The sequence below is a fragment of the Halomonas ventosae genome (assembly GCF_004363555.1).
Lineage (GTDB): Bacteria > Pseudomonadota > Gammaproteobacteria > Pseudomonadales > Halomonadaceae > Halomonas > Halomonas ventosae.
In genome coordinates this window covers 1-53,818 of sequence record NZ_SNZJ01000027.1, presented here as the reverse complement: position 1 = coordinate 53,818, position 53,818 = coordinate 1, and the positions used below count along the sequence as shown (strand labels likewise).

Genomic DNA, 53,818 nt, shown 5'->3' with positions numbered 1-53,818 from the left:
GGAACTCTCTCGGTGCGGTTGGAATAGCGCACGCGAACCGGGTCGCCGTGGCTGTCCAGCTCGATCAGTGGCCCCTCGCTCTCCAGGTGGGTGTCAGCGTCGCGATAGCGGAAGCCGGGGGTGACCCGGGTAAGGCAAGCGTACGCAGCGGGATCTCGCTCGCGCAGCAACCGGGCCGCCATGAAGCCATCGGCCAAGGTGCTGTCACCGCCCTCGGCGGCGTTGGTGAGGCAGTGCAGCCAGATGTAGCCGGGAATGGGGTCGCGGTAGGGGTTGTCCGTGTGCGGCTCCAGGCCCCGCTGGGTCATTGTCAGGTCGTAGGCGTCGGCCACCGACTTTACGTCGGCGATGCCCCCCCAGTTGGTGCGCCGTAGCGGACCGATACGGTCGATCAACGGCTGCATGCCGTCGGTCTCGATGGGAACCCCGGAGACGATCACGAAGCCATCGCGATGCAGCGCCTCGAGCATATCCGACAGCGCCTGGTCGTCCGCCAGGGCAGCGCTGAAGTCGGCCTCGGGGCGTGGTGCGCCGGCTGCATCCCAGAGTTTCCGGGGAGGATCGCTGGCCTGATCGTCGAACAGCGCCGCGAGGTCGAAAGCGGTGCAATGACCGTCGCTGAAGCACAGGCGAAGCCGGCCTTCCGCCACCTCGGCGGACTCGATGCTCAGGTCCAGCGGCAGCTCGGCGGCCTCGATCAGGCGCTGGCCGGTGCGTGGGTCCAGGGTCTCGGCATCCGGGCTACGTTCGCGCAGCCATAGGGCAGCGAATTCACCACGCTGGCCGTGGTGTTCGATGGCCAGGCGTCGGCGATTGGCCAGGGGAGTGACGTGTGTCATGGCGGCGTCTCCACGGACTGTGCTACGGGGTCGCGTTCCACGATAACCGCCGCTGCCGGGTATCACTTGATTAAATTGGCCACAGACTTGATCCTGTTCGCCATGACAGACTTTCCAGAAACGGCGTGGCCCTATCCACGCCCCGATTCCCCGCCGCTGCTGACGCCGGAGCAGGCCGAACATAGCCTCAACGTTTGGCTGGTTCCGCGTTTCTCCATGCTGACCCTGTTCTGCCTGCTTGAGCCGCTGCGTGTGGCCAATCGCTTCGGCCGTGACCTCTTTGCCTGGCGGCTACTCTCGGCGGACGGTGAAGCGGTGGTGGCCAGCAATGGCGTTCGCATCGACGTGGACGGCGCGCTGGAGTCGCTGGAGGACATCACGCGCCTGATGGTCGTTTCCTCCTACGAGGCGGAGGCGACGGTACGCTTCCAGGATCGCGCCGTGTTGCGGCGCATCGCTGCCCATGGCGGCTGGCTGGGTGGGCTGGACACCGCCCCCTTCATTCTGGCGAGGGCGGGAGTGCTGGAGGGGCACCGGGTGGCACTGCACTGGGAGAGCGTGCCCGCCTTTCGTCTCGAGTTCCCCGAGTTGGAGATCAGTCCAGCGCGCTTTGAATTCGATACCACGCGGCTGACGGGCTCGGGTGGGGCAGCGAGCATCGACATGATGCTGGAGTGGATAGAGCGAGCCTACGGGCCGGCCTTGGCCGACGCCGTGGGGCGGCAGCTCGTTCATGAAAGGGCGCGAGGCGATGGTGGAGGTAGTCAGCAACACCGGTATGGGGAGCTACCACGCAGCGTGGTGCGGACGCTGGCCGTGATGGAGGCCAACTTGGCCCAGGCGCTACCGATCCCCGAGGTGTGCCTGCTGGTGGGGCAGTCTCAGCGTCAGTTGACGCGACTGTTTCAGCGCTACTTCGGGGAGACCCCGCAGCAGTGCTATCTGGGGATGCGTCTTGACCGCGCACGCCAATTGTTGGCCGATAGCCGCTGCCTCGTGACCGAGGCAGCCCTGGCCACCGGTTTTACCCAACCGGCGCACTTCACACGTGCCTACCGGAGACGCTTTGATGAAACGCCAAGTGTCACTGCTGAGCGAGGTAGTGGTGCCATGCATCTTCAGGATGAAACCACGATGTATATTTGATCTGATAGCGTGGACGGCGGTCTCCAGTTTCAAGCGAACCGCTATTTGTAGGATCCCATATGTTGATCAGCCGGGACCCTACAGCTATGGAGCTGCCTAATGGAAGGGACGTATGGAATGCCGCCAAGCGAATATTCGGCGGTCTCGACGGTGGGCCTTGCCAATCCAGGTCGGCAAGGCCCTTGAGCGGGTGGGGTTACTCGGCGGGCTTGAGCGTTCCCAGCCCTGTCTCCTTGACGAAGTAGGTACCTTCCAACTCATCCAGCAAGGAGAGAGTGTTGCGAGCCATCATCAGGCCCATTTTCGGGTGTTGGCGAAGGAACACGGTATTGCCGGGCTCGACATTGATATCGATGGAAGCCCAGTTCTCTGCCTTGGAGTAGACGGTGTGCTGACCCGGCTCGACGGGGAAGTAGATATGCTGTTTACCCCGGTTATAACCGACCTCGGAGGTATCTGCCTTGTCATCCAGGAAGACATTGAAGCGAACCAGTGTGCCTACCATCTCAGGGCTTACCACGTAGACCATACCCTCATCGGCCGCGGGCTGCTGCGGGAGGGTGTAGCCCTTCAGATCAGCTTGCATGTTGGCCGAGGAGGACGCCTTGGCCGCACAGCCCGTCACCAATACCAGCATTGCCAGCAGCAGCTTGCCGTAACCAATCATCCGCGCGTTTCCTGCGTTCATGAACAACTCCTTAATGGTTTTTTCGGCTCTCATCATGAAAGCCCTTTGTCAGTCGGCAAGAGGCTGTTTCTTCCATCGCATCACGATGGAAGGTCATACCTATCACTCGATCTGCGGGAAGCTTCTTCGCTAATCAGAGTGTCTGATCGGCAAGCCCGCGCTTTATTTTAGATCTGTCTTATGTTGTGTCAGGTGGCAGCTTTCGGTAACTCGACCCAGTTCGTCGTCCAGCGGGGAGTGCGGTGAGCCCAGCGCAGGTGCCAAGTGGCGTTCTTGCTGGGCGTACCCCAGCTTCACGGTTCCACGCCCCATCTTCTCCTTGAGCTCGTCCAGGGTGGCCATCAGGCGTTCGCTACGTTCGCATTCGGCTTGGCGCTGTGGGGTATCCAGCAGCGAGCGCTGCTGCGGGTTGGCATTGACGAGGTCCAGCAGCATCACTCCGGCTTTCATGAATCGGTACCCGCGCCGGTAGATGGCGGCCAGGCCCTGTTGCGCACATCATTGAGCTCGATGCAGGGCGTGCCTTGGAGCTCGCGCAAAGTTCGCTCGAGGGTAACGGAGTAACGCCGGCGGATAGCCTTGGGGTCGGCCTGGCGGAGATCCCTGGCAGTCTCGATGCTCTGCAGGGTCGGCCGCTCGACCAGACGCCGGCCGACGCCCCATACATCGCCCAAGGCGGTTCGTTCGAGGAGCCCGCGCGTCTCGGTGCCCTTAGGATCTTGGAGCTTCACCCATTGCGTGCCGCTGCTAGGTTCGTGGGCCTGCTGCTTGCAGCGCGATTCGCCGCGAAGCGGCGGCGTGTCGGCGACAGCGTTGCGGGGTGGTACGGCTCCTGGACGATCGCTTGGCTTGCATCCCGCGGCACTCATTCACTGGCTTGCGGCCAAAGATGACTGGTATAACCAGGACGGCGGTTGTCCTTCTCGAGCGGGAAACATCGGCAGAGCATCACCTTCAAGCCCACTGAACCCAAGGATAAGGGGCGGGCATGACGCATGATTTGCGTAACCATTGGACCGAAGCCGCCGGCCACACCTGCTTTGAGTAGCAAGTCGCCCCTCCCTTCCTCGCAGGATGCACGGAGTCATACCTTGGACAGATTGGCGGTCATGAGGGCCTTCTGCCGCATCGTGGAACGTGGCAGCTTCTCCAGGGCGGCGGAGGATCTCGGCGTATCGCCGGGACTGTTGAGTCGCGACACCAAGCGCCTGGAGCAGCACCTGGGTTGCACCTTGCTCACCCGTACCACCCGCCGGATGGCACTGACCGAGCAGGGCCGCCTCTACTACGAGGAAAGTCGCCGTCTGCTCGAGGAGGTCGAGCAGGTCGAGGAAAGGGTTCGCGAGCATACCGACCGCGTGCGGGGGCGGCTGCGTATCAATGCGCCCCAGTCCTTCGGCCTGATGGTGCTCTCGCCGCTTTTGCCCGGTTTCATGGAGCGCTACCCCGAGGTTGAGGTGTCGCTGGCCCTCGAGGACCGTGTGATCGACATGGTCGAGGGGGGCTTCGATCTGTCGATCCGGGTGCGCGCCACCCTGCCGGACTCTAGCCTGATCGCCCGCCGCATCGCGCCGGTGCATCAGCGGCTGTTCGCCAGCCCGGCTTACCTGGCAGCCCACGGCACTCCGCAGATGCCGGAGGAACTCGCCACCCACGAAGCGGTGAGCTACCTGCTGGCCGATGATGTAAGCCACTGGTCGCTGCATGGGCCTGACGGCGCGGTTTCGGTGGCTTGCCCCGCGCGCCTGGAGGTCGGCAGCAGCCTGATGCTGCGGGATATGCTGATCGCCGGTCGGGGCATCGGTGCCCTGCCGGACTTCATCTCCGATCGGGCCGAGGGGGCCGGCCAGCTGGTGCGGGTGCTCCCGGCGTTCGAGCTGCCGACCCGGCAGGTCTATGCCGTCACCGCCTCGCGGCTGGGCACCGATGCCAAGACCCTGGCTTTCCTTGACCATCTCAAGGAACGGCTGGGGAGCTGACCCCCGACACCGAAGCCCGCGTCTCCTGATATTCTTTACCATGAGTAAAGAATGTCTTTTCCCTTTCCCGCTTATTCTCGCATTCATGCTGCTTCATGCTCTGTTTCGTCACCCCACCGAAACAGAGAGGCTCACCATGACCCGCGTTCTCGTTCTCTACTACTCAAGCTATGGCCATATCCGCACCCTTGCCGAGGCAGAAGCCGAGGGCGCGCGCAGCGTCCCTGGCGTAAAAGTCGACATCCGTCGTGTACCCGAGACGGCACCGCTGGCGGTGCGCAAGGCGGCAGGCCATGTCGCCGACGACACCCCGGAGGCCAAGGTCGAGGACCTGCCCGACTACGACGCCATCATCCTTGGCACGCCGACGCGCTTCGGCAACATGGCCGCGCAGATGAAACAGTTCATCGATCAGGCCGGCGGGCTATGGGCACGCAATTCTCTGGTCGGCAAGGTGGGTGCCGTCTTTACCTCCACCGGCTCGCAGCATGGCGGCCATGAGGCGGCGGTGCTCTCCACCCAGGTGCCCCTTCTGCATTTCGGCATGCTGATCGCCGGGCTGCCCTACACCTTCTCGGGCCAGATGCGACACGACGAGGTCGTCGGCGGCTCACCCTATGGCGCCGGCACCGTGGCTGGCGGGGACGGTTCGCGCCAGCCAAGCGATACGGAACTGGCTGGCGCCCGCTTCCAAGGACGCCACGTGGCCGAGATTGCTGCGCGCCTGGCCGCTGGCCGAGACATCTCGTCATTTGCCTCACAGTCTACCGAGGAGGTGAGCGCCTGATGACTCTCTCGCCTCCCTCACTCAACCTCGACTTCTTCCACGATGTCGTTTGCGGCTGGTGCTTCAACCTGTCGCCGCGGCTGCATCGTCTGGCCGAGGAGTTCGAGCTGCACATCCGCCATCGTACCTTCGTCCTGCAGGACAGCCCCGCGCGCATGGTGGAAGTCTTCGGCTCCATGGCACAGGCCAAGGCGACGATCCTCGACCACTGGGCGGCCTGCCAGGAAGCCAGTGAGGCACCCCAGCGTTTCAACATCGAAGGCATGCGCTCGGCTCCCTTCGACTATCCCCATGGCTTGCCCGGGGCACTGGCCTGCCAGGCCGCGCAATCCCTGGCCGGCCAGGCAGGGCACTGGCAGATGTTCGATGCCATCCAGGCCGCGCACCTCAGCGAGGCCCACAACGTCGCGGATCCCAGGGTGCTCAGGGCGATCGCCCAAGAAGCCGGGTTTGGCACCTCTGCCTTCTGGCGGCTGATGGAGGACCCGGCGACCCTCGAGGCCGTCCAGGCCAATCAGCGACTGGCCCGGCGGCTGCGGGTCAGCGTGGTGCCCACGGTGATCGTGCGCGAGACGGGACAACGGCTGGTCAATGGGCCCTTGGACAGCCTGCGCGCGCAGCTACGCGACAACCTGCGGCTCGTCGCCAACGAGCTCACCTCCTGATCTCCTGCGCCGGGCGAGCCCGGTGCCCTTGCCGATGCGAGGCATCGCCATGAACCGCTTGACCAACCTGCTGCTCACTGCCCTGGCGCCCGCCGTCTGGGGCAGCACCTACATTGTCACCAGCGAGCTCTTGCCCGCGGGCTATCCGGTCACCCTGGCCGTGCTCCGTGCCCTGCCTGCCGGCCTGTTGTTGCTGTTGCTGGTCCGCCGGCTGCCGGGGCGCGCCTGGTGGGGCAGGTTGCTGTTGCTCGGCGCCTTCAATTTCGCGATCTTCTGGACGTTGCTGTTCGTGGCGGCTTATCGGCTACCGGGCGGCGTGGCCGCCACCCTTGGCTCGCTGCAGGCGCTGTGGGTGGTGCTGCTGGCTCGCGGCCTGCTGGGCACGCCGATCATGACGCTGTCAGTCATGGCGGCACTGGCCGGTGCCGGCGGGGTCGCCCTGCTGGTGCTCACTCCCGCCGCCGAGCTGGACCCGCTCGGCCTGGCGGCCGGTCTCGGAGGTGCTCTCTCGATGTCGGCCGGTACCGTGCTCAGCCGCAAGTGGCAGCCACCGGTATCGCCGTTGACCTTCACCGCCTGGCAGCTGACTGCCGGTGGCCTGCTGCTGGCGCCGCTGGCCTGGTTCGGCGAACCCGTGCTGCCCGCCCTGACAACGACCAATCTTGTGGGCCTTGGCTACCTCGGGCTGATTGGCGCCGCCCTGACCTATTTTCTGTGGTTTCGTGGCGTCGCCCGCATCGAGCCGGCGGCGGTCTCGATGCTCGGAATGATGAGTCCGCTGACCGCCGTGGCGCTCGGCTGGATGCTGCTGGACCAGAGGCTGAGCCCGCTGCAGGCCGGCGGCGCTATGATCGTACTCGGCTCGGTGTGGCTCGGGCAGTGGGCGGCGCGCCGCGGATCACGGCCTGCTACTGGAGCGCACTCTACGACCTGGCCATTGCCGCGGTGATGAACGTGATTTTCTGGGCGTCGCCGTTTCAGGCGGTATGTTGGGATGAGAGAACTTGCGCAGGCTGTCGGGGACCCGTCGGCATGAACAGGGTGTGGGCCGCACTTTCTGATACGTGCGCACGGCGAGCTCGTGAGCCTACCACCGGACAATGCGAGAGGATGACGATGAACAAGGTGTGCATCGTAGGGGCTTCCGGGAAGCTGGGGCAGTACATGGTGCAGCATGCTCTTGATCGGGGTTACGAGGTGGTTGGCGTGTGCCGCCCGCAGAGCGTTGGCAAGCTCGGGGCCCTCAAGGGTCGCATCACGATCGTTCCCGGCGCGACGAACGACCCGGAAGTGATCAAGCAGGCGGTCGCAGGCTGCGACGGCGTGCTGACGGTGCTGGTCCCTTGGGGCGTTAAGCAGTTCGCGACAGGAACGGCACAGGCCGTGCTCGACCACGCGAAGCCGGGGGCACGCCTCGTGTTTTCCTGTGGCTGGCACATCTCCCGCGATGGCCAGGACGTCTACTCCTGGAAGCTCAAGACCTTCGTGAAGGTCTTCGGATGGCTGGCGCGCCTGACCCGTTTCGCGGACCTAGATGACCAGGTGGAAGCCTGCCGGCGCGTGTTCGAAAGCGATACCCGATGGACCGTAGTCCGAGGAAGCGATCTCGAGGAAGGCGATAGCCAGGGTCTTCCGGTGTGGAGCCGGCATGTCGGTGATCCCATCCTCGCAAGCAACCTCACCCGCAGGGTGGATTTCGCCCGCTTCATGGTGGCGGCCCTTGAAGATGAAGCACTTGTCCAGGAGGCGCCGGCCATCGCGGGTTGCCAGACTGTCTGATGTCTCAAATTCATCGAAATGGACTGATCGCCACACCATCTGCCACAAGACCATTTTGCTTTGTCTTGTTATTTTCACGCAGCAAGTCTTCGCGGATTCCCTGCCCATTCAGAGGGACACCGCTAAGGGTCAACTTGGGTGTCTGCGGGTCTGCCAGTGTCATAGTATGGCGTTGCCCGGCCCGCAGATGCGCCTGTTCGGGGTAGAGCAGGGCAACCGAGTCACAGTCTTAGGCATGAGCATAGGCTGTCATCTGGTAGAGATCCGCTGCGAATAGCGCCGCCAGCGGGTCGGGCCCTTCGATGCGCTTCCTCGTGGTGGTGTTCAGGATGACCACCGTTCGCCGGGTTTCGTCCAGCAGGGTGATATCCGGACGCATCAGCAGACGGCCGCGTCCGCTCGCCTCGTGCCCCAGATAGCGCCGTGGGCCCTGTTCCATCAGCTTGAGCCCGTGGCGGCGTGCCAGGGGGGTGGCGCAGGCGGGTAGCGGTGTAGCGTTCGAAGAGGCGGTTCATGGCGAATCGCAGGCTGAAGGCCTGCTGGCGCTCCCAACGTGCATCCAGACTCGGGTCGTACAGGAAGGGGTGAGCCAGCGTCATCAGTGGGGCGTAGCGGCTCTGCGTCCAGTTGAGCCGGTCGGCCGTGGGTCCCCGCTCGAGGAGTGCCAGCGTGCCGACGTTGCCGAAACGCATGCGTAGGGCGTGGAACTGCTGGGCGAGCAGGGGGAGTGCAGAGCCAGATCACCATCCGCAGGGCGGTGTGCAGCAGGCGGTTGACCAGGATATCGGCGACCAGCTCGCCGTAGCGGCAGGCCAGGCGTTGGGGCCTGAAGAGGTTGCACTGCTGGCTGCTAGGGTCTCGTGGTTGGCTGTTGCCTTGCCTTGGGGCTTAGCCCCCAAGTCAACCAAGGAGGAGGGGAGTACAGTGGAGATGTTTCGGTTTTGTGGGTAGGTGGGGTGAAGTGTTCGCGGGCAGCCGTAGAGCTGGCGACGGGGAGAAGATCGCGAGGGCGAGCGACTGGACGGGTAGGAGAGGGTGCTCAGCGTTGCTGGCTGTTTCCGACGCGTGTCACCTATATGTCACCTAGAGCGGGACGCAACGAAAAACGGCCACCTGCTCTGTGAGCTAAGTGACCGTTTTTACTGATGTTTCTGGTCGGAGCGACAGGATTCGAACCTGCGACCTTTGCAACCCCATTGCAACGCGCTACCAAGCTGCGCCACGCTCCGATACCGTTTTCGGGCTACCTGGCCTGTGGTTCCTGGCCCCCGAGAACGAGGCGTATACTAGCGCGTCGCAGGGCAAATGAAAAGTCCCTTTTGCGCTTCCTTATCAATTGCTTGGCCGGATGTCTCGACGAGGCCCCGGATCCCGCCGCTTCTGTCACACTGTCAGCCACGAGAACAGCTGCAGAGAGGAGGGCGAAGATGCCGTTGATCATGGGAATGAGCATGCTGCTGGCCTGCCAGTTTGCCGGCGAACTGGTGGCGCGGGGGCTCACGCTGCCGATTCCGGGGCCGGTGATCGGCATGGTGATCCTGCTGGTGGCCTTGATGATCCGCGGCAAGGTGCCCTCGAGCCTGCGCCTGACGGGAGAGGGGCTGCTGCGCTACCTGACGCTGCTGTTCGTGCCCGCCGGGGTGGGGTTGATGGTGCACTTCGAGTTGATAGCCGCCGACCTCTGGCCGATCGTGGTGACCCTGGTGGCTTCCACGGCGGTGACCCTGGGCGTGACGGCCTGGGTACTGGAGCGCCTGCAGCATGGTCATGCCCGGCGCAACGGCGGGCCGGGAGGCAAGGCATGAACATCGCCACCTTCGACCAGCTGTGGGTCTACCTCTCGGGGAATCCGCTGCTCTCGCTGCTGGCGACCCTGCTGGTCTTTGCCCTGGCGGTGCGGATCAACCGCGCCGTGGGCGGTACCCCGTTGCTGCACCCGGTCACGCTCTCCATCGTCATGCTGATCGCCCTGCTGCTGCTGGTGGACATGGACTATCGCACCTACTTCGAGGGAGCCCAGTTCATCCATTTCCTGCTGGGGCCGGCCACGGTGGCCCTGGCGATCCCCCTGTATGACCATCGCGAACGGGTCCGGCGCCTGCTGTGGCCGCTGCTGCTGGCCTGTGGGGCGGGAATCTTCACGGCGGTGGCTTCCACCCTGGGCTTGGCCATGCTGCTCGGCGCGCGCACCGAGACGCTGCTGTCCCTGGCGCCGCGCTCCGTCACCTCGCCGATCGCCATGGGCATCGCCGAGCAGATCGGCGGGATTCCGTCGCTCGCCGCCGGCCTGGTACTGTTGACTGGCTCGATCGGCTGCGCCCTGGGGCCCTGGATCTTCCGCCTGCTGCGCATCAAGGACCCGGTGGTGCAGGGCTTCACCCTCGGTCTCGCGGCCCATGGCTTCGGCACTGCCCACGCCTTCGCTCGACTGGGCGTCGTGGCCGGTGCCTTTTCCGGTCTGGCCATGGGACTGACGGGCCTGCTGACCGCCTTCCTGCTGCCGCTGATCACCCGTCTCTTCGGCTTCGGCTGAGCCAGGTTCCCAAGCGCCTTCGAGACAAGGCTTTGCAGGATAACCACGTGCCAAAATCGTCTGACCGGGCGAGGCGTGCCGGTACTACACTTCTCGGTTGCACCACTACGCCCTTCTCGAGGGACATCAAGATGTCAACCGCTAGACACATCGTGGCCGAGCAAGTCGTGCCCGCCTCGGTCGTCTCCGTTCCGGCACCGTCCGTTGGTCACGGTCCGTCGCCGATGTCGACGGTTGAGGCCTCCTTGCCGGTCTGCGACTGGTGGCTTCACCACTGGATGGACGCGACCCATCCGATGATCCGGCTGCAGCAGGCCTGGATGGCCTCGCTGGTCGAGGCTTTCCAGTTGGAGGCCGAATTCCTGTCCGTCTGCACCATGGCCGGCAGCAGGGTGGTGAGCTGCCTCGCCGACCAGCGAGCACTCCAGAACCCTCCCGTTCTGGGCAGTTGCTGCCAGGACGCTGCGAAGGAGGTGGCCGATGCCCATGCTGCACGGGTCGGCAGGGTGGCCCGCTTGCCCAAGGAGTTTCGTCAGCGTCTCTGGGAAGAGATCTGCTGAGCTCACGCCTCGCGGCGATGGCCACTCCATCTTCCCCACCAAGAGTACGGCACGGCAGGGGTGACCCCGCCGTGCCGTTCTCCTCCTTGCGCGACTCTCGGGGCGATGCCCCCGGCGGTCATCGAGGAGGGCTCAGATCTCTTCCCAGATGCGCTTGCGGAAGTCATGGGAGAGCTCTGCAGCCTTCTGCATCCGTTCCATCTGGGCTTCGCTGACCTCCTTGATGAGCTGCTGGTAACGCTCCTGCATCTCGGCCGGGCTCTGCGGGATCTCCCCGTTGAAGGACTGGGCGATCTTCTGGCCGCTTTCGGCGAGAGACTGGAGGAACTCGGCCTCAAACTGCATGGCGTCGGCCATGCTCTGCATCCAGGCCAGTTGCATGCGCGCCATGGGCGTGGCCCCCTGGCTGAACTGTTTCTGCCACCACTCCATCATCGGCTGGGCGGCGGCCAGGGCAGGGTTTGCCGTGGTGTCTTTCTGCTTGGTCATGGTCGGTCTCCTTCAGGCGCCTGGCGGGATCTCGGGTCAAGGGCGGCTCTCATCTTGAGTGTAGAAGATGATTGCGGTTTTGTGCGTTGCAGCGAAGAGGAATTCGTCGGCTGTGACGCCTGGCGTGGAATGTCTCCACGGGTCGCCGCTGTCGGCATGGTCTAGGGTGGTGGGGAGTCCGTCAGCTGTTGATTGAGGAGAAACGGGATGTGGCAAGCGATCAAGTCGGTGCTGGCGGCCTTCCTGGGGGTGCAGAAGGATGCCCGGCGGCGCGAGGATTTCGCGTCCAACCGCCCGGGCACCTTCATCGCGGCGGGGCTGCTCATGGGAGTGGTGTTCGTGGTGCTGGTGGCACTCGTGGCGGTGCTGGCCGCGCGCTGAGCAGCAGCGTTGACGAGCCCGTTTACCTGGCCCTGGATGGCAGCCGTGACGAACCGTCGCACTCTTCTATACTGCTGCAAGCGCTCGCTAATACAACAATGACCCTGAGGAGGCGCCGATGCGCACGTTGCTCGTGTGGATGGCGGGGGGGCTGGCCTCCGCAGCCCTGACCCCGATTGCGCTGGCCAATGGCTGGAACATGCCGGTTGGCGTCACGGCGGTCAGCCGTGACATCTACTCCCTGCACATGATCATCTTCTGGATCTGCGTGGTCATCGGGGTCATCGTCTTCGGTGCGATGTTCTACTCGCTGTTCCGCTACCGCCATTCCCGCGGCGCCAAGGCCGCCACCTTCCACGAGCACACCAGCGTGGAAGTGATCTGGACGGCGATCCCGCTGCTGATCCTGGTGGGCATGGCGGTGCCTGCCACCGCGACCCTCAAGAACATGTATGACACTTCCGAGGCCGATCTCGACATCATGGTCACCGGCCAGCAATGGCGCTGGCGCTACGAGTACCTGGGCGAGGAGGTTGCCTTCACCTCCAACCTTGGGACGCCCCGCGAGCAGATCAGTGGCGCCGACGAGAAGGGCGAACACTACCTTCTCGAGGTGGACGAACCGCTGGTGTTGCCGGTGGGACAGAAGGTGCGACTGCTGCTGACCTCCGATGACGTCATCCACTCCTGGTGGGTGCCCGACCTGGCGGTCAAGCAGGATGCCATTCCCGGCTTCGTCAACGAGAACTGGGTGCGCATCGAGGAGCCCGGGATCTATCGCGGCCAGTGCGCCGAGCTGTGTGGCAAGGACCATGCCTTCATGCCGGTGGTGGTCGAGGCCGTCGAGCAGGAGCGCTTCGACGAGTGGCTGGTCGAGCGCAAGGAGGCCGCCGCCCAGGAGGCCCAGGGCGTCGATCGCGAGTGGGGGATGGACGAGCTGATGGAGCGTGGCGAGCAGGTCTACGGCTCGGTGTGTGCCTCCTGTCACCAGCCGGATGGCACCGGCAACCCGCCGGCCTTCCCGGCGCTGGCGGGCAACCAGGCGCTGTTGGACGAGCCGGAGCGCCATATCAGCACCGTGATCGACGGTGTGTCCGGGTCCGCCATGCCGGCCTTCCGCAACACCCTCAATGCGGTGGAGATCGCTGCCGTGGTTACCTACGAACGCAATGCCTGGGGCAACGAGTCCGGCGACAGCGTGCAACCGTCGGAAATCGCCGAGCTGCTCGAGCAAGACGAGTAGCCGACGGCTTTCCGTTTCTCTACCGCGACGTCACAGGGAGATTTCCGATGGCTTCGACACTGCCCCCCAAGCCGACCCCCGAGCACAGCACGGCCACTGCCGGCGGCATGGCCGAGGCCGGCCATGCCCGGCCCCGCGGGCTGATGCGCTGGCTGCTGACCACCAACCACAAGGAGATCGGTAGCCTCTACCTGATCTTCTCGCTGACCATGTTCTTCATCGGCGGGATCTTCGCCCTGGTGGTGCGAGCCGAGCTGTTCCAGCCCGGCCTGCAGCTGGTACAGCCCGAGTTCTTCAACCAGATGACCACCATGCACGGCCTGATCATGGTGTTCGGCGCGATCATGCCGGCCTTCGTGGGGCTGGCGAACTGGATGGTGCCGCTGCAGATCGGTGCCCCGGACATGGCCCTGCCGCGCCTGAACAACTTCAGCTTCTGGCTGCTGCCGGTGGCCTTCACCCTGCTGCTCAGCACCCTGCTGATGCCTGGGGGCGGGCCCAACTTCGGCTGGACCTTCTACGCGCCGCTCTCCACCACCTACGCGCCACCGTCCACCACCTTCTTCATCCTCTCGCTGCATATCGCCGGGATCAGCTCGATCCTCGGCGCCATCAACATCATCGCCACCATCCTCAACCTGCGTGCGCCGGGGATGCGCATGATGGACATGCCGCTGTTCGTCTGGACCTGGCTGATCACCGCCTTCCTGCTGATCGCGGTGATGCCGGTGCTGGCCGGGGTGATCACCATGATGCTGATGGATATCAACTTCGGCACCAGCTTCTTCAACGCGGCCGGCGGCGGTGACCCGGTGCTGTTCCAGCACCTGTTCTGGTTCTTCGGGCATCCCGAGGTCTACATCATGATCCTGCCGGCCTTCGGCATCGTCTCGGCGATCATTCCGACCTTCTCCCGCAAGCGGCTGTTCGGCTATGCCTCCATGGTCTATGCCACGGCAGCGATCGCCATCCTCTCCTTCCTGGTCTGGGCCCACCACATGTTCGTGGTCGGGCTGCCGCTGGTGGCGGAGCTGTTCTTCATGTACACCACCATGCTGATCGCGGTGCCCACCGGGGTGAAGGTCTTCAACTGGGTGGCGACGATGTTTCGTGGCTCGATCAGCTTCGAGCCGCCGATGCTGTTTGCCCTGGCCTTCGTGGTGCAGTTCACCGTGGGGGGGTTCTCGGGGCTGATGCTGGCCATCTCGCCGGCCGACTTCCAGTATCACGACACCTACTTCGTGGTGGCCCACTTCCACTACGTGCTGGTGCCCGGCGCGCTGTTCGCGATCCTGGCCGGCGCCTACTACTGGCTGCCCAAGTGGACCGGCCACTATCCGCACCTGCGGCTCTCCCAGTGGCACTTCTGGCTGTCGGTGATCGGTGTGAACCTGACCTTCTTCCCGATGCACTTCTCGGGGCTCGCCGGCATGCCGCGGCGCATCCCCGACTATGCGCTGCAGTTCGCCGACTTCAACGTCGCCTCGAGCCTGGGCGCCTTCCTGTTCGGTGCCTCCCAGCTGCTCTTCGTGCTGGTGATCATCAAGTGCGTGCGCGGTGGCGAGAAGGCCCCGGCCAAGGCCTGGGAGGGCGCCGAGGATCTGGAGTGGAGCGTGCCGAGCCCGGCGCCGCTGCATACCTTCGAGACGCCCCCGGACTTCCATCCCCATCGGCAGCACTGAGCAGCGTCGGCAGCGACGCGGGAGGCAGGCATGGCCAGCCATGACGAACAGGCAACAGGGCGTGAAGGGGTGCGCCGGACCGTGACCCGCACCCTGGTGGTGCTGGCCGGCATGTTCGCCTTCGCCTTCGCGCTGGTGCCGCTCTATGACGTCTTCTGCGAGGTCACCGGCCTCAACGGCAAGACCAGCAACAGCGCCCAGATGCTGGTCCATGAGGAGGTCGACACCTCGCGGATGGTGACGGTGCAGTTCATCACCCGGGCGAGCGCCGGGCTGCCCTGGGAGCTCGACGTGCAGACGCGCCAGGTCCGGGTCCACCCGGGACAGAGCAACGAGGTGTCCTTCACCTTCCGCAACCGGGGGGGCGATGCCAGCCGGGCGAGGGCAGTGCCCAGCGTCTCCCCCTCGGAGGCCTCGGTGCACCTGCGCAAGCTCAGCTGCTTCTGCTTCCAGGAGCAGCGCCTGGAGGGCGGCGAGCGGCTTGAAGCGCCGCTGGTCTTCCAGCTGACCCGGGACCTGCCGGCCGACATCAAGACGGTGACCCTGGTCTACACCCTCTATCCCGTGCAGCCGGCACAGGCGGCAGTATCGCCCCATGGGCCGATCAAAGAAGGAGACAGCGCATGAGTGGTGGCAGCTACTACGTTCCCGAGTCCAGCAAGTGGCCCATCCTGGCGTCGCTGGCGCTGGGGGCGATGATGATCGGCACCGGCACGGTGCTGGTGCATGGCACGGCCGGCATGCCGGTCATGGCGCTCGGCCTGGTCGGGGTGCTGGCGGTGATGGCGCTGTGGTTCCGCGATGTCGTCCTCGAGTCCCGGGGCGGTCTCTACGACGACCAGATGGACCGCTCCTTCCGCTGGGGGATGGGCTGGTTCATCTTCTCGGAGGTGATGTTCTTCGCCGCCTTCTTCGGCGCGCTCTTCTACGTGCGCACCTTTGCGCTGCCCTGGCTCGACGGCGAGGGCGCCAAGGGGGTGGCGGCCCTGCTGTGGCCGGACTTCACCGCCAGCTGGCCGCTGCTCAACCCGCCGGATGCCTCCATCGAGGGGCCGCAGGAGACCTTCAGTCCCTGGCACCTGCCGCTGGTCAATACGCTGATCCTGGTCTCCTCCAGCATCACCTTGACCATCGCCCACGAGGGCATCAAGGAAGGGTTCCGCGACAGTGCCCGCTTCTGGCTCTCGGTGACCGTGCTGCTGGGGCTCTGTTTCATCACCATCCAGGGGGTGGAGTACTACGAGGCCTATGCCCACTACGGGATCACCCTGCAGGCGGGCATCTATGGCGCCACCTTCTTCCTGCTCACCGGCTTCCACGGGCTGCACGTGATCATCGGCACCATCATCCTGGCGGTGATGCTGGTACGGGTATTCCGCGGGCACTTCACGGCCGACGACCACTTCGGCTTCGAGGCGGCGGCCTGGTACTGGCACTTCGTCGACGTGGTCTGGATCGGGCTGTTCATCTTCGTCTATGTGTTCTGAGGCTAGAGGCCGAGGTCGCCGAAATAGAAGCCGTAGCCCAGCAGGGCGAGCAGCAGGGTGGCCAGGGCCACCCGGACCTTGAGGGAAATCAGCACCCGCCGTGAGCGGCTGCCGTCCCGGACCAGGAAGCCGGCACCCACGGCCAGGCTGGTCACCATGGCCAGGAAGACAAGGGCAATCGATATCTTGAGTAACATTCACGGCTCCCGTAGAGGATCGACCTCCGGCGCGCATCGCGGCCCCTCAGCGACACGTCGGATGGGCTGGTGGGGGTTCTGGTCCTGCCTGGTGGTGCTGGGCCTCGCCCTGGGACTATGGCAGTGGGAGCGTGCTGCGGACAAGCGCGACTACCTGGCCCGCCTGGCCGCCGCGCCGCGAATCGAGTCGCCGGCGTCGGCTCCGCCCGAAGGTGCGCAGCTGGTCCTGGAGGGCGAATACCTCGCCGAGGAGACGCTGTTCCTCGACAATCGCACCCATGAGGGGCGCCTCGGCGTGGCGCCCCTGACCCCGTTTCGTGACGGCCAGGGCAGGCTGTGGCTGGTCCAGCGCGGCTTCCTGCCGACCGGCCCCAGCCGGGCGGCCCCCTCGGTGGAGACGCCCGAGGGCACGGTGACCCTGGAAGGCCGCTGGCAGACGGCCGGCGAGGCGGCACCGCTGTTCGGCCCCAACCGGGAGGGCACCCGCCTGCAGCGCATCGACCTCTCGGCCTGGAACCTGGAATCGGCATTCGCGCACCCCGGCTGGCTGCACCTCGAGCAGGGGCCGGGCCATCTGGAATCCTGGTGGCAGCCCAGCGTGGTGCCGCCGGAACGCCATCTGGGCTATGCCCTGCAGTGGTGGGGGCTGGCCCTGGCCGCCCTGGTGGTCATGCTGGTGGGCGCCCGCCGCCAGGCTCGCCGCCTCGACCCGACGTCCATTCCGAGCAAGGAGACCCCACGATGACCCACGCCGGACGCCAGCGCCTCAAGCTGTTGGCCTTCTTCGCGATCTTCGCCCTGCCGGTGGCCGTGGCCTGGGGCATGGTGGAGTGGCGCATCGGCATCCCCGAGGGGCGCACGGCCCATGGCGAGCTGCAGCCTTCGTTGCCCCTCCTGTCGCAATGGCCGTTGTCGTCCGTGGAGAAGCAGGGGGAGGGCGACTGGCTGCTGGCCTTCGACTGCCCGGAGGCGTGTGACGACAATGCCGACCGCTGGTGGCGACTGCACCGCGCCCTGGGGCGCGAGGCCGACCGGGTCAGTCGCCTGCGCATCGGCGGTGGCGGCGAGCCGCTTCCCGGCGCAGTCGTGGCACGCTGGACCGGAGAAGCCGGCTGGCGCGCTCCCCATCGCCTCTGGATCCTCGACCCCGAGGGCCGCCCGGTGCTCGGCTATGCCCCGGATGTCGCGACTGCCGATGTGCTCGACGACCTGCGACGCCTGCTGCGCATGAACCCCGAGCCCCCCATGGCACGGTTCGACCAGGCCTCGAGCGTGGTAGGAGGTGGCGCAGATGGCCAGTAGCGCGTTGGCCACCGGCGATGCGACCCGCCGTCGATGGCTGGTGGCATTGAGCCTGGCAGGGGTCGTCTTCACCGCCGTGGTGGTGCTGGTGGGGGCCTGGACGCGGCTGGTGGATGCTGGCCTTGGGTGTCCCGACTGGCCGGGGTGCTACGGGGCTCTGGTGGTGCCGGATGCCGAACGGGCGCTGGCGCACTCCCCCGAGGTGCCCCTGGAGTCTGCCAAGGCCTGGGTGGAGATGGTGCACCGCTACCTGGCCTCGGCCCTCGGGCTCGTGGTCATCGCCCTGGTGGGCCTGGGCGCGCGGTGGCGTCGGGAAGCGGGCTATCCCTGGGCCATCAGCCTGGCCCTGCTGGCGATGATCCTGCTGCAGGGCGCATTCGGTGCCTTCACGGTGACCCTCAAGCTTTGGCCGCAGGTGGTCACCCTGCACCTGCTGGGTGGCCTGACGGTGATAGTGCTGTTCCTGTGGCTGCATCTGCGCCTGCGCCGTTTCTCGTCCGGCGCGGCCGCTTACAGCCCACGCCGGCGTCTGACGCCGCTGTGGGGGCTCGCCATGCTCCTGCTGGTGGCGCAGCTGGCACTGGGTGGCTGGACCTCGAGCAACTATGCCGGGATCGCCTGCCAGGGCTTTCCCACCTGCAACGGCCAGTGGTGGCCGGCGTTGGACTGGAGCGAGGGCTTCCACCTGACCCAGACGGTGGGACCCAACTACCTGCACGGCCAGTTGCATGCCGAGGCGCGCAGTGCCATCCAGGTCGGGCACCGGCTCGGCGCCCTTGCCCTGGGCCTGAGCCTGCTGCTGCTTGCCTGGCGCCATCGGCGAACAGCGGAGATGCGCCCCTGGCTGGCCTTGCTGGGCGGGGCCTATGGTGCCCAGGTGGTGGTGGGCATTGCCAACGTGCTGGCCTGGCTGCCCCTGTGGCTGGCCCTGCTGCATACCGCGGGGGCCGTGCTGCTGGTCATGGCCATGACCCTGGCCCTGTGGCACTGGCGCTGGTCGACGACCCTCGAACCGATGGGTGCCCGGGATACTGCAACGAAGGAGGAGTTGGCGCATGTCTGAAGTCATGATGGAGCGTGGGACGGTCGGCCATCTCGCTGGCTGGGGCTGGCGAGACCTCTACACGCTGTGCAAGCCCCGGGTCGTGGCGGTGATGCTGGTCTGCACCCTGGTCGGCATGCTGCTGGCCGCGCCGCTGCCGGATCCCGGGGCGGTGATCTTCGGCCTGGTCGGCATCGGCCTGGCCGCCGGTGGTGCCGCGGCCTTCAACCACGTGGTCGACCGTCGGCTGGATGCGCTGATGCTGCGCACCGCCCGCCGCCCGCTGGCGACCCAGCGCATGCCCACGCCGCTGGCCCTGGCCTGGGCGACCCTGCTCTCGGCCTGTGGCATCGGGCTGCTGGCCTGGCAGGTGAACCTGCTGACGGCCTGGCTGACCCTGGGCTCGCTGATCGGCTATGCCCTCATCTATACCGCCTTCCTCAAGCATGCCACGCCGCAGAACATCGTCATCGGCGGGGTGGCGGGGGCTGCGCCGCCGCTGCTGGGCTGGACCGCGGTCACCGGGCAGCTGGGCCCCGAGCCGCTGCTGCTGATGCTGATCATCTTCGCCTGGACGCCGCCGCACTTCTGGGCGCTGGCGATCCACAAGCGTGACGAGTATGCCCGTGCCGGAGTGCCGATGCTGCCGGTCACCCATGGCGAGGCCTTCACCCGGTTGCAGGTGTGGCTCTATGGCTGGCTGACCGTGGCGGTGACCCTGCTGCCCTTCACCATCGGCATGAGCGGTGTGCTCTACCTGGTGGGGGTGACGGCGCTCAACCTGCGCTTCATGGTGTGGAACTGGCGGGTCTGGCGTGGCCATGACCGCCAGGCCCCCCTGGCGGCCTTCTGGTTCTCCATCCGCTACATCCTCGGTGTCTTCGGCGTGCTGCTGCTGGACCACTACGGCGCCGCCTGGATGCTGGCCGCCTGAAGCCTTGCCGGGACGGCAGGAGGGCGTTCCTCGAGGCAACGAGCCCGGCCGGATGGCCGGGCTCGTCACGTTCCGGGCACCGAGGTTCGCCTACCAGAGCGTGATGATCAGGAAGTAGGCCATCAGAGTCACCAGCACCGTGCTGATCAGGTTGAGCACGAAGCCCGCGCGGATCATCGACTGGATCTTCATGTGGCCGGTGGCGAAGACGATCGCGTTGGGCGGCGTGGCCACCGGCATCATGAAGGCGCAGCTGGCGGCAATGGCGGCCGGCACCGTGATCAGCAGTGGCGAGATGTCCAGCGACAGGGCGAGGGCGCCGAGCAGCGGCAGGAAGGCGGCGGCGGTGGCGGTATTGGAGGTCACCTCGGTGAGGAAGATGATCACCAGCACCACCACGCCGACCATCGCCAGCAGCGGGAAGGTGCCGAACACCCCGAGCTGCTGGGCGATCCACTCCGCCAGGCCCGAGCGGCTGATGGAGCCGGCCAGGGCCAGGCCACCACCGAACAGCAGCAGGATGCCCCAGGGCAGCTCGCGCGCCGACTCCCAGTCCATCAGGCGCACCCCGGGCGCGCGGCCGGCCGGCACCAGGAACAGCGCAATGCCGGCGATGATGGCGATGCCCGTGTCGGAGAGCCAGTCGAGCCCGGCGTTATTGAGCAGCGGACGCAGCATCCAGGTCACCGCGGCGAGCAGGAAGACGAGGCCCACCCGTCGCTCGGCGGGGCTGGTCCGACCGAGCTTGGCCAGCTCGTCGCGGACCATGCCGGCACTGTCCTCGCCGGCGTCCAGGGCGAAACCGCGGCGGGTCAGCCACCACCAGGCACTGACCATCATGGCGACACTGATGGGGAGGCCGATCATCATCCACTGGGCAAAGCCGATGTCGATGCCGCGGTCCTCGGCCAGGTAGCCGGCCAGCAGGGCATTCGGCGGCGTGCCGATCAGGGTGGCCACGCCGCCGATGCTGGCGGAGTAGGCGATGGCCAGCAGCAGTGCCGTGGCGTAGCGGCGCAGTTCCTCCGGGTCGCTGCTGTCCAGCAGGCTGACCACCGACATGCCGATCGGCAGCATCATGATGGCCGTGGCCGTGTTGGACACCCACATGCTGAGAAAGCCCGTGGCCAGCATGAAACCGCCGATCTGCTGGCGCGGCTTGTGGCCGACCAGGCGCAGCACGTGAAGGGCGATGCGCCTATGCAGGTTCCAGCGCTGCATGGCGATGCCGAGCAGGAAGCCGCCGAGGAACAGGTAGATGATCGGGTTGGCATAGCTGGCGGCCGTCTCGCTCATGCTGCCGATCCCCAGTGCCGGCACCAGGGCCAGCGGCAGCAGCGAGGTGGCGGGGATCGGGATCGCTTCGGTGGACCACCAGGTGGCCATCAGCAGGGCGAGCCCCACGCAGGCCCAGGCCGGTTCGGCCATGCCGGCCGGGGCGGGCAGTACCAGGGTCATCAGCACCCAGAGGGGGCCCAGCCACAGGCCGATGCGCGCGGAGAGGGGAGGCGCCGAAGGGGGCTCGTGAGAGGCGTCGCGGGTGGACATCATCGCTCCTTGCCGGGGTGGGAGGGGAGGGGATAATACGCAGATTGCAGGCGTCGTGCAGGGCCCGGTGTGCAACACGGCGCCTTCTTCCCGGTCTCAGTGGGCACCGCTGTTGATTTAGGGAGGCAACCTGATCGTGTATAATATTTGTACATGCACTGAACCGACTGGGATACGCCCATGACCTCTACCCTGGCACTGACGCTTCTTGGCCTGGCACTGGCCATCATCGCCGGCCTCGGGGCCTACGCCTTCACCCTCTGGAAGGAGGTTCGGCGGCGCAAGGCCTTCCGCGAGGAGGAACTGCAGCGCGCCCATCAGAACTGCCTGGAGAACCTCGGGATGGTCGCCTCGGCGCTGGTCCAGGAGCAGGTCGATATCACCGAGGGTAGCTGGCGCTGCAAGGTGCTGCTGGAGATCCTCGACCAGCGGCTGACCGAGCGCCCCGATTTCCGCGCCTTCGACGAGGTGCATCAGCGCACCCGCCATCTGCATACCCACTCCGCCCGCCAGGCGCTCAGCCCCCGCGACCGCGTCCGCGAGGACCGTGAGCGACTGGCCGTGGAGGAGGAGTTCCGGGAGCCGGTGCTCAAGGCGGCAGCGGCGGTGATGGAGTTCCGTCGGGGCTGGCCGGGCAGCCTGCACTGAGTGCTGCAGGCCAGGTGTCGCGACCGTCACGCGCCGTTCCTTTGTGCGGTGGCGCACCATCCTTCGATTGCATCCTCCCGGTCTCTCCTGCAAGCTTGTCGGGTCACGTAGATGGCTGATATATGGCTGGAGGCCACGGCCATCGAAGGACCGGACTGGCCGAGACGGCACTTACGTGCTTTCTTGGTAAGTGCAGGAAGCGGGTCGGGGACCGCTTCCCCTGGGTCATTCCTCGGAACACCGGGTGATATCGGCATTTGCCTGCCACCCGGGATGACGTCAAGAAGAAGGAGTCTTACATGAAAAAATCCACGACTGGCTTGTTGCTCGGTTCCGCGCTGGTGGTCGGCCTGTCCGGCTGTGCCAGCTCCGCTTCCCAATCCGGTGATGGCGCCTCTGCCTCGTCCGATCGCGCCTGGTACCAGCACCCGACCGTCTGCGGCCTGGCCGGCGGCCTGATCGGCGGCGGCATCGGCTACGGCACCAGTGGCGAGTCCGACGAGGACCAGGGGGCGGCCATCGGAGCCACCGCGGGTGCCACCATCGGTGCCATGCTGTGTGCCGATACCTCGCCGGCACCGGCAGAACCGGCGCCGCGCGATACCGACGGCGACGGCGTCATCGATGCCAATGATGAGTGCCCGGGCACCCCGGCCGGCGTGGCCGTGGATGCCGTGGGGTGTCCGCTGGACTCCGACAACGATGGCGTGCCGGACTACCAGGACCAGTGCCCGGGAACCCCGGCCGGTGCCGAGGTCAATGCCCTGGGCTGCGAAGAGGACCTGGTGCTGCGTGACGTCAACTTCGAGTTCGACTCCGCGACCCTGACCATGGGCGCCGAGCAGATCCTCGCCGACGTCGCCGAGAAGCTGCGCGCCAACGAGAACGTTCGCGTGCGCATCGAGGGTCACACCGACTCCGTGGGCAGTGCTGCCTACAACGAGCAGCTGTCCCAGGAGCGTGCCGACTCCGTGGCCGACTACCTGGCCACCCAGGGCGTCGCGCGTGACCGCATGCAGACCACCGGTTACGGCGAGTCCCAGCCGGTAGCGACCAACGACACCGATGCGGGTCGTGCCGAGAACCGTCGCGTGGAGCTGGGCGAGTGGGAGTGATCCTGCCCTGATCCGGCCCATGGCCCCGGGCGCGTCCCGGGGCCGACGGCAGAACGAGAGAAGGCGCCTGCGGGCGCCTTCTCTCGTGTTGCGCCTCCTGCGCCCCCCATGGCGCCGCAGGGGGCGCTTCTGCTAGGCTAGGTGTCGTTTTTTCCACGACCATTCTGCTGGCGACACGTGATCCCTGGTATGGATCACCACTGCGCACAAGGAACCCTTCATGCCCATCGTGACCCTGCCCGACGGCAGCCAGAGATCCTTCGACGCTCCCCTCACCGTGATGCAGCTGGCCGAGAGCATCGGCCCCGGCCTCGCCAAGGCCTGCGTAGCCGGCAAGATCGACGGTGTCCAGGTGGATGCCGCCGATGTCATCGACCGTGACGCCGAGGTGGCGATCCTCACCGCCCGCGACCCGGAGGGCCTGGAGGTCATCCGCCACTCCTGCGCCCACCTGATCGGCCATGCCGTCAAGCAGCTCTATCCCGAGGCCAGGATGGCCATCGGCCCGGTTATCGAGGACGGCTTCTACTATGACGTCGACTTCGGGCGTTCGGTGACCCCCGATGACCTCGAGGCGATCGAGGCCCGCATGAAGGCGCTGATCGACCACGAGTACGACGTGGTGCGCGAGTACGTCGACCGTGACCAGGCGATGCTGACCTTTCTGCATCGCGAGGAGCCCTACAAGCAGGAGATCGTGCGCGGGATCCCTGAGGGAGAGACCATCCGGCTCTACCACCACGAGGAGTACGTGGACATGTGCCGGGGGCCCCACGTGCCCAATACCCGGCACCTGAAGGCGTTCAAGCTGACCAAGCTGGCCGGTGCCTACTGGCGCGGCAATGCCGAGAACCCGATGCTGACGCGCATCTACGGCACGGCCTGGCCCGACAAGAAGCAGCTCAAGGCCTACCTCAAGCGGCTCGAGGAGGCCGAGAAGCGCGACCATCGCAAGCTGGCCAAGCGGATGGACCTCTTCCACCTCCAGGAGGAGGCGCCGGGCATGGTCTTCTGGCACCCCAATGGCTGGACCATCTACCAGGCTCTGGAGCAGTACATGCGCCGGGTTCAGGTCGAGAACGGCTACCAGGAGATCAAGACGCCGCAGATCGTCGATCTCTCGCTGTGGAAGGCTTCCGGTCACTGGGGGCACTACAGCGACATGATGTTCACCACCGAGTCGGAGAAGCGCGACTACGCGGTCAAGCCGATGAACTGCCCTTGCCACGTCCAGGTGTTCAACCAGGGGCTGAAGAGCTACCGTGATCTGCCACTGCGCCTGGCCGAGTTCGGCAGCTGCCACCGCAACGAGCCCTCCGGTGCGCTGCACGGCCTGATGCGGGTGCGCGGCTTCACCCAGGACGATGCGCATATCTTCTGCACCGAGGGGCAGATCCAGTCCGAGGCCGAAGCCTTCATCGCCCTGACCATGAAGGTCTACCGGGAGCTGGGCTTCGATGACGTGGAGCTCAAGCTCTCCACCCGACCCGACGATGACTTCCTGGGCGAGCCGGCGCTCTGGGACCGTGCCGAAGCCGGTCTCGAGGCCGCGCTTGACGCCACCGGTCTCGACTGGGAGCTGCAGCCGGGCGAGGGCGCCTTCTACGGGCCCAAGATCGAGTTCTCGCTGCGCGACTGCCTCAACCGGGTCTGGCAGTGCGGCACCCTGCAGCTTGACTTCAACCTGCCGGGCCGGCTGGGGGCACAGTTCGTCGACGAGGACGGTGTCCGCAAGACCCCGGTGATGCTGCATCGGGCGATCCTCGGTTCCTTCGAGCGCTTCCTCGGTATCCTCATCGAGCACTATGCCGGGGCCATGCCGCTGTGGCTGGCACCTCAACAGGTGGTGGTCATGACCATCACCGATGCGCAGCGCGACCATGCCATGTCGGTGATGGAGCGATTGCAGAAAGTCGGCCTGCGCGTCAAGTCGGACTTGAGGAACGAGAAGATCGGCTTTAAAATCCGCGAGCATACGTTGCAGAAGGTCCCCTATCTCCTGGTGGTGGGAGATAAGGAAGTCGAGTCCGACTCGGTGGCCGTGCGTACGCGCAGTGGCGAGAACCTTGGTACGATGGGGGTGGATGCCTTCATCGACCGTGTTCGGGCCGAGCGGCAATAGCGACATCTTCCCAAGCTGAAGTGGAGACGGAACCATCAAGCGAAGCAACCCAAGAGGGCGTGTTCAAGACAAGCGCCCCCCCATGAACGAGCGGATTACCGAGGATCAGGTTCGCCTGATCGACAGCGACGGCGAGCAGCTGGGCATCGTGCCCACCGGCGAGGCGCTGGAGCGAGCCGAAGCGGCCGGTATGGACCTCGTGCAGATTTCCAATGCCGACCCCATCGTCTGCAAGATCATGGACTACGGCAAGTTCGTCTTCGAGCAGAAGAAGCAGAAGGCTGCTCAGAAGAAGAAGACGAAGCAGATCCAGGTCAAGGAAGTCAAGTTCCGGCCTGGCACCGACGAGGGGGACTATCAGGTCAAGATGAAGAACCTGATCCGCTTCCTCGAAGGTGGCGACAAGGGCAAGGTCACGCTGCGCTTCCGCGGTCGCGAAATGGCGCACCAGGACATCGGCCGCAAGCTGATGGAGCGGATCGCTGCCGATCTCGAGGAGATCGGGACCGTGGAGTCCTTCCCCAAGATGGAAGGGCGCCAGATGATCATGATCATTGCCCCCAAGAAGAAGCAGTAAGAGAAGAAGTGATCCGACGGCCAGTCCAACGGGCGGAAGGCGAAAGGCCCTTCCGTCGGCCACGGATTTTCTGAAGAAACCTCGAGCGGAGTTAACCTCATGCCGAAGATCAAGAGCAACAGCGGCGCTGCCAAGCGCTTCAAGAAGACGGCCAACGGCTTCAAGCACAAGCAGTCGTTTCGCAGCCACATCCTGACCAAGAAGTCCACCAAGCGGAAGCGTCAGCTGCGTGGGATGAAGCAGATCCACGACGCCGACAAGCAGCTCGTGCAGCGCATGCTGCCGAACCTGTAACCCCTTGGTCGCAACCCTCTACCGTCAGGAGTAAGCCATGACTCGCGTCAAGCGTGGCGTCGTTGCACGTCGCCGTCACAAGAAGATCCTCAAGCAGGCCAAGGGCTACTACGGTGCCCGTTCACGCGTCTTCCGCGTGGCCAAGCAGGCCGTCATCAAGGCTGGCCAGTACGCCTACCGTGACCGCCGCCAGCGCAAGCGCCAGTTCCGCGCCCTGTGGATCCAGCGCATCAACGCCGGTGCCCGTCAGCACGGCCTGTCCTACAGCCGCTTCGTCGGTGGCCTGAAGAAGGCCGGAATCGAGATCGACCGCAAGGTGCTGGCCGATCTGGCCGTCAACGAGAAGGCTGCCTTTGCCGCCATCGTCGAGAAGGCCAAGGCTGCCCAGTAAGGGACGTCGACCCTTGGCCGGCCGCGGCATGTGCCGTGACGCCGGACCATGATCGTCGCAGGGGAAGAGCAGCCGCTCTTCCCCTGTTTTTTTGAAAGACTTCGGAGCTCAACGGATGGACCACCTTCCCACTCTGGTTGCCGAGGCCCGCGACGCCATCCACGCCGCCGACAGCCTGGCCGCGCTGGACGAACTGCGCGTCCGCTATCTCGGCAAGAAGGGCGAGATCACCGCGCTGCTCAAGGGGCTGGGCAAGCTGCCTGCCGAGGAGCGCCCGGCCGCGGGCGAGCGCATCAACCAGGCCAAGCAGGCCCTGGGCAAGGAACTGGACGAGCGCCGTCAGGCCCTGGAGAAGGCGGCCCTCGAGGCGCGCCTGGCGGCCGAGCGCCTCGACGTGACCTTGCCGGGGCGCGGCCAGCCCAGCGGGGGCCTGCACCCGGTGACCCTGACCCTGGAGCGCATCGAGGGGCTCTTCACCCGCATCGGCTATGACGTGGCGGTCGGTCCCGAGATCGAGGACGACTACCACAACTTCGAGGCCCTCAATATCCCCGCGCATCACCCGGCGCGGGGCATGGCCGATACCTTCTACTTCGATGCCACCCGGCTGCTGAGAACCCATACCTCGCCGGTCCAGGTGCGGACCATGAAGGAGGCCGAACCACCGATCCGCATCGTCTGCCCCGGGCGCGTCTACCGCAGCGATTCCGACCTGACCCACACCCCCATGTTCCACCAGGTCGAGGGGTTGCTGGTCGACGAGGACGTCAGCTTCGCCGACCTCAAGGGCACCATCCAGGACTTCCTGCACGCCTTCTTCGAGCGTGATGACCTCTCGGTGCGCTTCCGGCCCTCCTACTTCCCCTTCACCGAGCCCTCGGCGGAGGTCGACATCCAGTGCGTGATGTGTGGTGGCGAGGGCTGCCGGGTCTGCTCCCACAGTGGCTGGCTGGAGGTGATGGGCTGCGGGATGGTGCATCCCGAGGTGTTCCGTCACTCCGGCATCGACGCCGAGCGCTACACCGGCTTCGCCTTCGGCATGGGCGCCGAGCGGCTGGCCATGCTGCGCTACGGCGTCAATGACCTGCGGCTGTTCTTCGACAACGACCTGCGCTTCCTGCGCCAGTTCGCCTGATCGACCCCCGGACAAGCAGAACACAGCGATAGGATCTGACATGAAATTTTCCGAACAGTGGCTGCGTGACTGGGTCTCACCGGCGCTCTCCACCCAGGCGCTGGCCGACCAGATCACCATGGCCGGCCTGGAGGTTGATGCCGTGGAGCCGGTGGCCGCCGCCTTCAGCGAGGTCGTGGTGGCGGAGGTGGTCGGCAAGGAGCCGCATCCCGATGCCGACAAGCTCAACGTCTGCCGGGTCGATGACGGCAGCGGCGAGCCCGTCCAGGTGGTCTGCGGGGCACCCAATGTGGCCGTGGGGCAGAAGGTCCCCTTCGCCCGGGTCGGGGCGGTGCTGCCCGGAGACTTCACGATCAAGCAGGCCAAGCTGCGCGGCGTCGAGTCCCGCGGCATGATCTGCTCGGCCTCCGAGCTGGGCCTCGAGGAGGAAGCCTCCGCGGGCATCCTCGTGCTGCCGGCCAGCGCGCCGGTAGGCGAGGGGTTCCGTGACTTCATGGGCCTCGACGACCACACCATCGAGGTGGATCTCACGCCGAACCGCGGGGACTGCCTGAGTCTCAAGGGGCTGGCCCGCGAGGTCGGAGTGCTCAACCGGCTGGCCGTGTCGGGCCCCGAGCTCGCCCCCGTGGCGCCCACCCTCGATGAGACCTTCCCGATACGCGTCGAGGATGCCGAGCGCTGCCCGCGCTACATCGGTCGCCTCATCAAGGGCGTCGACGTCACCGCCGAGACCCCGCTGTGGATGGTCGAGCGGCTGCGCCGCAGCGGTATCCGCGCCATCGACCCGGTGGTGGATGTCACCAACTACGTGATGCTCGAGCTCGGCCAGCCCCTGCATGCCTTCGACCGCGCCAACCTGCACGGCAGCGTGGTCGTGCGGCTGGCCCGGGAAGGCGAGCAGTTGGTGCTGCTCGACGGCCAGGCGATCACCCTGGAGGGCTCCACGCTGGTCATCGCCGACGAGCGTGGCCCGCTGGCGATCGCCGGCGTGATGGGCGGCGAACACTCCGGCGTGAGCCCCGAGACCCGCGACATCTTCCTCGAGGCCGCCTTCTTCTCGCCGCTGGCGGTTGCCGGCCAGGCGCGCTCCTATGGCCTGCACACCGACGCCTCGCACCGCTTCGAGCGCGGTGTCGACCCGAGCCTGCCCCGTGAGGCCGCCGAGCGGGCCACCGCCCTGTTGCTGGCGATCACCGGCGGCGAGCCGGGGCCCCTGGTGGAGGTGGCAAGCGAGGCACACCTGCCGGACGGTCGCCAGGCGACCCTGCGTGCCGCACGACTGGAGCAGGCGCTGGGCAAGTCGCTGCCCCGTGACGAGGTGACCGAGATCCTCGAGCGCCTCGGCCTGGGGGTGACGGTCAGCGAGCAGGACTGGACCGTGCAGGTCCCGAGCTGGCGCTTCGACATCGCCATCGAGGAGGACCTGATCGAGGAGGTGGCGCGCATCCACGGCTACAATCGCCTGCCGGTGCGCCGTCCCCAGGTCCGCCTGGCCCTGCGCGCGGCCCACGAGGCACACACGCCGCTGGCAAGGCTGCGCCGCCAGATGGTCGCGCGCGGCTACCAGGAGGCGGTGACCTACAGCTTCGTCGCCCCCGAGCTGCAGCAGGCGCTGCATCCCGAGGCGGTCTCGCCGGCGCTGGCCAACCCCATCTCCAGCGACCTCTCGGTGATGCGCGCGAGCCTCTTTCCCGGGCTGGTGCGGGCCCTTCAGCACAACCTCAATCGCCAGCAGGACCGGGTGCGGCTGTTCGAGACCGGCCTCGTCTTCCGCGGCGAGCTCGACCACCTGCACCAGACCCCGATGCTCGGGGCGCTGGTCTGCGGGCCTCGCGAACCTGAGGGCTGGACCGGCGGCAGGGCGCCGGTCGACTTCTTCGACCTCAAGGGGGACCTGGAGAGCCTGCTGGCCCTCGGCGAGCCCCAGGCCTGGCGCTTCGAGCCCGGCGAGCACCCGGCCCTGCACCCCGGCCAGTGCGCCCGCGTCCTGCATCGTGGCGAGGAGGCCGGCTGGATCGGCACCCTGCATCCGGCGGTGCGCGCGAGGCTCGGCCTCAAGGTCGATGCGTTGCTCTTCGAGGTGCGCCTCGATGCGCTGACCCAGGGGCGGGTGCCGGCCTTCACGCCGCTCTCGCGGCATCCCGAGGTGCGCCGCGACCTGGCCTTCCTGGTCGAGGAGGGGCTGCCGGTGCAGACGCTGCTCGACACCATCCGGGCCGAGGCCGGCGAGTGGCTGGTGGAGTCGCACCTGTTCGATGTCTACCTGGGCAAGGGGGTGCCGGAAGGCCTCAAGAGCGTGGCCCTGGGCTTGACCTGGCAGCATCCATCGCGCACGCTTAATGACGAGGAAATCAATCAGTTGGTTGATGCCATCGTCGCGGAGTCCCGTCAGCATCTGGGGGCCGAGTTGCGCGCCTGAGGCCCGGCGTGTCGTCGATCGGCAGGACCAGCGCCACGAGGACGACAACATGGGTGTGACAAGATGGGTGCGTTGACCAAGGCGGAACTGGCCGAACATCTGCACGCCGAGCTTGGCCTCTCCAAGCGCGAGGCCAAGTCCATGGTGGAGGCGTTCTTCGAGGAGATACGCGGCTGCCTGCGCGAGAACGAGCAGGTCAAGCTCTCGGGGTTCGGCAACTTCGACCTGCGCGACAAGCGTGAACGACCTGGTCGCAACCCCAAGACCGGCGAGGAGATTCCGATCTCGGCGCGGCGGGTGGTCACCTTCCGGCCCGGACAGAAGCTCAAGAGCCAGGTCGAGGGGTACCGCGGCGAGGCTCACTGATCTCCTTGCTGATCATCAAGAACGCCACTCCGAGGAGTGGCGTTTTTCGTGGGCGGTTGCTCGGCATGTCGTCACACGCCGTTGCCGCTCTCCAGCATCCAGGTGATGACCACCTTCAGGACATAGCCCAGCATCCCGGCCCCCAGCACCACGAAGAGCATGATGGTGCCGAAGCGGCCGGCCTGGGACTTCTTCGCCAGGTCCCAGATGATGAAGCACATGAAGAGGATCAACCCGCCGATCATGATCGGGGTGATCCAGGTCTCGAAGGTCTGCTGCATGATGCCTCCGTGCACGCCTCAGGGGAAAGTCCGACCATTGTACTCGGGCTCTGGCGACACTGCAGGCGCCAGGGCGTGGCCCCATGCCGCACCCCCATGTTAAAATCCGACAGAAATTCTCAGGTAAATCCATGACATGCCCATGCTCAAGATCTTCGTAGGCACCATGTACGGCGGGGCCCTGGACGTCGCCGAGCAGGTCAAGCCGCTGTTCGAGGAGGCCGGCTACGAGGTGGCCATCTTCGACCAGCCGACCCTCGACGACCTCATCGGCTCGCCCACCGACCTGGCGCTGTTCTGCGTCTCCACCACCGGCAGCGGCGACCTGCCCGGCAACATCGTGCCCTTCGCCCGTGACCTCGAGGAGCAGAGTCCCGGCCTTGGTGGTCTGCGCTACGGCCTCATCGCCCTGGGCGACAGCTCCTATGGCGACACCTTCTGCGGTGCCGGACGCCATCTCGATGCGCTGCTCGAGGGGCAGGGCGCCCAGCGCCTCGGCGAGCGCCTCGAGGTGGATGCCATGGAGACCTTCATGGCGGACGACGAGGCCCTGCCCTGGGTCGAGGAGTGGATCGACGCCCAGCAGCTGAAGGTGGCCTGAGGTGGGTGCGACGCCCACAGCGGAGCGCCTCAGCCTGCTAGTGGGGCTCGGGGTGCTGATGCTGGCAACCCTGCCTCGCTACCAGGTGGGGGGGCACGAGACGCAGCTGTCGCTGATGCTGATGGCGCTGGCCGTGGTGGCCGTAGTGGCCCTGCTGCAGTGGCGGTTGCTCCCGGGCGAGGCGCGCTCGCGCCTTCCCGCCCTGCTGCGTCGCCTGGGCCTCTGCCTGGGTGCGGGCCTGGTCGTGATGACGGCCTGGCACGCCCTGACCAGCGACTTCTTCGGCTGGGAGCTGCTGGTCTCCCACGGCGCGACCCTTGGGCTGCTGCTGCATGCCCTGTGGTTGTGGGTCAGGGTGCCTCGCTAGAATAGCCTCAAGCCACAAGGAGCAAGCTACAAGGATAAACCCCCTTGGCTTGCTCCTGCTGTTTCCGCGTCATGCTGACTTGCCCCTTGCCCCTTGCCCCTTGCCCCTTGCCCCTATCCCAGCGTATAGCAGGGCACATAGTCGCCGGCGAGCTTCATGCGGCCCTGGTCGACGAAGGAGGCCAGCAGCTCGTCGAGGCGCGCCATCAGCGCCGGTTCGGCATGCAGCCGGAAGGGGCCATGGGCCTCGATGGCGCGGATGCCCCGCTCCTTGACGTTGCCGGCGACGATGCCCGAGAAGGCGCGGCGCAGGTTGGCGGCCAGCTCGTGGACCGGCTGGTCGCGGTGGAGCGCCAGTCCGGCCATGGCCTCGTGGGTGGGCTCGAAGGGCTCCTGGAAGTCCCGGGCCACGGTCAGGCGCCAGTTGTAGTAGAAGGCGTCCTGGCGACTGCGGCGATACTCGGTCACCGCGTCGATGTTCTTGCGCATGGTGCGGGCGACCTCGACGGCGTCGTCGACGACGATGCGATAGAGGCGGCGTACCTCCTCGCCCAGGGTGTAGACCAGGAACTCGTCGATGCGCTTGAAGTAGTCGGCAGAATCGGCGGGCCCGGTGAGGATCACCGGCAGCTCCATGTCGGCATTGTCCGGGTGCAGCAGGATCCCCAGCAGGTAGAGGATCTCCTCGGCGGTGCCCACGCCCCCCGGGAAGACGATGATGCCGTGTCCCAGCCGCACGAACGCCTCGAGGCGCTTCTCGATGTCGGGCATCACCACCAGCTCGTTGACGATGGGGTTGGGTGCCTCGGCGGCGATGATGCCGGGCTCCGAGACCCCCAGGTAGCGTCCCTGGGTGCGACGCTGCTTGGCATGGGCCACGTTGGCGCCCTTCATGGGCCCCTTCATGGCACCGGGCCCGCAGCCGGTGCAGATGTCCAGCTCGCGAAGCCCCAGGTGGTAGCCGACCGACTTGGTATAGTCGTACTCCTCGCGGGAGATCGAGTGGCCGCCCCAGCAGACGACCAGGCTGGGGTCGCGTCCCGGCTTGAGGGTCCCGGCCTTGCGCAGGATATGGAAGACCGCGTTGGTGGTGCCCTCGGCGGTCCGCAGGTCGAAGCGATGGCGGGTCTGGATCTCGTTGTAGACGTAGACGATGTCGCGCAGCACCGCGGAGAGGTGCTCGCGGATGCCGCGGATCATCTTGCCGTCGACGAAGGCCTCGGCCGGGGCATTGGTGATCTTGAGGCGTACCCCGCGGTCCTGCTGCAGCACCTCAATGTCGAAGTCCCGATAGGTCTCCAGCAGGGCCAGGCCATCATCGGTCAGGTTGCCGCAGTTGAGTACCGCCAGCGAGCAGTTGCGCAGCAGCTCATGCAGGCCGCTCCGGGAGGTGTCGTGGAGGCGCTCGACCTCCTGCTGGGAGAGGATCTCGAGGCTGCCTTCCGGCGAGATGGTGGTGGAAATGGTGTCGGGCATGCTTGGCGTTCCCTGTCGTCATGGCGGCATTGCTCGTCCTGCGATGCTACCACGCCGCGCCACGGGCGGGCAGCGCTGCGGGCCTGGTGGCAAGCTGGTAGAATCCGGGCTGCCAGGCCACTGCCCGTGACGTGACGCCCCATGTTCAACGCCCGCTATTTCCGCACCTTCATCACCCTGGTCGAGACCGGCAGCTTCACGCGCACTGCCCGCCGCCTGGAGATGACCCAGCCCGGGGTCAGCCAGCACGTGCGCAAGCTCGAGGAATACCTCGGCAAGCCGCTGCTGGATCGCCAGGGGCGGCGCTTCGTGCTCACGGAGAGCGGGCGGCGTGCCTACGACTACGCGCTCAAGCTGTTCGCCGAGCACGAGCAGTTCCGCCACTCCCTGGACAACGACAGCCTGGACAGCGGCGAATGTCGCCTCGCCTCGCCGGGCAGTGTCGGCCTGATGCTCTATCCCTTCATCCTCGGCCAGCAGCAGATGCAGCCGGGTCTCACGGTGAGCTACAGCTTTGCCTTCAATGGCGAGATCGTCGCCGACGTGCTGGGTGGCCGTCATGACCTGGGGATCATCACCGAGGCCGTGCGCCATCCTGACCTCGACTGCGAGCCATGGCACCAGGAGCCGCTCTGTCTGGTGGTGCCGGCGGACTTCGCCGGGAACGGCCTGGCCGACCTGATGGGGATCGGCTTCATCAACTACTCGGGCGGGGAGGACCACGCCGGGGCCCTGCTGCGGGCCAACTTTCCCGACTTCCGCTCCATGAGCCACTTCCCGCGCCAGGGCTTCACCAACGAGGTGAGCATGGTGCTGGATGCCGTGGCGCGCGGGCTGGGGTTCACGGTGGTCTCGCGCGTGGTGCTGGAGACCTCGCCCTGGCAGCGCCAGGTCAAGGAGCTCTCCCTGCCCCAGCCGGTCCACGAGACCCTGCACCTGGTCATGCGCGCCGGCGAGCAGATGCCGCGGCGCTACGTGCGGCTGCTCGAGGGCTATCGCGAGCAGCGGCGTCACGAACGCTTCGGTTTCGGCGAGGGGCCGGAGCGCCACGAGGCCTGACGGCAGCAGGCCCCGCCATGGCGGGGCCTGCTGTCTTGCCGCGGGGTCGCGCGGGCGATTGGCGTCGTCAGTCGCGTCTGTCAGTCACGATACTCGTCGATGCTCGGGCAGGAGCAGATCAGCTGCCGGTCACCGAAGACGTTGTCGACGCGGTTGACCGCCGGCCAGTACTTGGCCGCCTTGACCGCCTCCGAGGGGAAGGCGCCGTGCTCGCGGGAGTAGGGGCGTTCCCAGGCGGCGTCCATCAGGTCGGCCATGGTGTGCGGGGCATTGACCAGGGGGTTGTCGTCCGCCGGCCAGTCACCGCGCTGCACGGCGGCGATCTCCTCGCGGATACTGATCATGGCGTCGCAGAAGCGGTCGATCTCGTAGCGCGACTCCGACTCGGTGGGCTCGATCATCAGCGTGCCGGGCACCGGGAAGGACATGGTCGGGGCGTGGAAGCCGTAGTCCATCAGGCGCTTGGCGATGTCCTCCTCGCTGATGCCCGACTCGGCCTTGAGCGGGCGGATGTCGATGATGCACTCGTGGGCCACGGTGCCGTTGCGGCCCTTGTAGAGCACCGGGTAGTGGCTCTCGAGGCGCGACGCGACGTAGTTGGCGTTGAGGATCGCGAGCTCAGTGGCCTCGCGCAGGCCGCGGGCGCCCATCATCTTGATGTAGGCCCAGGAGATCGGCAGGATCGAGGCGCTGCCGAAGGGCGCCGCCGAGACCGCGCCGCAGCTCGCCTCGACCCCTTCCAGCGGCGTCACCACATGGTTGGAGACGAAGGGGGCCAGGTGGGCCTTGACGCCGATCGGCCCCATGCCCGGGCCGCCGCCGCCGTGGGGGATGCAGAAGGTCTTGTGCAGGTTGAGGTGGCTGACGTCGCCGCCGAAGTCGCCGGGGCGGGTCAGGCCCACCTGAGCGTTCATGTTGGCGCCGTCGATGTACACCTGGCCGCCGTGCCCATGCACGATCTCGCACACCTCGCGCACGCTCTCCTCGAACACCCCGTGGGTGGAGGGGTAGGTGATCATGATCGCCGAGAGGGCGTCACGGTGCTGCTCGGCCTTGGCGCGCAGGTCGTCGATGTCGATATTGCCGTCGCCGTCGCACTCCACCACCACCACCTTCATCCGCGCCATGGCGGCGGAGGCGGGGTTGGTGCCGTGGGCCGAGCTCGGGATCAGGCAGACGTCGCGGTGCCCCTCGCCCTCGGCGGCCTGGTAGCGGCGGATCGCCACCAGGCCGGCGTACTCGCCCTGGGCCCCGGAGTTGGGCTGCATGGAGATGTGGTCGTAGCCGGTGACTTCCACCAGGAAGGCGGCCAACTCGTCGATCATCTGCCGGTAGCCGGCCACCTGGTCGCGGGGCGCGAAGGGGTGGATGCGCGCGAACTCCGGCCAGGTGATGGGGATCATCTCGCTGGTGGCGTTGAGCTTCATGGTGCAGGAGCCCAGCGGGATCATCGCATGGGCCAGCGACAGGTCCTTGTTCTCCAGGCGCTTGAGGTAGCGCAGCATCTCCGTCTCGCTGTGGTAGCGGCGGAAGGTCGGGTGGGTCAGGAAGTCCGACTCGCGGCGGCAGGCGGCGGGGATGCCGCTCGCCCCCTCGGCCACCACGCGGTCGTCGAGCTCGCGCACCGAGAGGCCGTGCTCCTCGCCGAGCAGCACGTCGAACAGCACGTCCACATCGTGGGCGGTGGTGGTCTCGTCGAGGCTCAGCCCCACGTCGCCGCCCGCGAAGTAGCGCAGGTTGAGGTCGTGGGTCATGGCCCGGCCATGCAGCTTGCCGGCATCCACGCCGGTCAGGCGCAGGGTGTCGAACCAGCTGTCGTGGGCCAGGGTGACGCCCTTGGCCTTTAGCCCCTCGGCGAGGATCGTGGTCAGGCGGTGGATGCGCGAGGCGATGGTCCGCAGCCCCTCGGCACCGTGGTAGACGGCGTAGAAGCCGGCGATGTTGGCCAGCAGCGCCTGGGCGGTGCAGATGTTGGAAGTGGCCTTCTCGCGGCGGATGTGCTGCTCGCGGGTCTGCATGGCCATGCGCAGCGCCGTCGCGCCGCGGCTGTCCTTCGAGACGCCGATGATGCGGCCGGGGATCGAGCGCTTGAGCTTGTCGGTGGTGGCGAAGAAGGCGGCATGCGGGCCGCCATAGCCCATCGGCACGCCGAAGCGCTGCGAGGAGCCCACCACCATGTCGGCGCCGAGCGCCCCCGGCTCCTTGAGCAGTACCAGGCCCATGATATCGGCGACCACGCAGGTCATCACGCCGCGCTCGCGGGCGGTCTCGATCAGCGGCGCCAGGTCGCGGACCTCGCCGCTGTCGCCCGGGTACTGCAGCAGGGCGCCGAAGACGTTGTGCTCGGCGAGCTCCTCGGCCGGGGCCACCACCAGCTCGAAGCCGAACCAGGCGGCGCGGGTGCGCACCACGTCCAGGGTCTGGGGGAAGACGTCCTCGGCGACGAAGAAGGTGTCGCTCTTCGCCTTCTTGTTGGCGCGCTTGCACAGCGCCATGGCCTCGGCGGCGGCCGTCGCCTCGTCGAGCAGCGAGGCGTTGGCCAGCTCCATGCCGGTGAGGTCCATGACCATCTGCTGGAAGTTGAGCAGGCCCTCCAGGCGGCCCTGGGAGATCTCCGGCTGGTAGGGCGTGTAGGCGGTGTACCAGCCGGGGTTCTCCAGCACGTTGCGCTGGATCACCGTCGGCAGGTGGGTGTCGTAGTAGCCCTGGCCGATGTAGCTCTTGACGACCCGGTTCTGGCGGGCCAGGCGCTGCAGGTAGTCCAGGGCCTCGGCCTCGCTCTTGGGCGGGTCCAGGTCCAGCTCGCGTCCCAGCCGGATGTCGGCGGGGACGGTGGCCTCGATCAGCGAGGGCAGGCTCTCCATGCCGAGGGAGGTGAGCATGCCGTCCACGTCGGCGCCGGCCGGTCCGTTGTGGCGCTGGAGGAAGGCATCGTGAGCGGCCAGATCGGCCAGACGGCGGTTGTCGAAAGCCATGGAACACCCTGTGTGCGTGACGGGGCCTCGCCCCGGGAATCATCGAAACGGGCCGGCCCCGTCAGGGACGAGGCCGGACAGGGCGCCCGTCGTCGGCGGCCGGCGCGACTGGCCGGTGCCGAGGGGGCGCCGGGGTGAGGATCACTCCTCGTCGGCGGCGACGGCCTGGTAGGCGTCGGCATCGAGCAGGTCGTCGAGGACGCTGGCGTCCTCGAGGCGTACCTTCATGATCCAGCCATCCTCGTAGGGCGACTCGTTGACGGTCTCTGGGGCATCCTCGAGGGCCTCGTTGACCGCGAGGATCTCGCCGGCCACCGGGGCGTAGAGGTCGGAGGCGGCCTTGACCGACTCGATGACGCCGAACTCGTCGCCCACGGCCAGTGTACGGCCCACCTCGGGCAGCTCGACGAAGACCACGTCGCCCAGCGCCTCCTGGGCATGGTCGGTGATGCCGATGGTCACGGTGCCGTCGCCATTGTCGAGGACCCATTCATGGCTTTCGGCATAGCGCAGGTTGGCGGGGATAGAGCTCATCGTGATTTCCTATACGAAAAAGGTTTTCGGATCCGCGAATGCTAACGCCATTGTCGGCATTTGGCGAGTCCTCCCGGTGGGTCGGTTCGTTGCCTGGTGCGGCGCGACCCGTTCACAGGGTGGTCCGCCGGGGCCGGTTCGTCCAGTGCCGGGCCCGACGGGAGGGCGGTGTGTCCTGGGGTGCGCCGGGCCGCACGGCCTACGGCGAGCGAGATCCGGGGCGCGCCCCGGCGGCCGGTGGCGACAGACCCCATCTCCTTGCTCCCCGGCGCCGCCGACAGTAGGCTTGCCGCGTTTCCGATCGGAAACAGCTGGCGTCATGGTAAGCGGTGCTGCCGAGGTCCCTCCCCAGGTTCATCGGGCTGGTGCATCAGTGGCAGGATCCGCTATCGTGAAGGCGTTCGTCCTGTCGATCTTTCGTCGAAGCCTGGCCCGTCCATGCCATTTCGTCTTTCCCGAGGTCAGGCGACCCGGGGTGCATGGCGGGTCACAACAACAAGCGTGAATAAGGGAGACTCTCGTGGAAACCTTGAACAGTATCTTCGGTGCCATCAATGGCGTGGTATGGGGGCCATTGATGCTCATCCTGCTGCTGGGGGTGGGCCTCTACCTGCAGCTCGGCCTGAAGCTGATGCCGATCCGCAAGCTCGGTACCGGCTTCAAGCTGATGTGGCAGGGGCGTGACAAGAAACCCGAGCCGGGCAAGAAGCCCGAGAAGCATGACGACGGCGAGATCTCGCCCTTCAATGCCCTGATGACGGCGCTCTCCGCCACCATCGGCACCGGCAACATCGCCGGCGTGGCCACGGCCATCGCCCTGGGTGGCCCGGGGGCGGTGTTCTGGATGTGGATCACGGCCCTGGTGGGCATGGCCACGAAGTTCGCCGAGGCGGTGCTGGCGGTGCGCTACCGCGAGACCGACAGCACCGGCTACCACGTCGGCGGGCCGATGTTCTACATCAAGAACGGCCTGGGCAAGAAGTGGCTGTGGCTGGGCGGCGCCTTCGCCTTCTTCGGTGCCGTGGCGGCCTTCGGCATCGGCAACACCGTGCAGTCCAACTCCGTGGCGGACGCCCTGGATGCCACCTTCGGCCTGCCGCACTGGATCACCGGGGTGGTGATCATGGTGCTGGCCGGTGCGGTGATCCTCGGTGGCATCAAGCGTATCGCCAAGGTCGCGGGCAAGCTGGTGCCGGTCATGGGCATCCTCTACGTGCTGGCCGGCCTGATCGTGCTGGCGATCAACGCTGGCCAGATCGGCGATGCCTTCGGCATGATCTTCTACTACGCCTTCAACCCGCATGCGGCCATGGGCGGCTTCGCCGGCGCGGCGGTGATGGCGGCGATCCGCTTCGGTGTGGCACGCGGCATCTTCTCCAACGAGGCGGGCCTGGGCAGCGCGCCCATCGCCCACGCCGCGGCGCAGACCAAGAACCCGGTCCGCCAGGGCCTGATCGCCATGCTGGGCACCTTCATTGATACCATCATCGTCTGCTCCATCACCGCTCTGGTCATCCTGACGGCGGGGGTCTGGGAGACCGGCGAGGCCGGCGCGTCGCTGACCGCGCTCTCCTTCGACGAGGCCCTGCCGGGCATGGGCAACCAGATCGTGTCGCTGGCGCTGGCGGTGTTCGCCTTCACCACCATCCTGGGCTGGTCCTTCTACGGCGAGAAGTGCTTCCAGTTCCTGTTCGGTACCCGCTCGATCATGCTCTACCGGGTGCTGTTCGTGCTGGCGATCCCGCTGGGTGCCATGGCCCAGCTGGGCTTCATCTGGCTGATGGCCGACACCTTTAACGCCATGATGGCCATCCCCAACCTGATCGCCCTGGCGCTGCTGTCGCCGGTGGTCTTCAAGCTGGCCCGTGACTACTTCGACGGCAAGGAGATCCTGCCGGGCGAGGAGCTGGACCACGACAAATCCTGAGGGTGCGTCCAGCAAGAGAGGTGCCCCGAGTGGCACCTCTCTTGCGTTGGCCCCCAAGCCATGAGTGATGACGACATGAGTGAACTCAAGCATACCCCCCTGCACGCCCTGCACCTGGAACTGGGGGGCAAGATGGTGCCCTTCGCCGGCTACGACATGCCGGTGCAGTATCCGCTGGGGGTCAAGCGCGAGCACGAGCATACCCGCCGTGCCTGCGGGCTCTTCGATGTCTCCCACATGGGGCAGATCCTGCTGCGCGGCCCGAATCCGGCCGAGGCGCTGGAGACCCTGGTGCCGGCCGACATCGTCGGGCTGGCCGAGGGCATGCAGCGCTATGCGCTGTTCACCGCCGAGGAGGGCGGCATCCTGGACGACCTGATGGTGGTCAATGCCGGCGACCACCTCTACCTGGTGGTCAACGCCGCCTGTCGGGAACAGGATATCGCCCACCTGCGTCGCGGCCTGCCCGACCACGAGGTGGAGGTGGTCGACCGGGGCTTGCTGGCACTGCAGGGGCCGGCGGCGGCCGAGGTGATGCAACGTCTGTGTCCCGAGGCCTGCGAGCTGGTCTTCATGCAGCATGGTCACTTCACCATCGGCGGCATCGAGGTGTGGGCCAGCCGCAGCGGCTACACCGGCGAGGACGGCTTCGAGATCTCGGTGGCCGGCGAGGAGACCGCGGCCCTGGCGCGCCTGCTGCTGGCCGAAGAGGAGGTCGAGGCGATCGGCCTGGGGGCCCGTGACTCGCTGCGTCTCGAGGCGGGCCTGTGCCTCTATGGCCACGATATCGATACCGGGACGACGCCGGTGGAGGCGGGGCTGATCTGGGCCATCGGCAAGCCGCGTCGTCGCGGCGGCGAGCGTGCCGGCGGCTTCCCCGGCGCCGACCTGATCCTGCACCAGGTGGCGGAGAAGGACCATCGCCGCAAGCGGGTGGGCCTGCTCGGCGAGGGCCGCGCCCCGGTACGCGAGGGGGCCGAACTCTACGATGCCGAGGACAACCGGCTGGGCCAGGTGACCTCCGGCGGCTTCGGTCCCAGCGTCGGCCAGCCGGTGGCGATGGGCTACGTGGCCATCGAGGCCAGCGAGGTCGGCACCACGGTGTATGCCGAGGTGCGCGGCAAGCGCCTGCCGATGACGGTGAGCAAGATGCCCTTCGTCACGCCCGGCTACCACCGGGGCTGAAGCCTGCCTTTTTATACCGTTATCTATCCGAGCCATCATCAGCGGCCATCCCGATCGGGGTGGCCGTTCTGTCATCGGAGACAGGTATCGGGGATGCAGGGTGTCAAGCAGGCGACGTCGTCGGGTTCACCAGGCGGAAGGTCAGGCTGATGCGCAGCCCGGGGAGCCGACGTGGCAACAGGGCATGCTGCAGCTTCTCCTGCACGCCGGCCCCCATCACCAGCAGGCTGTCATGGGGCAGCCAGGCATTGAAGGCCTCACGGGAGCGGTCCTTCCAGCGGAAGCGCAGCGGCCGTGCGCTCCCCAGGCTCACCGCGGCGATCAGCGGCGCCGGGCCTAGCTCGGGTTCGTCGTCACTGTGCCAGCCCATGCGCTCCTCGCCGCCGGCATAGCGGTTGAGCAGCACGCTGTTGAAACGGGCCCGAGTGCCGGCCTCCGCCAGGGCGTTGACCACCCGGTCGCGCAGTGCCGCTACCGCGGGATGCCAGGGCTCGGGCAGGAAGTCCCGGCCCGAGTAGCGGTAACGGGCGTCGGGATCCCCCATCCAGAGCTGGCGGCGCGGGATCGGGTGCTCGCGTCCGTAGAGGCGCAGGGTAGGGCGCTGCCAGGCGAGCTCGCGGTCGAGCCGTGCCAGCGTCTGGGTGGCCGCGGGTTCACCGAGCAGACCGGGCAGGAGGGTCAGGGCCGGCGAGTCGAGCAGGAACTCGCCCGGCAGGAGGGGGGGTGACGTCATGACGCCAGGATGCCATCCCGCCCCCCTGGCGGCCAGCGTCAGCCGGCCAGGTGCAGGCTGACCAGGGCAAAGCCCATCCCCAGCAGGGCGCCGGCCAGCACATCGCTGATGTAGTGCAGACCCAGGCCTACCCGCGAGACGGCAATCAGCAGTGCCACGGGCACCAGCCAGGGCAGCAGCCAGGGGGCATGGGCAGCGGTCATCACGCAGAACAGCACGGCATGCATGGTATGGCCGCTGGGAAAGCTGTAGCGGTCCCGGGCGGGCTCGCTGCAGCGGATGATACCGCGGAAGGTGATGAAGGGGCGTTCGCGACAGAGCCGGGTCTTCAGCACCCGGTAGAGGCCGATGGCCACCAGGGCCGTGGCGGTATACTGGGCCATCCGCTGGCCGCTACCGGCGGGGTGGAGCAGCGGCTGGGCGAGGATCAGTGCAACCCACAGCGGCCAGTCCCCCAGCTTGCTGGAAAGGCGCAGCAGGGCCAGCCAGGACGGGTGGACGTTGAAGCCGGCCAGGCGCCGGCAGAGCTGCCACTCGATGAGGTCGAGGCGTTCAAACACGGCAGGGGGATGCGGCTTCATCGTGGGTCTCCCGGGGCTGGGTCAGGGTGGCGAGGAAGGTATCGGCAATCGCCGACCAGCGGTACGTCAGGGCGCGCTCCCTGGCGGTGCGACCCAGACGGGCATAGCGGGCAGGCTGTTGGCAGAGGGTCGCGGCAGCCTCCCGGAAGCCGGCCTCGTCACCCACCGCCAGGCTGACACCGTTGAGATCGTCGTCGATCAGCTCGGCGCCGGCGGCATGGCGGAAGGCCACCACGGCCAGGCCGCTGGCCATGGCCTCGAGGACCACGTTGCCCCAGGTCTCGGAGATCGAGGGAAAGACGAAGAGGTCGGCACTGGCGTAGTGGCGCACCAGGCTTTCCCTGTCGACGAAACCGGCGAAGTGGGCGTCGGGCAGGGCGCGCTCCAGTGCGGCTCGCCCCGGGCCGTCACCGACCACCACCAGGGTGATATCCGGGCGGGCGGCGAGCATCGCCGTGAAGGTGTCGCGCAGCAGGTCGAGGTTCTTCTCGGCGGCGAGGCGTCCGACATGGAGTGCCACCGGACGATGGGCATCGCTGCCCCAGGCGGCGCGCAGGGCCGGGTCGCGATGGGCCGGCGAGAAGCGTTCGCCGTCGATGCCGCGCGCCATGACCCGCAGGTTGGCGAAGCCGCGGCCGGCAAGCGCCTCGGCCTGGGCACGGGTCGGCACCAGGGTGGCGGCCGTGCGGTTGTGGAAGTGGCGCAGGCGGCGCAGCACCAGCGGCGCCAGCCAGGGCAGGCCATAGTCGCGGCAGTAGTGGTCGAAGTTGGTGTGCCAGCCGCTGACCACCGGGATGCCCAGCCGCTCGGCGGCGCGCAGGGCCGACCAGCCCAGTGGCCCCTGGGTGGCCAGGTAGACGGCCGTCGGGCGCTGCTGGCGCCACAGGCGCTGGATGGTCGCCGTGGCCGGCAGGCCGATGCGCACCTGGCGGTAGCCGGGCAGGCCCAGCCCGCGGACCCGGAGTTCGGCCTCCATCCCCTCGGCGCGTGGCACGGCCCCGTCTGCCGGCCGGGGACGGATCAGCTGCAGGGCCACGCCGCGCCGGCGCAGTTCCGTGCCGATCCGGCCGAGGGTATGGGCGACGCCGTTGATGTCGGGGGACCAGGTTTCACTGACCAGGCAGATGCGCATGGGGCTCCTCGTGCGGTGGCAGGCCCGGAGGGGGCTGACACCGTCGAGGATGGTGGCTGGCCATGACAGGCGCGGGTCACGGCGATGAAGAGGACATGACGGCAGGCCGGCCGTCGCGGCCGGGCTGCGTCGCCTCCGTCAGCGCAGTACCCGGGCCGGGTCGATGGGCTTGCCCCCGTGGCGCATGTCGAACAGCAGCTGCGGGCTGCCATCCTGCTGCCCGACCTCGCACACCGGGGTCCCGCGCTTGACCGCGTCGCCACTGGCCACCAGTGGCCTGGCGCAGAGGGCATAGACGCTCTGCAGGTTGTCGGCATGGTGGACGATCACCACCTGGCCGAGCTGTCGCATGCTGTCGGCGAAACGGACCTCGCCGTCGGCCACGACGCGGGCCCGGCTGCCCCGCCCGGTGGCCAGCAGCATGGGCTGCAGGGTGCCGCGACCGTCGGCACCGAAGGCGCGTTCGACCCGGTAGTCGTCCAGCGGCCAGGGCCAGCCCCGGGCGGAGGCGGGCAGGCCGCCAGGGTCCGGCAGGCGCTTGCTCGCCGGTCGAGAGGCCTGGCGCTTGCCGGACGCCTTGCTGCCGGTGCGGCCCGGGGAGGCGGCCTGCCGGCCGCCCAGCGGGACCTGGATCAGCTGGCCGACCCTGAGGCTGGTGGGCGCGATGCCGGGGTTCGCCGCCTGGATCCGGTCGGCGCGGCCGCCGAAGCGCCGGGCGATGGCACTGTAGGTGTCCCCCGGGCGTACCCGGTAGCGATAGGGGCCCCCGGAGGGGGCCCGCTCGTCGCGTCCGGGGACAAGGAGTCGCTGGCCCACGGCCAGGCGCCGGGCATCGACCCCGGGGTTGAATCGCTCGAGGCGCACCAGGGGCACCTCGGCGCGACGGGCGATTTCGCCCAGGGTGTCGCCGCGCTGGATGGTGATCCATTCGCCGGCGATCGCTTCACCCGCTAGGCCCTCGCCCCCGCGCCCGGCGCAGCCGGCCAGCAGCAGCGCCAGGCCCAGCAGCAGGGTCAGCGCGATGAGTCGAGACGGCGATCCTTGTCCTGCCACAGGGCGTTGAGCCATGACTGGAAGCGTTCCTTGTAGTCCGTGTCGTCGTGATAGTCGCCCTCGAGCATCCAGGGCGGGACCGCCAGGCGCCGGGCCTCCAGCCGCACCCGCCCCTCGCGGCCGCAGAGGAAGCCCCAGAAGCTGGGGTCGGGGTTCTCGTAGTGCAGGGTGACATCCAGGATGCCGCCAAGGCGGTCGCCGAGCAGGCTCACCACCTGGGCGATGCCGCCGGCGCGGGGCCTGAGAAGGTGGCGATAGGGGGCGTCCTGGGCGGCCTGCTTGGCGGGGGTGAAGCGGGTTCCCTCCACGAAGTTGTAGATGGCGATGGGGCGCTCCCGGGCGTGGCGGCACATGCGCTCGGTCGCCTCGCGGTCGCGGCGCGCCAGCTGGGGGTTGCGCTCGCGCTGCTCGCGCGTCAGGCGTCGCAGCATGGGAAACTCCATGGCCCAGAAGGCCAGGCCGACGATAGGGATCCAGATCAGCTGGCGCTTGACGAAGAAGTGGGGCATGGGAATGCGCCGGTGCAGGGCGAAGAACAGCAGGAAGATGTCGGTCCAGCTGCGATGGTTCGAGAGCACCAGCCACCACTGGTCGCGGGAGAGCCCCTCGGGCAGGGCCATCTCCAGGCGTGGCCTCAGCCAGCGACGCATCCACCAGAGGTTGCTGCCCACCCAGTTGAGCGCGACCTGGTTGAGGGCCGTCAGCACACGGCGGCGCAGCCGCCGCCCCGGGGTCACCAGCTTGACCAGGGTGAGCAGGATCAGCGGGACCCCCCAGGCGAGGGTGGTGAGTGTCAGCAGCAGGATGCTGACGAGCCCCCTGAGGGTCGACATGCCTGTCTCCTCGGCCGAATTCACGAGCCGCCCATGCTAATGGATCGGCCGCGGGCTGCCCAGCGGTCGGGGTCAACGGCCCGCGGCGAGGCCGGGGGTGCGGATGGTCTCGGCGAGCACCTCCTTGAGCGCCAGGGCGGCCACCGACAGCTCGTGGGTATTCCAGGTCAGCACGCCGACGTCGCGTTCGATCACCGGGTCATCGAGGGGCACGCAGACGGCGCCGAGCTCCTGCATCTGATCGATGCACAGCGAGGGGACCGCACTGACGCCCAGGCCGCTGGCCACCATGCGTCCCACGGTGGCCAGCTGGTGGCACTCGAAGGCGGCGGGCAGGGTCAGGCCGCGACTCTCCAGCGCCTGTTCGAGCAGCCGGCGCACCATGGAGGGGCGTTGCAGGGCGATGAAGTCGCGGGTCATCAGCGTCGGCCAGCCGAGCCGCGAGCGCCCGGCGAGGCGCGAGTCGGCCGGCACCACGGCAACGAAGCGGTCGCGAAACAGGGGGGTGAAGGAGAGGCTGCCGGTGGCTTCCGGTTCGAACACCAGCCCCAGCTCCACCTGACGGGCGCGCACCATCTCGATCACCTGCTCGTTGATCACGTCATGGACCGTGACGTTGACCCGCGGATGGCGCTGGCGGAAGACGCGCAGGGCAGGGGGCAACAGGTTGCTGGCAAAGGAGGGCATGGTGGCCACCGCCAGGCGGCCCAGCTGCAGGGTGAAGCGCTGGCGCAGCAGCTCCTCGGTGTTGTCCCACTCGGCGATCAGGCGCTTGGCCAGCGGCACCAGCGACTCCCCCTCCGGGGTAAGCCGCACGCTGCGGGTGCTGCGGATCAGCAGGCGACCGCCCAGGCTCTCCTCGAGTCCCTTGATCGCCAGGCTCAGGGCCGGCTGAGAGAGGTGAAGGTGCTCGCAGGCCTGGGTAAAGCTCAGGGTCCGGGCCACGGCGAGGAAGGCACGCAGTTGCTTGACGGTCATGGCATGCTACCAAGGTCCAATTTATCAGCAAAACGGATCAATCAATAAATAAAACAAACTTAACAAATATATTGGCAGCGGCAACACTGGCCTGACATTCTGTCCACTCACTCCACAACGCACTCCACAACGCACTCCACAGTTCACTCCACAGTTCACTCCACAACAACGCGAGGCGCCACTATGGCCGGATTCGACAAGCGTGTGTATTCTTACGAAGAGGCAATGGACGGCATCGAGAGCGGCATGACCGTGATCGCCGGCGGCTTCGGCCTCTGCGGCATCCCCGAGAACCTGATCGCCGAGATCAAGCGCCGCGGCGTCAAGGACCTGACGGTATGGTCCAACAACTGCGGTGTCGACGGCTTCGGCCTGGGCCTGCTGCTGGAAGACAAGCAGATCAGCCGTATCCATGCCTCCTACGTCGGCGAGAACGCGCTCTTCGAGCAGCAGATGCTCAATGACGAGATCGAGGTGGTCCTGACGCCCCAGGGTACCCTGGCGGAGAAGATGCGTGCCGGCGGCGCCGGTATCCCCGCCTTCTATACCGCCACCGGCTACGGCACGCCGATCGGCGAGGGCAAGGAGGTACGCGAGTTCAACGGCCGCCACTATATCCTCGAGGAGTCGGTGGTGGGCGATTTCGCCATCGTCAAGGGCTGGAAGGCAGACCGCTACGGCAACGTCGTCTATCGCGACACCGCCCAGAACTTCAACCCCCTGGCCGCCACCGCGGGCAAGATCACCGTGGTCGAGGTCGAGGAGATCGTCGAGCCCGGCGAGCTCAAGCCTGACCAGATCCACACCCCGGGGATCTACGTCGACCGCATTATCCAGGGCACCTTCGAGAAGCGCATCGAGAAGCGCACCGTGCGCGAGGGCTGAGCTGAGCCCCGACGCTTCACCACGACCGCTTCTCCACCGACCACAAGAGGCAACAAGATGGCACTGACTCGCGAACAGATGGCAATGCGCGTGGCGCGCGAACTCGAGGACGGCTTCTACGTCAACCTGGGCATCGGCATCCCGACGCTGGTGGCCAACTACATCCCCGACGGCATCGACGTGATGCTGCAGTCCGAGAACGGCCTGCTGGGCATGGGGCGCTTCCCCACCGAGGAGGAGGTCGACCCGGACATGATCAATGCCGGCAAGCAGACCGTCACGGCGCGTCCAGGCGCGGCGATCTTCTCGTCGGCCGAATCCTTCGCCATGATCCGCGGTGGCCACGTGGACCTGACCGTGCTGGGGGCCTTCGAGGTGGACCAGAACGGCAACATCGCCTCCTGGATGATCCCCGGCAAGCTGATCAAGGGCATGGGCGGCGCCATGGACCTGGTGGCCGGCGCCGAGAACATCATCTGCACCATGACCCACGCCTCCAAGCATGGCGAGTCCAAGCTGCTCGAGTCCTGCAACCTGCCGCTGACCGGCGCGGGCTGCATCAACCGGGTGCTGACCGACCTCGCCTACCTGGAGATCAAGGATGGCGCCTTCCACCTCAAGGAGCGCGCCCCGGGCGTCTCCGTGGAGGAGATCAAGGAGTTGACCGCCGGCAAGCTGGTGGTGCCCGACCATGTCCCGGAGATGACCTTCGAGGAGTGATCTCCCCGTTGACGGCAAGGCCTGCGGCCCGGACTCCTGTCCGGGCCGCTCTCGTTGGGGAGTGCGAAGGACGAGTGTCGAAAAACTGACCATATCGCGCCGGGCCCCCTGGCCTCCCGCCCGGGACGCCCTTCCAGGGGGATAATGCACAGCGTTATCCACAGAATCTGTGGATGACCGGAGTCAGGAGAGCTCGCAGCGGGTGTGGTGAGGGAGCAGCAGCTCGGCGGCGCGTTCCTGGTTGGCGCTGACCTGCTTCTGGACGAGGGCGAGCCCGCCGAGGCCGACGCGATGCTCGTCACCCTCGGCGAAGGCCAGGCGCCGGGAGCTGGTGGCGTAGAAGCGGTAGTCGAGCAGCGGCGAGACGGGAAAGAGGCCGTGGTGGCGGCCGCTACTGCCGGCGAGGCCGGCCTGGCGCAGCTGGCCGTCGAGGGTGACGATGTCGTGCCCCAGGCGCTGGCAGTCGAAGCCGGCGTGATGCATCCGCGGCCCCATCACCGATAGCCAGCCGGCCAGCGGGTGGGCCTGGTGCAGGGCCAGATAGGTGTCCCAGTCGGGCATCGGCCAGGGGCGACCGTGGCAGAGCAGCGCCTGGCTGCGGGCCTCGCGGGGGTCGGCGTTGCCGACCAGCCGCTGGAGACGCTCGCGGGGCTGGCGCGAGAGGGTGCCGAGCTGGAGCTCGGCGAGCAGCACCCAGGCGCCGTCGTCCGGGGCGGTGAACAGGGTGGCAAGCAGGCCGCGATCGGCCATGGCGTAGCGCTGGTGCGGCCGATAGCCGTAGCGCACCAGGGTCGGCAGCAGGGCCTCCATGGCCCAGGGGCCATGGTTCAGGGTCAGGATTGCCAGGTACTCCGCCGGCGCCTCCACGGGCCAGAGCCGCAGTCCGCCCACGTCCGGATGCTGGTGGATATAGTCCAGCCACAGCTGCTGGACGAACTCTTCCCGTTGCATCGTGCCTTGTCCCTCTGTCGTGATGCCCTGTGCGCCTGCACGCCGCCAGTATAGGCAGCGGACCTGTTGCGGCATTCAACGCGGGGAAGACGTTCGTCGTGGCGGGATCATCCCGGCCCGAGGCAGGCGAGGGTACCGCGGGCCATCTCGCCCTCCTCGTCGGTGGGGATCACGGCCACGGCCGGGCCTCGCCCGGCGTCGATGCGCAGGGCATGGCGGTCATTGGCGGGTGGGTCGAGGCGGATGCCGAGCCATTCCATGGCATGGAGGGTACGGGCACGGATCTCGGCGGCGTGCTCGCCGATGCCGCCGGTGAAGACCAGCGCATCGAGCCCACCGAGCAGTGCCACCAGGGCGCCGATCTCTCCCAGCAGCCGGTCGATGAACAGCGCCACCGCCTCCTCGGCACGGGGCGAGGGGCTCTCCAGCAGGTCACGCATGTCGGCGGAGACCCCCGAGACACCGAGCAGGCCGCTGTCGTGGTAGAGCATCCGCTCCACCTCGGCGACGCTCATGCCTCGCTGCTGCTGCAGGTAGAGCACCACGCCGGGATCGAGGCGGCCGCAGCGGCTGCCCATCATCATGCCGTCGAGCGCCGTGAAGCCCATCGAGGTCGCCACGCTCCGGCCGTTCTCCAGTGCGCAGAGGCTGCACCCCTGGCCCAGGTGGGCCACCACCACCCTGCCGCGTGCGGCTGCCTCACCGACCACCACCGGCAGCTGCCGGGCCACGTGGGCATAGGAGAGACCGTGGAAGCCATAGCGCAGCACCCCCTCGTCCGCGAGATGCCGGGGCAGGGCGAAGAGCTGCCGGATCCGCGGCTGGCTGCGGTGGAAGGCGGTGTCGAAACAGGCGACCTGGGGCAGCCTCGGGTGGCGTGACAGCAGGTCGCGAATGATCGCCAGTGACTGGGGCTGGTGCAGGGGGGCCAGGGGCTCCAGGCGTTCCAGGTAGGCCAGCCGGTCGGCATCCAGGCGGACCGGTTCGGCCAGCCGGATGCCGCCGTGGACCACCCGGTGGCCGACACCCACGAGCCCCCCGAGGTCGAGATGGGTGCCCAGCCAGTCGAGCAGCGCCTCGGCCACGGCGGCGTGGCCGCTCTCCGCCGGGAGGAAGCCGGCGGTATCGAGATCCCCGCTGACCAGCCGCAGCGCCGGGGCCTCGCCGATGCGCTCCACTACCCCGCGCAGCTCGCACGCCGCCTCCTCGTAGAGGCCGAACTTGAGGGTCGCCGAGCCGGCATTGAGAACCAGGACCCGGCTCATGGCGCGGTCGCCTCGCCCTGACGGCGCACCAGCAGCTGGGCCAGGGCGGCGGAGGCCAGCCGCGTCTCCACGTCGTCGGCGCGGCTGGTGAGCATGATCGGCACCCGGGCGCCGGCCACCAGCCCCGCGGCCTGGGCGCCAGCCAGATGGATCAGCAGCTTGGCGACCATGTTGGCGGCCTCGAGGTCCGGGGCGATCAGGATGTCGGCCTGGCCGGCCACCGCTGAGTCGAGTCCCTTCTGGCGGGCGGCGCTCAGGGAGACGGCGTTGTCGATGGCCAGCGGGCCGTCGAGCACGCCGCCCTCGATCTGGCCGCGCTCGGCCATCTTGCAAAGCGCCGCGGCCTCGATGGTGGAGGGCAGGGTGGCGCGCACCGTCTCCACCGCCGAGAGCACGGCCACCCGCGGTCGGTCGATGCCGATGGCACGGGCCAGGTCGATGGCGTTCTGGATGATGTCGGCCTTGGTGGCCAGGTCCGGCGCGATGTGCAGGGCGGCATCGGAGATCAGCAGCGGGCGGGGGTAGCTGGGGACGTCCAGGGCATAGACATGGCTCATCTGGCGTTCGGTACGCAGTCCTGCCTGCCGGGCGACCGCCGCGCTCATCAATTCATCGGTATGCAGGGCGCCCTTCATCAGCGCCTCCGCCTCCCCGTCGGCGGCGAGGCGCACGGCGCTCTCCGCCGAGGCATGGCTGTGGGGCGTGTCGATCAGCTGCAAGGCGTCGAGGCTCTCGCCCAGTGCCTCGGCGGCGGCCTCGATGCGGGCCCGGGGGCCGACCAGCAGCGGCTCGATCAGCCCCTCGCGCCAGGCGGCCAGGGCTCCTGCCAGCGACGGCGCGTCGCAGGGGTGGACCACCGCGGTGCGCAGCGGCGACAGGTCGCGGGTGGCCTCGATGAGCCGGCGATGCTGGGCACCGGTCTGGTGCCAGTGGCGGTCGGGGTCTGGCGCGGTGAGGGGACGGTCCATGGGCGGCTCCAGGCAGGGGGCTGCTCCAAGGGTAGCACCGCCGGGGACGACGACGCCGCCTCCCGGGCGGGATGGCGGCGTCAGGGGGCGACGTGGGCCTGGCGGCTCAGCCCGAGACGGTCAGCAGGGCCTGGTCACGCACGTAGCGGTCGAACTCGGTGAAGCCGCCGACATGGGTCTGGTCGACGAAGATCTGCGGCACGGTATGCACCGGCTTGCCGATGGTCTTCTCCATGTCGGCCTTGGTGATGCCTTCGGCATGGATATCGACATAGCGGTGACCCTCGATGGCCCCGGCACTCTCCAGCCGGGCGGCAAGGGCCTTGGCTCGGTCGCAGAAGGGGCAGGCGGGGCGACCGAAGATGACGACGAACATGCAGCGACTCCTTGCACGTCAGGGTGCGTAAAGAGGGATCCGGGAAAAAGACCTAACAGTGTGACGGAATTGGCGGCGATCCGCCAATAGTCGCCGCCTTGTGCGGTGATCGTGCCGCCCTATGGCGTGCGCCATTCAGGGCTCGAGCTCCCCGGCATCGGCCCGGCGCAGCAGGGCGCCCAGTGCGTCATGGATGCCGGGGCTGGTGACCAGCAGGTTCTCGCCGTAGAGGTCCTCGGGAATCCCCGCCGGCCCGGGATAGAGGTGGCCGGTGCGGGCGCCCGCCTCCCGGGCGATCAGCCAGCCGGCGGCGCAATCCCAGGGAGAGACGCTCTCGTAGTAGGCATCGAGTCGGCCGCAGGCCACGTCGCACAGGTCCAGGGCCGCCGAGCCGTTGCGACGCACGTCCTGGCAGTGGGCCAGCACGGCGGTGAGGCGACGCAGCAGCGGCGGGCGGCTGTCGCGGCGGTAGGGGAAGCCGGTCCCCACCAGGGCATGGGCCATGTCGCTGGTGCGGCTGGCATGGATCGCCTCGCCGTTGCGCCAGGCCCCCTGGCCGTCGAGCGCGGTGAAGGTCTCGCCCAGGAAAGGGGCATGTACCACGCCCAGGCGGGTGCGGCCCTGGCTGGCCCAGCCGATGGATACCGCCACATGGCGCAGGCCATGGGCGAAGTTGACCGTGCCGTCGATGGGATCCACCACCCACAGCGCCCGGGGGCTGGCCAGCACCTCGCGATCCGGAGCCAGTTCCTCGCTGAGGCGCGCCTCCCCGGCGAAGTGCTGCTCGAGACGCTCGCCGATGCGCGTGTCCACCTCGACGTCGGTATCGGTGACCAGCTCGTGGCCATGCTTGTAGCGATGGCCGAAGACCTGGCGCTCACGGGCCTCGACGATCATCCGGCCGGCCTCGTGGGCGATGTCGACGGCGATCTCCAGTCGCTGGGCGGGGGTCATGGCAGCTCCTCGGCAGGGGGAATCGGCCCTTCATGCTAGCAGCTCGTCCTGCCCCTGCCGAATGCCTGACGCGGCGGCTATACTGGCGCCCCCGTCGCCCTGGAGGACACCATGCAGGCCCTGACCGCCGACCAGTATGCCCGGCTGCGCCAGCTGGCCGAGGCCTGGCGCCACCGCCACCTCATGGCCGCCAAGCGCGAGCCCCGCTTCAATCCGCGACTGGGCGTGGATGCCCTCTGCTTCCAGCCCCATTCGCTCGAGGACGGCCGCCGCGGGCTGCTCGGGGCCCTGGTCACGCCCGTCTCGCTCTCGCTGGCCCTGGCCCTCGACGAACCGGCCGTGCCGCGGCCCACCGCGGCGCAGCTGACGCTGGCACTGCCCTCGGGACGCTATCCCTTCGTGCTCGAATCCCTGGGCGAGATGGACTGGTGGTGGCGCTGCGAGCTGCTCGACGACCTCTCCGACGTCGGCTCCCTGCAGGAGGGCAGCCGTCTCGCCCAGCAGCTGATGGAGCGGGTCATGACGCCGGAACCACCGAGCCCCTGAGCGGATGACGCGCTGCGTCATCCGCCTTATGCTGGTGGCGGAGATCGACCATGCCACCCCGGGCCCATGAGCGGCCTGCCCGGTGCCGCCCCGGCCCGGTTCACAGGACAGAGGAGTCACGCATGACCGCCAACGCTTCCACCCCCCGCGTCGCCCTGGTCACCGGCACCAGCAGCGGCATCGGCGAGGCCGTGGTTCGCCATTTCTGCGAGCAGGGCCACCAGGTGCTGGCCGTGGACTTCAACCCGGCAGGTAAGGAGGTCGCCGAGCAGGCGGGTGCCGCCTTCTTCCAGGCCGACCTCACCGACGGCGAGGCCTGCAAGGCGGCGGTGGCCGAGGCGGTCAAGCGCTTCGGGCGTGTCGACATCCTGGTCAACAACGCCGGCATCCAGCATGTCTCGCCCATCGAGGAGTTCCCTGAGGAGAAGTGGCGCCAGATCATCGACCTGATGCTCACGGCACCCTTCCTGCTCACCCAGGCCGCCTGGCCCTCCATGCGCGAGAACGGCTGGGGGCGCATCGTCAACATCGCCTCGGTCCATGCCCAGGTGGCCTCGCCGGGCAAGTCGGCCTACATCAGCGCCAAGCACGGCATGATCGGCCTGACCAAGACCGCGGCGCTGGAGGGCGGCAGCCAGGGCATCACCGCCAATGCCATCTGTCCCGCCTATGTCAAGACCCCGCTGGTCGACAACCAGATCGCCGACCAGGCGAGGATGCACGGCATGGAGGAGCAGGAGGTGATCGAGAAGATCATGCTCAAGAACGCGGCCGTGAAGCGCCTCATCGAGCCCGCCGAGGTGGCCGAGCTGGTCGGCTACCTGGCCTCCGATCTCGCCGGGGCCGTCACCGGCGCGAGCTGGAACATCGACCTGGGCTGGACGGCGCAATAGCCCGGCTTCGCCGGGAGCGCCGAGCGACAAGCGCCGAGCTACAAGCAACCCCGAAGGTGGGAGCCTTCGGGGTTGCTTTTGCTGTGGTGGGCTTATCCTGCCAGCCGCTTGGCCGCTTGGCCGCTTGGCCGCTTGGCCGCTTGGCCGCTTGGCCGCTTGGCCGCTTGGCCGCTTGGCCGCTTGGCCGCTTGGCCGCTT

Annotated in this window: 58 protein-coding genes, 1 tRNA gene and 1 pseudogene (1 of these 60 cut by a window edge); 36 read left to right on the top strand and 24 right to left on the bottom strand. The window is 67.5% G+C overall.

Annotation, left to right across the window (positions count from 1 at the left end; genetic code table 11):
* On the bottom strand, positions 1–839 hold the 5' portion of the coding sequence (gene tmpA / locus DFP85_RS17970; RefSeq protein WP_133637787.1) for a 2-trimethylaminoethylphosphonate dioxygenase. The gene continues 280 nt to the left of window position 1, outside the view; the window shows 839 of its 1,119 coding nt (coding positions 1–839); it begins with the start codon at positions 837–839; its stop codon lies off the left edge, out of view.
* A 102-nt stretch (positions 840–941) separates the two neighbouring features.
* Between tmpA and DFP85_RS17965 the strand changes: the two genes are divergently transcribed.
* Positions 942–1,985 carry a GlxA family transcriptional regulator gene (locus DFP85_RS17965; protein WP_133637799.1) on the top strand — a complete coding sequence of 348 codons (1,044 nt, stop codon included), beginning with the start codon at positions 942–944 and terminating at the stop codon, positions 1,983–1,985.
* Positions 1,986–2,181: 196 nt separating this feature from the next.
* Here DFP85_RS17965 and DFP85_RS17960 read toward each other — a convergent pair whose 3' ends face one another.
* Positions 2,182–2,673, bottom strand: coding sequence for a hypothetical protein (locus tag DFP85_RS17960; RefSeq protein ID WP_208108546.1), 492 nt, complete (start codon positions 2,671–2,673; stop codon positions 2,182–2,184).
* A 162-nt stretch (positions 2,674–2,835) separates the two neighbouring features.
* Entirely contained in the window at positions 2,836–3,108 is a 273-nt protein-coding gene (locus DFP85_RS19310) for a DUF4113 domain-containing protein (RefSeq protein WP_424955101.1), read from the bottom strand.
* A 674-nt stretch (positions 3,109–3,782) separates the two neighbouring features.
* Between DFP85_RS19310 and DFP85_RS17950 the strand changes: the two genes are divergently transcribed.
* The 5 genes from DFP85_RS17950 to DFP85_RS17930 all read left to right on the top strand — a co-directional run bounded on the left by DFP85_RS17950 (position 3,783) and on the right by DFP85_RS17930 (position 7,883).
* Positions 3,783–4,652, top strand: coding sequence for a LysR family transcriptional regulator (locus DFP85_RS17950; protein WP_133637786.1), 870 nt, complete (start codon positions 3,783–3,785; stop codon positions 4,650–4,652).
* A 136-nt stretch (positions 4,653–4,788) separates the two neighbouring features.
* Positions 4,789–5,439, top strand: coding sequence for an NAD(P)H:quinone oxidoreductase (gene wrbA, locus DFP85_RS17945; protein ID WP_133637785.1), 651 nt, complete (start codon positions 4,789–4,791; stop codon positions 5,437–5,439).
* A complete protein-coding gene (locus DFP85_RS17940; protein WP_133637784.1) occupies positions 5,439–6,104 on the top strand; it encodes a DsbA family oxidoreductase in 666 nt (221 codons plus the stop codon). The genes wrbA and DFP85_RS17940 overlap by 1 nt, the downstream gene beginning before the upstream one ends.
* Before the next feature lie 49 nt (positions 6,105–6,153).
* On the top strand, positions 6,154–7,053 hold the full coding sequence (locus tag DFP85_RS17935; RefSeq protein WP_133637783.1) for an EamA family transporter: 900 nt from the start codon (positions 6,154–6,156) through the stop codon (positions 7,051–7,053).
* A gap of 161 nt (positions 7,054–7,214) precedes the next feature.
* Positions 7,215–7,883, top strand: coding sequence for an NAD(P)-dependent oxidoreductase (locus DFP85_RS17930; protein ID WP_208108545.1), 669 nt, complete (start codon positions 7,215–7,217; stop codon positions 7,881–7,883).
* 229 nt (positions 7,884–8,112) lie between these two features.
* On the opposite strand, the gene DFP85_RS17925 is transcribed toward DFP85_RS17930, so the two are convergent.
* The 3 genes and pseudogenes from DFP85_RS17925 to DFP85_RS17920 all read right to left on the bottom strand — a co-directional run bounded on the left by DFP85_RS17925 (position 8,113) and on the right by DFP85_RS17920 (position 9,112).
* Positions 8,113–8,322 (bottom strand): hypothetical protein, encoded by a 210-nt coding sequence (locus tag DFP85_RS17925; protein WP_133637782.1) that lies wholly within the window; start codon positions 8,320–8,322, stop codon positions 8,113–8,115.
* A 64-nt stretch (positions 8,323–8,386) separates the two neighbouring features.
* Positions 8,387–8,482 (bottom strand): annotated as a pseudogene (locus DFP85_RS19305) (hypothetical protein); the annotation flags it as partial.
* A 553-nt stretch (positions 8,483–9,035) separates the two neighbouring features.
* Positions 9,036–9,112, bottom strand: a tRNA-Pro gene (locus tag DFP85_RS17920).
* Between the two features lie 198 nt (positions 9,113–9,310).
* Here DFP85_RS17920 and DFP85_RS17915 point away from each other — a divergent pair.
* The 3 genes from DFP85_RS17915 to DFP85_RS17905 all read left to right on the top strand — a co-directional run bounded on the left by DFP85_RS17915 (position 9,311) and on the right by DFP85_RS17905 (position 10,976).
* Positions 9,311–9,688: a CidA/LrgA family protein gene (locus tag DFP85_RS17915; RefSeq protein WP_133637781.1), complete on the top strand. Its 378-nt coding sequence runs from the start codon at positions 9,311–9,313 to the stop codon at positions 9,686–9,688.
* Positions 9,685–10,416, top strand: a complete 732-nt coding sequence (locus DFP85_RS17910) for an LrgB family protein (protein WP_133637780.1) — start codon at positions 9,685–9,687, stop codon at positions 10,414–10,416. Before DFP85_RS17915 ends, DFP85_RS17910 begins: the two co-directional genes overlap by 4 nt.
* A 131-nt stretch (positions 10,417–10,547) precedes the next feature.
* Positions 10,548–10,976 (top strand): hypothetical protein, encoded by a 429-nt coding sequence (locus DFP85_RS17905; protein ID WP_133637779.1) that lies wholly within the window; start codon positions 10,548–10,550, stop codon positions 10,974–10,976.
* A 132-nt stretch (positions 10,977–11,108) separates the two neighbouring features.
* Here the strand turns inward: DFP85_RS17905 and DFP85_RS17900 are convergent, their stop codons facing one another.
* On the bottom strand, positions 11,109–11,465 hold the full coding sequence (locus DFP85_RS17900; protein ID WP_133637778.1) for a hypothetical protein: 357 nt from the start codon (positions 11,463–11,465) through the stop codon (positions 11,109–11,111).
* Between the two features lie 207 nt (positions 11,466–11,672).
* Here DFP85_RS17900 and DFP85_RS17895 point away from each other — a divergent pair, with 207 nt between their 5' ends.
* The 5 genes from DFP85_RS17895 (at position 11,673) to DFP85_RS17875 (ending at position 16,258) form a co-directional block, all read left to right on the top strand.
* Complete coding sequence (locus tag DFP85_RS17895) at positions 11,673–11,846, top strand: DUF2970 domain-containing protein (RefSeq protein ID WP_106230980.1); 174 nt, start codon at positions 11,673–11,675, stop codon at positions 11,844–11,846.
* A 118-nt stretch (positions 11,847–11,964) separates the two neighbouring features.
* The gene (gene coxB / locus DFP85_RS17890; RefSeq protein WP_133637777.1) at positions 11,965–13,089 is read left to right on the top strand and encodes a cytochrome c oxidase subunit II; all 1,125 of its coding nucleotides are present in this window, start codon (positions 11,965–11,967) and stop codon (positions 13,087–13,089) included.
* A gap of 47 nt (positions 13,090–13,136) precedes the next feature.
* Positions 13,137–14,771 carry a cytochrome c oxidase subunit I gene (gene ctaD, locus DFP85_RS17885; protein WP_133637776.1) on the top strand — a complete coding sequence of 545 codons (1,635 nt, stop codon included), beginning with the start codon at positions 13,137–13,139 and terminating at the stop codon, positions 14,769–14,771.
* Between the two features lie 30 nt (positions 14,772–14,801).
* Positions 14,802–15,398: a cytochrome c oxidase assembly protein gene (locus DFP85_RS17880; protein ID WP_133637775.1), complete on the top strand. Its 597-nt coding sequence runs from the start codon at positions 14,802–14,804 to the stop codon at positions 15,396–15,398.
* Positions 15,395–16,258: a cytochrome c oxidase subunit 3 gene (locus DFP85_RS17875; protein ID WP_133637774.1), complete on the top strand. Its 864-nt coding sequence runs from the start codon at positions 15,395–15,397 to the stop codon at positions 16,256–16,258. Before DFP85_RS17880 ends, DFP85_RS17875 begins: the two co-directional genes overlap by 4 nt.
* A 2-nt stretch (positions 16,259–16,260) precedes the next feature.
* Here the strand turns inward: DFP85_RS17875 and DFP85_RS17870 are convergent, their stop codons facing one another.
* The gene (locus DFP85_RS17870) at positions 16,261–16,455 is read right to left on the bottom strand and encodes a DUF2909 family protein (protein ID WP_106230975.1); all 195 of its coding nucleotides are present in this window, start codon (positions 16,453–16,455) and stop codon (positions 16,261–16,263) included.
* Positions 16,456–16,516: 61 nt separating this feature from the next.
* Between DFP85_RS17870 and DFP85_RS17865 the strand changes: the two genes are divergently transcribed.
* The 4 genes from DFP85_RS17865 to cyoE are packed head-to-tail and all read left to right on the top strand — an operon-like array spanning position 16,517 to position 19,733.
* On the top strand, positions 16,517–17,200 hold the full coding sequence (locus DFP85_RS17865; protein ID WP_133637773.1) for an SURF1 family protein: 684 nt from the start codon (positions 16,517–16,519) through the stop codon (positions 17,198–17,200).
* On the top strand, positions 17,197–17,757 hold the full coding sequence (locus DFP85_RS17860) for a hypothetical protein (protein ID WP_133637772.1): 561 nt from the start codon (positions 17,197–17,199) through the stop codon (positions 17,755–17,757). The genes DFP85_RS17865 and DFP85_RS17860 overlap by 4 nt, the downstream gene beginning before the upstream one ends.
* A complete protein-coding gene (locus DFP85_RS17855; protein ID WP_133637771.1) occupies positions 17,747–18,820 on the top strand; it encodes a COX15/CtaA family protein in 1,074 nt (357 codons plus the stop codon). The genes DFP85_RS17860 and DFP85_RS17855 overlap by 11 nt, the downstream gene beginning before the upstream one ends.
* Positions 18,813–19,733, top strand: coding sequence for a heme o synthase (gene cyoE / locus DFP85_RS17850; protein ID WP_133637770.1), 921 nt, complete (start codon positions 18,813–18,815; stop codon positions 19,731–19,733). The genes DFP85_RS17855 and cyoE overlap by 8 nt, the downstream gene beginning before the upstream one ends.
* A 90-nt stretch (positions 19,734–19,823) precedes the next feature.
* On the opposite strand, the gene DFP85_RS17845 is transcribed toward cyoE, so the two are convergent.
* A complete protein-coding gene (locus DFP85_RS17845) occupies positions 19,824–21,281 on the bottom strand; it encodes an SLC13 family permease (RefSeq protein WP_133637769.1) in 1,458 nt (485 codons plus the stop codon).
* 180 nt (positions 21,282–21,461) lie between these two features.
* On the opposite strand from DFP85_RS17845, the gene DFP85_RS17840 reads away from it, so the two are divergent.
* From DFP85_RS17840 to ihfA, 9 genes are all read left to right on the top strand, one after another.
* Positions 21,462–21,929, top strand: coding sequence for a DUF2489 domain-containing protein (locus DFP85_RS17840; protein WP_133637768.1), 468 nt, complete (start codon positions 21,462–21,464; stop codon positions 21,927–21,929).
* 299 nt (positions 21,930–22,228) lie between these two features.
* Positions 22,229–23,044, top strand: coding sequence for an OmpA family protein (locus tag DFP85_RS17835; RefSeq protein WP_133637767.1), 816 nt, complete (start codon positions 22,229–22,231; stop codon positions 23,042–23,044).
* A gap of 220 nt (positions 23,045–23,264) precedes the next feature.
* Entirely contained in the window at positions 23,265–25,166 is a 1,902-nt protein-coding gene (thrS, locus tag DFP85_RS17830) for a threonine--tRNA ligase (protein WP_133637766.1), read from the top strand.
* A gap of 34 nt (positions 25,167–25,200) precedes the next feature.
* Positions 25,201–25,743, top strand: coding sequence for a translation initiation factor IF-3 (infC, locus tag DFP85_RS17825; RefSeq protein WP_279512953.1), 543 nt, complete (start codon positions 25,201–25,203; stop codon positions 25,741–25,743).
* Between the two features lie 99 nt (positions 25,744–25,842).
* Positions 25,843–26,037, top strand: coding sequence for a 50S ribosomal protein L35 (gene rpmI, locus DFP85_RS17820; protein WP_016854829.1), 195 nt, complete (start codon positions 25,843–25,845; stop codon positions 26,035–26,037).
* A 37-nt stretch (positions 26,038–26,074) separates the two neighbouring features.
* Positions 26,075–26,428: a 50S ribosomal protein L20 gene (rplT, locus tag DFP85_RS17815; protein ID WP_013332273.1), complete on the top strand. Its 354-nt coding sequence runs from the start codon at positions 26,075–26,077 to the stop codon at positions 26,426–26,428.
* A 115-nt stretch (positions 26,429–26,543) separates the two neighbouring features.
* Entirely contained in the window at positions 26,544–27,563 is a 1,020-nt protein-coding gene (pheS, locus tag DFP85_RS17810) for a phenylalanine--tRNA ligase subunit alpha (RefSeq protein WP_106230965.1), read from the top strand.
* 40 nt (positions 27,564–27,603) lie between these two features.
* The gene (gene pheT, locus DFP85_RS17805) at positions 27,604–29,982 is read left to right on the top strand and encodes a phenylalanine--tRNA ligase subunit beta (RefSeq protein ID WP_133637764.1); all 2,379 of its coding nucleotides are present in this window, start codon (positions 27,604–27,606) and stop codon (positions 29,980–29,982) included.
* Positions 29,983–30,045: 63 nt separating this feature from the next.
* Positions 30,046–30,348 (top strand): integration host factor subunit alpha, encoded by a 303-nt coding sequence (gene ihfA / locus DFP85_RS17800; RefSeq protein ID WP_106230963.1) that lies wholly within the window; start codon positions 30,046–30,048, stop codon positions 30,346–30,348.
* Positions 30,349–30,419: 71 nt separating this feature from the next.
* Here ihfA and DFP85_RS17795 read toward each other — a convergent pair whose 3' ends face one another.
* The gene (locus DFP85_RS17795) at positions 30,420–30,629 is read right to left on the bottom strand and encodes a DUF2788 domain-containing protein (RefSeq protein ID WP_106230962.1); all 210 of its coding nucleotides are present in this window, start codon (positions 30,627–30,629) and stop codon (positions 30,420–30,422) included.
* A gap of 136 nt (positions 30,630–30,765) precedes the next feature.
* Between DFP85_RS17795 and DFP85_RS17790 the strand changes: the two genes are divergently transcribed.
* Both DFP85_RS17790 and DFP85_RS17785 read left to right on the top strand, forming a co-directional pair.
* On the top strand, positions 30,766–31,230 hold the full coding sequence (locus DFP85_RS17790) for a flavodoxin (RefSeq protein ID WP_133637763.1): 465 nt from the start codon (positions 30,766–30,768) through the stop codon (positions 31,228–31,230).
* A 1-nt stretch (position 31,231) separates the two neighbouring features.
* Positions 31,232–31,597 (top strand): hypothetical protein, encoded by a 366-nt coding sequence (locus tag DFP85_RS17785; protein ID WP_133637762.1) that lies wholly within the window; start codon positions 31,232–31,234, stop codon positions 31,595–31,597.
* A gap of 113 nt (positions 31,598–31,710) precedes the next feature.
* Here the strand turns inward: DFP85_RS17785 and ppnN are convergent, their stop codons facing one another.
* Positions 31,711–33,072: a nucleotide 5'-monophosphate nucleosidase PpnN gene (ppnN, locus tag DFP85_RS17780; protein ID WP_133637761.1), complete on the bottom strand. Its 1,362-nt coding sequence runs from the start codon at positions 33,070–33,072 to the stop codon at positions 31,711–31,713.
* 141 nt (positions 33,073–33,213) lie between these two features.
* Between ppnN and DFP85_RS17775 the strand changes: the two genes are divergently transcribed.
* Positions 33,214–34,131, top strand: a complete 918-nt coding sequence (locus tag DFP85_RS17775) for a LysR family transcriptional regulator (protein ID WP_133637760.1) — start codon at positions 33,214–33,216, stop codon at positions 34,129–34,131.
* An 80-nt stretch (positions 34,132–34,211) separates the two neighbouring features.
* On the opposite strand, the gene gcvP is transcribed toward DFP85_RS17775, so the two are convergent.
* Together gcvP and gcvH are read right to left on the bottom strand one after the other, a co-directional pair.
* Positions 34,212–37,106, bottom strand: a complete 2,895-nt coding sequence (gene gcvP / locus DFP85_RS17770; RefSeq protein ID WP_133637759.1) for an aminomethyl-transferring glycine dehydrogenase — start codon at positions 37,104–37,106, stop codon at positions 34,212–34,214.
* 141 nt (positions 37,107–37,247) lie between these two features.
* The gene (gene gcvH, locus DFP85_RS17765) at positions 37,248–37,640 is read right to left on the bottom strand and encodes a glycine cleavage system protein GcvH (protein ID WP_133637758.1); all 393 of its coding nucleotides are present in this window, start codon (positions 37,638–37,640) and stop codon (positions 37,248–37,250) included.
* Between the two features lie 520 nt (positions 37,641–38,160).
* On the opposite strand from gcvH, the gene DFP85_RS17760 reads away from it, so the two are divergent.
* On the top strand, positions 38,161–39,567 hold the full coding sequence (locus tag DFP85_RS17760; RefSeq protein ID WP_133637757.1) for an alanine/glycine:cation symporter family protein: 1,407 nt from the start codon (positions 38,161–38,163) through the stop codon (positions 39,565–39,567).
* A gap of 75 nt (positions 39,568–39,642) precedes the next feature.
* Complete coding sequence (gcvT, locus tag DFP85_RS17755; protein ID WP_133637756.1) at positions 39,643–40,752, top strand: glycine cleavage system aminomethyltransferase GcvT; 1,110 nt, start codon at positions 39,643–39,645, stop codon at positions 40,750–40,752.
* A 103-nt stretch (positions 40,753–40,855) separates the two neighbouring features.
* Here gcvT and DFP85_RS17750 read toward each other — a convergent pair whose 3' ends face one another.
* The 6 genes from DFP85_RS17750 to DFP85_RS17725 all read right to left on the bottom strand — a co-directional run bounded on the left by DFP85_RS17750 (position 40,856) and on the right by DFP85_RS17725 (position 46,062).
* A complete protein-coding gene (locus DFP85_RS17750; protein ID WP_133637755.1) occupies positions 40,856–41,485 on the bottom strand; it encodes an alpha-ketoglutarate-dependent dioxygenase AlkB family protein in 630 nt (209 codons plus the stop codon).
* A gap of 38 nt (positions 41,486–41,523) precedes the next feature.
* On the bottom strand, positions 41,524–42,066 hold the full coding sequence (locus DFP85_RS17745) for a phosphatase PAP2 family protein (RefSeq protein WP_133637754.1): 543 nt from the start codon (positions 42,064–42,066) through the stop codon (positions 41,524–41,526).
* Positions 42,038–43,198, bottom strand: a complete 1,161-nt coding sequence (locus DFP85_RS17740) for a glycosyltransferase family 4 protein (protein WP_133637753.1) — start codon at positions 43,196–43,198, stop codon at positions 42,038–42,040. Before DFP85_RS17740 ends, DFP85_RS17745 begins: the two co-directional genes overlap by 29 nt.
* Before the next feature lie 138 nt (positions 43,199–43,336).
* A complete protein-coding gene (locus DFP85_RS17735; protein WP_133637752.1) occupies positions 43,337–44,266 on the bottom strand; it encodes a M23 family metallopeptidase in 930 nt (309 codons plus the stop codon).
* Positions 44,212–45,084, bottom strand: coding sequence for an acyltransferase (locus DFP85_RS17730; protein ID WP_133637751.1), 873 nt, complete (start codon positions 45,082–45,084; stop codon positions 44,212–44,214). Before DFP85_RS17730 ends, DFP85_RS17735 begins: the two co-directional genes overlap by 55 nt.
* Before the next feature lie 72 nt (positions 45,085–45,156).
* On the bottom strand, positions 45,157–46,062 hold the full coding sequence (locus tag DFP85_RS17725; RefSeq protein ID WP_133637750.1) for a LysR family transcriptional regulator: 906 nt from the start codon (positions 46,060–46,062) through the stop codon (positions 45,157–45,159).
* Positions 46,063–46,245: 183 nt separating this feature from the next.
* On the opposite strand from DFP85_RS17725, the gene DFP85_RS17720 reads away from it, so the two are divergent.
* Together DFP85_RS17720 and DFP85_RS17715 are read left to right on the top strand one after the other, a co-directional pair.
* Complete coding sequence (locus DFP85_RS17720; protein ID WP_106230947.1) at positions 46,246–46,947, top strand: CoA transferase subunit A; 702 nt, start codon at positions 46,246–46,248, stop codon at positions 46,945–46,947.
* A 57-nt stretch (positions 46,948–47,004) separates the two neighbouring features.
* The gene (locus tag DFP85_RS17715) at positions 47,005–47,667 is read left to right on the top strand and encodes a CoA transferase subunit B (RefSeq protein ID WP_133637749.1); all 663 of its coding nucleotides are present in this window, start codon (positions 47,005–47,007) and stop codon (positions 47,665–47,667) included.
* Between the two features lie 183 nt (positions 47,668–47,850).
* Here DFP85_RS17715 and DFP85_RS17710 read toward each other — a convergent pair whose 3' ends face one another.
* The 5 genes from DFP85_RS17710 to DFP85_RS17690 form a co-directional block, all read right to left on the bottom strand.
* Complete coding sequence (locus DFP85_RS17710) at positions 47,851–48,618, bottom strand: VOC family protein (RefSeq protein WP_133637748.1); 768 nt, start codon at positions 48,616–48,618, stop codon at positions 47,851–47,853.
* A gap of 107 nt (positions 48,619–48,725) precedes the next feature.
* Positions 48,726–49,883: an acetate/propionate family kinase gene (locus DFP85_RS17705; RefSeq protein ID WP_133637747.1), complete on the bottom strand. Its 1,158-nt coding sequence runs from the start codon at positions 49,881–49,883 to the stop codon at positions 48,726–48,728.
* Positions 49,880–50,851 (bottom strand): bifunctional enoyl-CoA hydratase/phosphate acetyltransferase, encoded by a 972-nt coding sequence (locus tag DFP85_RS17700; RefSeq protein ID WP_133637746.1) that lies wholly within the window; start codon positions 50,849–50,851, stop codon positions 49,880–49,882. Before DFP85_RS17700 ends, DFP85_RS17705 begins: the two co-directional genes overlap by 4 nt.
* A gap of 106 nt (positions 50,852–50,957) precedes the next feature.
* Positions 50,958–51,227: a GrxA family glutaredoxin gene (locus DFP85_RS17695; RefSeq protein WP_106230942.1), complete on the bottom strand. Its 270-nt coding sequence runs from the start codon at positions 51,225–51,227 to the stop codon at positions 50,958–50,960.
* 135 nt (positions 51,228–51,362) lie between these two features.
* Positions 51,363–52,181 carry an inositol monophosphatase family protein gene (locus DFP85_RS17690; protein ID WP_133637745.1) on the bottom strand — a complete coding sequence of 273 codons (819 nt, stop codon included), beginning with the start codon at positions 52,179–52,181 and terminating at the stop codon, positions 51,363–51,365.
* Positions 52,182–52,292: 111 nt separating this feature from the next.
* Between DFP85_RS17690 and hybE the strand changes: the two genes are divergently transcribed.
* Both hybE and DFP85_RS17680 read left to right on the top strand, forming a co-directional pair.
* Positions 52,293–52,727 (top strand): [NiFe]-hydrogenase assembly chaperone HybE, encoded by a 435-nt coding sequence (hybE, locus tag DFP85_RS17685; RefSeq protein ID WP_133637744.1) that lies wholly within the window; start codon positions 52,293–52,295, stop codon positions 52,725–52,727.
* Between the two features lie 122 nt (positions 52,728–52,849).
* Positions 52,850–53,620 carry a 3-hydroxybutyrate dehydrogenase gene (locus DFP85_RS17680; protein ID WP_133637743.1) on the top strand — a complete coding sequence of 257 codons (771 nt, stop codon included), beginning with the start codon at positions 52,850–52,852 and terminating at the stop codon, positions 53,618–53,620.
* Positions 53,621–53,818: the final 198 nt, after the last annotated feature.

Coding starts and splice junctions, on each gene's coding strand:
- gcvH (WP_133637758.1), bottom strand. CDS start 37,640: ATGAGCTCTATCCCCGCCAACCTGCGCTATGCCGAAAGCCATGAATGG.
- rplT (WP_013332273.1), top strand. CDS start 26,075: ATGACTCGCGTCAAGCGTGGCGTCGTTGCACGTCGCCGTCACAAGAAG.
- DFP85_RS17735 (WP_133637752.1), bottom strand. CDS start 44,266: ATGGCTCAACGCCCTGTGGCAGGACAAGGATCGCCGTCTCGACTCATC.
- DFP85_RS17750 (WP_133637755.1), bottom strand. CDS start 41,485: ATGACGTCACCCCCCCTCCTGCCGGGCGAGTTCCTGCTCGACTCGCCG.
- DFP85_RS17910 (WP_133637780.1), top strand. CDS start 9,685: ATGAACATCGCCACCTTCGACCAGCTGTGGGTCTACCTCTCGGGGAAT.
- DFP85_RS17940 (WP_133637784.1), top strand. CDS start 5,439: ATGACTCTCTCGCCTCCCTCACTCAACCTCGACTTCTTCCACGATGTC.
- DFP85_RS17705 (WP_133637747.1), bottom strand. CDS start 49,883: ATGAGCCGGGTCCTGGTTCTCAATGCCGGCTCGGCGACCCTCAAGTTC.
- coxB (WP_133637777.1), top strand. CDS start 11,965: ATGCGCACGTTGCTCGTGTGGATGGCGGGGGGGCTGGCCTCCGCAGCC.
- DFP85_RS17725 (WP_133637750.1), bottom strand. CDS start 46,062: ATGACCGTCAAGCAACTGCGTGCCTTCCTCGCCGTGGCCCGGACCCTG.
- DFP85_RS17740 (WP_133637753.1), bottom strand. CDS start 43,198: ATGCGCATCTGCCTGGTCAGTGAAACCTGGTCCCCCGACATCAACGGC.
- DFP85_RS17855 (WP_133637771.1), top strand. CDS start 17,747: ATGGCCAGTAGCGCGTTGGCCACCGGCGATGCGACCCGCCGTCGATGG.
- pheS (WP_106230965.1), top strand. CDS start 26,544: ATGGACCACCTTCCCACTCTGGTTGCCGAGGCCCGCGACGCCATCCAC.
- DFP85_RS17925 (WP_133637782.1), bottom strand. CDS start 8,322: ATGGAACAGGGCCCACGGCGCTATCTGGGGCACGAGGCGAGCGGACGC.
- DFP85_RS17935 (WP_133637783.1), top strand. CDS start 6,154: ATGAACCGCTTGACCAACCTGCTGCTCACTGCCCTGGCGCCCGCCGTC.
- gcvP (WP_133637759.1), bottom strand. CDS start 37,106: ATGGCTTTCGACAACCGCCGTCTGGCCGATCTGGCCGCTCACGATGCC.
- DFP85_RS17905 (WP_133637779.1), top strand. CDS start 10,548: ATGTCAACCGCTAGACACATCGTGGCCGAGCAAGTCGTGCCCGCCTCG.
- DFP85_RS17930 (WP_208108545.1), top strand. CDS start 7,215: ATGACGATGAACAAGGTGTGCATCGTAGGGGCTTCCGGGAAGCTGGGG.
- DFP85_RS17880 (WP_133637775.1), top strand. CDS start 14,802: ATGGCCAGCCATGACGAACAGGCAACAGGGCGTGAAGGGGTGCGCCGG.
- cyoE (WP_133637770.1), top strand. CDS start 18,813: ATGTCTGAAGTCATGATGGAGCGTGGGACGGTCGGCCATCTCGCTGGC.
- DFP85_RS19310 (WP_424955101.1), bottom strand. CDS start 3,108: ATGCTGCTGGACCTCGTCAATGCCAACCCGCAGCAGCGCTCGCTGCTG.
- DFP85_RS17895 (WP_106230980.1), top strand. CDS start 11,673: ATGTGGCAAGCGATCAAGTCGGTGCTGGCGGCCTTCCTGGGGGTGCAG.
- pheT (WP_133637764.1), top strand. CDS start 27,604: ATGAAATTTTCCGAACAGTGGCTGCGTGACTGGGTCTCACCGGCGCTC.
- DFP85_RS17900 (WP_133637778.1), bottom strand. CDS start 11,465: ATGACCAAGCAGAAAGACACCACGGCAAACCCTGCCCTGGCCGCCGCC.
- DFP85_RS17680 (WP_133637743.1), top strand. CDS start 52,850: ATGACCGCCAACGCTTCCACCCCCCGCGTCGCCCTGGTCACCGGCACC.
- DFP85_RS17695 (WP_106230942.1), bottom strand. CDS start 51,227: ATGTTCGTCGTCATCTTCGGTCGCCCCGCCTGCCCCTTCTGCGACCGA.
- DFP85_RS17840 (WP_133637768.1), top strand. CDS start 21,462: ATGACCTCTACCCTGGCACTGACGCTTCTTGGCCTGGCACTGGCCATC.
- DFP85_RS17965 (WP_133637799.1), top strand. CDS start 942: ATGACAGACTTTCCAGAAACGGCGTGGCCCTATCCACGCCCCGATTCC.
- DFP85_RS17860 (WP_133637772.1), top strand. CDS start 17,197: ATGACCCACGCCGGACGCCAGCGCCTCAAGCTGTTGGCCTTCTTCGCG.
- DFP85_RS17960 (WP_208108546.1), bottom strand. CDS start 2,673: ATGAACGCAGGAAACGCGCGGATGATTGGTTACGGCAAGCTGCTGCTG.
- ppnN (WP_133637761.1), bottom strand. CDS start 33,072: ATGCCCGACACCATTTCCACCACCATCTCGCCGGAAGGCAGCCTCGAG.
- DFP85_RS17915 (WP_133637781.1), top strand. CDS start 9,311: ATGCCGTTGATCATGGGAATGAGCATGCTGCTGGCCTGCCAGTTTGCC.
- DFP85_RS17715 (WP_133637749.1), top strand. CDS start 47,005: ATGGCACTGACTCGCGAACAGATGGCAATGCGCGTGGCGCGCGAACTC.
- DFP85_RS17950 (WP_133637786.1), top strand. CDS start 3,783: ATGAGGGCCTTCTGCCGCATCGTGGAACGTGGCAGCTTCTCCAGGGCG.
- DFP85_RS17835 (WP_133637767.1), top strand. CDS start 22,229: ATGAAAAAATCCACGACTGGCTTGTTGCTCGGTTCCGCGCTGGTGGTC.
- DFP85_RS17865 (WP_133637773.1), top strand. CDS start 16,517: ATGGGCTGGTGGGGGTTCTGGTCCTGCCTGGTGGTGCTGGGCCTCGCC.
- DFP85_RS17745 (WP_133637754.1), bottom strand. CDS start 42,066: ATGAAGCCGCATCCCCCTGCCGTGTTTGAACGCCTCGACCTCATCGAG.
- DFP85_RS17720 (WP_106230947.1), top strand. CDS start 46,246: ATGGCCGGATTCGACAAGCGTGTGTATTCTTACGAAGAGGCAATGGAC.
- thrS (WP_133637766.1), top strand. CDS start 23,265: ATGCCCATCGTGACCCTGCCCGACGGCAGCCAGAGATCCTTCGACGCT.
- DFP85_RS17875 (WP_133637774.1), top strand. CDS start 15,395: ATGAGTGGTGGCAGCTACTACGTTCCCGAGTCCAGCAAGTGGCCCATC.
- DFP85_RS17710 (WP_133637748.1), bottom strand. CDS start 48,618: ATGCAACGGGAAGAGTTCGTCCAGCAGCTGTGGCTGGACTATATCCAC.
- DFP85_RS17870 (WP_106230975.1), bottom strand. CDS start 16,455: ATGTTACTCAAGATATCGATTGCCCTTGTCTTCCTGGCCATGGTGACC.
- ihfA (WP_106230963.1), top strand. CDS start 30,046: ATGGGTGCGTTGACCAAGGCGGAACTGGCCGAACATCTGCACGCCGAG.
- wrbA (WP_133637785.1), top strand. CDS start 4,789: ATGACCCGCGTTCTCGTTCTCTACTACTCAAGCTATGGCCATATCCGC.
- DFP85_RS17795 (WP_106230962.1), bottom strand. CDS start 30,629: ATGCAGCAGACCTTCGAGACCTGGATCACCCCGATCATGATCGGCGGG.
- ctaD (WP_133637776.1), top strand. CDS start 13,137: ATGGCTTCGACACTGCCCCCCAAGCCGACCCCCGAGCACAGCACGGCC.
- hybE (WP_133637744.1), top strand. CDS start 52,293: ATGCAGGCCCTGACCGCCGACCAGTATGCCCGGCTGCGCCAGCTGGCC.
- DFP85_RS17775 (WP_133637760.1), top strand. CDS start 33,214: ATGTTCAACGCCCGCTATTTCCGCACCTTCATCACCCTGGTCGAGACC.
- gcvT (WP_133637756.1), top strand. CDS start 39,643: ATGAGTGAACTCAAGCATACCCCCCTGCACGCCCTGCACCTGGAACTG.
- DFP85_RS17790 (WP_133637763.1), top strand. CDS start 30,766: ATGCCCATGCTCAAGATCTTCGTAGGCACCATGTACGGCGGGGCCCTG.
- DFP85_RS17700 (WP_133637746.1), bottom strand. CDS start 50,851: ATGGACCGTCCCCTCACCGCGCCAGACCCCGACCGCCACTGGCACCAG.
- DFP85_RS17690 (WP_133637745.1), bottom strand. CDS start 52,181: ATGACCCCCGCCCAGCGACTGGAGATCGCCGTCGACATCGCCCACGAG.
- DFP85_RS17730 (WP_133637751.1), bottom strand. CDS start 45,084: ATGTCGACCCTCAGGGGGCTCGTCAGCATCCTGCTGCTGACACTCACC.
- rpmI (WP_016854829.1), top strand. CDS start 25,843: ATGCCGAAGATCAAGAGCAACAGCGGCGCTGCCAAGCGCTTCAAGAAG.
- DFP85_RS17845 (WP_133637769.1), bottom strand. CDS start 21,281: ATGTCCACCCGCGACGCCTCTCACGAGCCCCCTTCGGCGCCTCCCCTC.